The organism is Cytobacillus sp. ABV4_503, assembly GCF_056158445.1.
Genome location: NZ_JBSWTH010000001.1, coordinates 2,357,521 through 2,415,191 on the forward strand (window position 1 = coordinate 2,357,521; position 57,671 = coordinate 2,415,191).

Annotated in this window: 51 protein-coding genes, 1 other RNA gene and 2 pseudogenes (2 of these 54 only partly in view); 15 read left to right on the plus strand and 39 right to left on the minus strand. The window is 42.6% G+C overall.

Features of this window, described 5'->3' with window-relative positions:
* Window positions 1–1,732: the start of a S8 family serine peptidase gene (locus ACXAD1_RS11850; RefSeq protein ID WP_474910098.1), read on the minus strand. The gene continues 1,781 nt to the left of window position 1, outside the view; 1,732 of the gene's 3,513 nt are visible here — the first part of the coding sequence; it begins with the start codon at window positions 1,730–1,732; its stop codon lies off the left edge, out of view.
* A 386-nt stretch (window positions 1,733–2,118) separates the two neighbouring features.
* Here ACXAD1_RS11850 and ACXAD1_RS11855 point away from each other — a divergent pair, with 386 nt between their 5' ends.
* Window positions 2,119–3,363, plus strand: coding sequence for a helix-turn-helix domain-containing protein (locus ACXAD1_RS11855; RefSeq protein ID WP_474910099.1), 1,245 nt, complete (start codon window positions 2,119–2,121; stop codon window positions 3,361–3,363).
* A gap of 233 nt (window positions 3,364–3,596) precedes the next feature.
* Window positions 3,597–4,856 (plus strand): helix-turn-helix domain-containing protein, encoded by a 1,260-nt coding sequence (locus ACXAD1_RS11860; protein ID WP_474910100.1) that lies wholly within the window; start codon window positions 3,597–3,599, stop codon window positions 4,854–4,856.
* Window positions 4,857–4,899: 43 nt separating this feature from the next.
* Here the strand turns inward: ACXAD1_RS11860 and ACXAD1_RS11865 are convergent, their stop codons facing one another.
* From ACXAD1_RS11865 to ACXAD1_RS11880, 4 genes are all read right to left on the minus strand, one after another.
* Window positions 4,900–5,499, minus strand: coding sequence for a TasA family protein (locus ACXAD1_RS11865; protein WP_474910101.1), 600 nt, complete (start codon window positions 5,497–5,499; stop codon window positions 4,900–4,902).
* A gap of 79 nt (window positions 5,500–5,578) precedes the next feature.
* Window positions 5,579–6,121, minus strand: coding sequence for a signal peptidase I SipW (gene sipW / locus ACXAD1_RS11870; protein WP_370224868.1), 543 nt, complete (start codon window positions 6,119–6,121; stop codon window positions 5,579–5,581).
* Entirely contained in the window at window positions 6,093–6,317 is a 225-nt protein-coding gene (locus tag ACXAD1_RS11875) for a hypothetical protein (RefSeq protein ID WP_474910102.1), read from the minus strand. Before ACXAD1_RS11875 ends, sipW begins: the two co-directional genes overlap by 29 nt.
* 27 nt (window positions 6,318–6,344) lie before the next feature.
* A complete protein-coding gene (locus ACXAD1_RS11880) occupies window positions 6,345–6,848 on the minus strand; it encodes a DUF4047 domain-containing protein (RefSeq protein WP_474910103.1) in 504 nt (167 codons plus the stop codon).
* Between the two features lie 242 nt (window positions 6,849–7,090).
* Here ACXAD1_RS11880 and ACXAD1_RS11885 point away from each other — a divergent pair, with 242 nt between their 5' ends.
* Complete coding sequence (locus tag ACXAD1_RS11885; protein ID WP_474911300.1) at window positions 7,091–8,857, plus strand: M4 family metallopeptidase; 1,767 nt, start codon at window positions 7,091–7,093, stop codon at window positions 8,855–8,857.
* Window positions 8,858–8,911: 54 nt separating this feature from the next.
* Here the strand turns inward: ACXAD1_RS11885 and ACXAD1_RS11890 are convergent, their stop codons facing one another.
* On the minus strand, window positions 8,912–9,379 hold the full coding sequence (locus tag ACXAD1_RS11890) for a hypothetical protein (RefSeq protein ID WP_474910104.1): 468 nt from the start codon (window positions 9,377–9,379) through the stop codon (window positions 8,912–8,914).
* A gap of 78 nt (window positions 9,380–9,457) precedes the next feature.
* Entirely contained in the window at window positions 9,458–10,174 is a 717-nt protein-coding gene (locus ACXAD1_RS11895) for a sulfite exporter TauE/SafE family protein (RefSeq protein ID WP_474910105.1), read from the minus strand.
* A 111-nt stretch (window positions 10,175–10,285) separates the two neighbouring features.
* Here ACXAD1_RS11895 and ACXAD1_RS11900 point away from each other — a divergent pair, with 111 nt between their 5' ends.
* The 4 genes and pseudogenes from ACXAD1_RS11900 to ACXAD1_RS11915 all read left to right on the plus strand — a co-directional run bounded on the left by ACXAD1_RS11900 (window position 10,286) and on the right by ACXAD1_RS11915 (window position 14,768).
* Complete coding sequence (locus ACXAD1_RS11900) at window positions 10,286–10,981, plus strand: response regulator transcription factor (protein ID WP_474910106.1); 696 nt, start codon at window positions 10,286–10,288, stop codon at window positions 10,979–10,981.
* Window positions 10,974–11,978 (plus strand): sensor histidine kinase, encoded by a 1,005-nt coding sequence (locus ACXAD1_RS11905; RefSeq protein WP_474910107.1) that lies wholly within the window; start codon window positions 10,974–10,976, stop codon window positions 11,976–11,978. Before ACXAD1_RS11900 ends, ACXAD1_RS11905 begins: the two co-directional genes overlap by 8 nt.
* 99 nt (window positions 11,979–12,077) lie before the next feature.
* On the plus strand, window positions 12,078–12,839 hold the full coding sequence (locus ACXAD1_RS11910; RefSeq protein ID WP_474910108.1) for an ABC transporter ATP-binding protein: 762 nt from the start codon (window positions 12,078–12,080) through the stop codon (window positions 12,837–12,839).
* A pseudogene (locus ACXAD1_RS11915) lies at window positions 12,829–14,768 on the plus strand (ABC transporter permease). Before ACXAD1_RS11910 ends, ACXAD1_RS11915 begins: the two are co-directional and overlap by 11 nt.
* 176 nt (window positions 14,769–14,944) lie before the next feature.
* Here ACXAD1_RS11915 and ACXAD1_RS11920 read toward each other — a convergent pair.
* From ACXAD1_RS11920 to nagB, 3 genes are read right to left on the minus strand one after another with little or no spacing between them, the layout of a single operon-like run.
* A complete protein-coding gene (locus tag ACXAD1_RS11920; RefSeq protein WP_312886177.1) occupies window positions 14,945–15,094 on the minus strand; it encodes an aspartyl-phosphate phosphatase Spo0E family protein in 150 nt (49 codons plus the stop codon).
* Window positions 15,095–15,098: 4 nt separating this feature from the next.
* Window positions 15,099–15,836 (minus strand): SIS domain-containing protein, encoded by a 738-nt coding sequence (locus tag ACXAD1_RS11925; RefSeq protein ID WP_474910109.1) that lies wholly within the window; start codon window positions 15,834–15,836, stop codon window positions 15,099–15,101.
* 14 nt (window positions 15,837–15,850) lie between these two features.
* Window positions 15,851–16,588 (minus strand): glucosamine-6-phosphate deaminase, encoded by a 738-nt coding sequence (gene nagB / locus ACXAD1_RS11930; RefSeq protein ID WP_370224857.1) that lies wholly within the window; start codon window positions 16,586–16,588, stop codon window positions 15,851–15,853.
* A gap of 289 nt (window positions 16,589–16,877) precedes the next feature.
* On the opposite strand from nagB, the gene nagE reads away from it, so the two are divergent.
* Window positions 16,878–18,254, plus strand: coding sequence for an N-acetylglucosamine-specific PTS transporter subunit IIBC (nagE, locus tag ACXAD1_RS11935; protein ID WP_206839459.1), 1,377 nt, complete (start codon window positions 16,878–16,880; stop codon window positions 18,252–18,254).
* 40 nt (window positions 18,255–18,294) lie between these two features.
* On the opposite strand, the gene chbG is transcribed toward nagE, so the two are convergent.
* The 5 genes from chbG to ACXAD1_RS11960 form a co-directional block, all read right to left on the minus strand.
* On the minus strand, window positions 18,295–18,993 hold the full coding sequence (chbG, locus tag ACXAD1_RS11940; protein WP_370224856.1) for a chitin disaccharide deacetylase: 699 nt from the start codon (window positions 18,991–18,993) through the stop codon (window positions 18,295–18,297).
* A gap of 243 nt (window positions 18,994–19,236) precedes the next feature.
* Window positions 19,237–20,559, minus strand: a complete 1,323-nt coding sequence (locus ACXAD1_RS11945) for a 6-phospho-beta-glucosidase (protein ID WP_474910110.1) — start codon at window positions 20,557–20,559, stop codon at window positions 19,237–19,239.
* A 13-nt stretch (window positions 20,560–20,572) separates the two neighbouring features.
* Window positions 20,573–20,887: a PTS sugar transporter subunit IIA gene (locus ACXAD1_RS11950; protein WP_206839456.1), complete on the minus strand. Its 315-nt coding sequence runs from the start codon at window positions 20,885–20,887 to the stop codon at window positions 20,573–20,575.
* Between the two features lie 12 nt (window positions 20,888–20,899).
* Entirely contained in the window at window positions 20,900–22,234 is a 1,335-nt protein-coding gene (locus tag ACXAD1_RS11955) for a PTS sugar transporter subunit IIC (RefSeq protein ID WP_474910111.1), read from the minus strand.
* Between the two features lie 2 nt (window positions 22,235–22,236).
* Window positions 22,237–22,542 (minus strand): PTS sugar transporter subunit IIB, encoded by a 306-nt coding sequence (locus tag ACXAD1_RS11960; protein WP_474910112.1) that lies wholly within the window; start codon window positions 22,540–22,542, stop codon window positions 22,237–22,239.
* A 284-nt stretch (window positions 22,543–22,826) separates the two neighbouring features.
* On the opposite strand from ACXAD1_RS11960, the gene ACXAD1_RS11965 reads away from it, so the two are divergent.
* A complete protein-coding gene (locus ACXAD1_RS11965) occupies window positions 22,827–23,558 on the plus strand; it encodes a GntR family transcriptional regulator (RefSeq protein WP_474910113.1) in 732 nt (243 codons plus the stop codon).
* Between the two features lie 1,149 nt (window positions 23,559–24,707).
* On the opposite strand, the gene ACXAD1_RS11970 is transcribed toward ACXAD1_RS11965, so the two are convergent.
* Window positions 24,708–25,223 (minus strand): GrpB family protein, encoded by a 516-nt coding sequence (locus tag ACXAD1_RS11970; RefSeq protein ID WP_474910114.1) that lies wholly within the window; start codon window positions 25,221–25,223, stop codon window positions 24,708–24,710.
* A gap of 24 nt (window positions 25,224–25,247) precedes the next feature.
* On the minus strand, window positions 25,248–25,946 hold the full coding sequence (locus ACXAD1_RS11975; RefSeq protein WP_474910115.1) for a class I SAM-dependent methyltransferase: 699 nt from the start codon (window positions 25,944–25,946) through the stop codon (window positions 25,248–25,250).
* Between the two features lie 343 nt (window positions 25,947–26,289).
* Here ACXAD1_RS11975 and ACXAD1_RS11980 point away from each other — a divergent pair, with 343 nt between their 5' ends.
* Complete coding sequence (locus ACXAD1_RS11980; protein WP_009334318.1) at window positions 26,290–26,565, plus strand: YqhV family protein; 276 nt, start codon at window positions 26,290–26,292, stop codon at window positions 26,563–26,565.
* Window positions 26,566–26,596: 31 nt separating this feature from the next.
* Here the strand turns inward: ACXAD1_RS11980 and ACXAD1_RS11985 are convergent, their stop codons facing one another.
* Together ACXAD1_RS11985 and ssrS are read right to left on the minus strand one after the other, a co-directional pair.
* Window positions 26,597–27,307: a polysaccharide deacetylase family protein gene (locus ACXAD1_RS11985; RefSeq protein WP_206839448.1), complete on the minus strand. Its 711-nt coding sequence runs from the start codon at window positions 27,305–27,307 to the stop codon at window positions 26,597–26,599.
* A gap of 93 nt (window positions 27,308–27,400) precedes the next feature.
* A non-coding RNA gene (ssrS, locus tag ACXAD1_RS11990) (6S RNA) lies at window positions 27,401–27,596 on the minus strand.
* A gap of 220 nt (window positions 27,597–27,816) precedes the next feature.
* Here ssrS and ACXAD1_RS11995 point away from each other — a divergent pair.
* Window positions 27,817–28,314: a CBO0543 family protein gene (locus tag ACXAD1_RS11995; RefSeq protein WP_474910116.1), complete on the plus strand. Its 498-nt coding sequence runs from the start codon at window positions 27,817–27,819 to the stop codon at window positions 28,312–28,314.
* Window positions 28,315–28,334: 20 nt separating this feature from the next.
* On the opposite strand, the gene ACXAD1_RS12000 is transcribed toward ACXAD1_RS11995, so the two are convergent.
* From ACXAD1_RS12000 to ACXAD1_RS12020, 5 genes and pseudogenes are all read right to left on the minus strand, one after another.
* The gene (locus ACXAD1_RS12000) at window positions 28,335–28,844 is read right to left on the minus strand and encodes a hypothetical protein (RefSeq protein WP_474910117.1); all 510 of its coding nucleotides are present in this window, start codon (window positions 28,842–28,844) and stop codon (window positions 28,335–28,337) included.
* A gap of 107 nt (window positions 28,845–28,951) precedes the next feature.
* Window positions 28,952–29,833: a LysM peptidoglycan-binding domain-containing protein gene (locus tag ACXAD1_RS12005; protein WP_474910118.1), complete on the minus strand. Its 882-nt coding sequence runs from the start codon at window positions 29,831–29,833 to the stop codon at window positions 28,952–28,954.
* A 587-nt stretch (window positions 29,834–30,420) separates the two neighbouring features.
* Window positions 30,421–32,781, minus strand: a complete 2,361-nt coding sequence (locus ACXAD1_RS12010) for an FdhF/YdeP family oxidoreductase (protein ID WP_370222169.1) — start codon at window positions 32,779–32,781, stop codon at window positions 30,421–30,423.
* A gap of 473 nt (window positions 32,782–33,254) precedes the next feature.
* Window positions 33,255–34,516: pseudogene (locus tag ACXAD1_RS12015) on the minus strand (L-lactate MFS transporter).
* Window positions 34,517–34,883: 367 nt separating this feature from the next.
* Window positions 34,884–35,735: a glycerophosphodiester phosphodiesterase gene (locus tag ACXAD1_RS12020; protein WP_474910119.1), complete on the minus strand. Its 852-nt coding sequence runs from the start codon at window positions 35,733–35,735 to the stop codon at window positions 34,884–34,886.
* Between the two features lie 264 nt (window positions 35,736–35,999).
* Here ACXAD1_RS12020 and ACXAD1_RS12025 point away from each other — a divergent pair, with 264 nt between their 5' ends.
* From ACXAD1_RS12025 to ACXAD1_RS12035, 3 genes are all read left to right on the plus strand, one after another.
* Window positions 36,000–36,173 carry an aspartyl-phosphate phosphatase Spo0E family protein gene (locus tag ACXAD1_RS12025; RefSeq protein WP_370222166.1) on the plus strand — a complete coding sequence of 58 codons (174 nt, stop codon included), beginning with the start codon at window positions 36,000–36,002 and terminating at the stop codon, window positions 36,171–36,173.
* A 205-nt stretch (window positions 36,174–36,378) separates the two neighbouring features.
* A complete protein-coding gene (locus tag ACXAD1_RS12030; RefSeq protein WP_206839438.1) occupies window positions 36,379–36,546 on the plus strand; it encodes a hypothetical protein in 168 nt (55 codons plus the stop codon).
* An 18-nt stretch (window positions 36,547–36,564) separates the two neighbouring features.
* On the plus strand, window positions 36,565–36,891 hold the full coding sequence (locus ACXAD1_RS12035; RefSeq protein ID WP_370222170.1) for a hypothetical protein: 327 nt from the start codon (window positions 36,565–36,567) through the stop codon (window positions 36,889–36,891).
* A 29-nt stretch (window positions 36,892–36,920) separates the two neighbouring features.
* On the opposite strand, the gene ACXAD1_RS12040 is transcribed toward ACXAD1_RS12035, so the two are convergent.
* From ACXAD1_RS12040 to ACXAD1_RS12110, 15 genes are all read right to left on the minus strand, one after another.
* Entirely contained in the window at window positions 36,921–37,013 is a 93-nt protein-coding gene (locus ACXAD1_RS12040; RefSeq protein ID WP_019381338.1) for a putative holin-like toxin, read from the minus strand.
* A gap of 349 nt (window positions 37,014–37,362) precedes the next feature.
* Entirely contained in the window at window positions 37,363–38,433 is a 1,071-nt protein-coding gene (locus ACXAD1_RS12045; RefSeq protein WP_474910120.1) for a TDT family transporter, read from the minus strand.
* A gap of 115 nt (window positions 38,434–38,548) precedes the next feature.
* Window positions 38,549–39,808, minus strand: coding sequence for an ATP-binding protein (locus tag ACXAD1_RS12050; RefSeq protein ID WP_474910121.1), 1,260 nt, complete (start codon window positions 39,806–39,808; stop codon window positions 38,549–38,551).
* A 165-nt stretch (window positions 39,809–39,973) separates the two neighbouring features.
* On the minus strand, window positions 39,974–40,981 hold the full coding sequence (gene pdxA / locus ACXAD1_RS12055) for a 4-hydroxythreonine-4-phosphate dehydrogenase PdxA (RefSeq protein ID WP_474910122.1): 1,008 nt from the start codon (window positions 40,979–40,981) through the stop codon (window positions 39,974–39,976).
* A 50-nt stretch (window positions 40,982–41,031) separates the two neighbouring features.
* Window positions 41,032–42,294: a four-carbon acid sugar kinase family protein gene (locus tag ACXAD1_RS12060; protein WP_474910123.1), complete on the minus strand. Its 1,263-nt coding sequence runs from the start codon at window positions 42,292–42,294 to the stop codon at window positions 41,032–41,034.
* Complete coding sequence (locus ACXAD1_RS12065) at window positions 42,287–43,279, minus strand: 2-keto-3-deoxygluconate permease (RefSeq protein ID WP_206839431.1); 993 nt, start codon at window positions 43,277–43,279, stop codon at window positions 42,287–42,289. The genes ACXAD1_RS12060 and ACXAD1_RS12065 overlap by 8 nt, the downstream gene beginning before the upstream one ends.
* 185 nt (window positions 43,280–43,464) lie before the next feature.
* Window positions 43,465–45,165 carry a PrpR N-terminal domain-containing protein gene (locus tag ACXAD1_RS12070; RefSeq protein ID WP_370222160.1) on the minus strand — a complete coding sequence of 567 codons (1,701 nt, stop codon included), beginning with the start codon at window positions 45,163–45,165 and terminating at the stop codon, window positions 43,465–43,467.
* An 83-nt stretch (window positions 45,166–45,248) separates the two neighbouring features.
* Window positions 45,249–46,481 (minus strand): glutamate-5-semialdehyde dehydrogenase, encoded by a 1,233-nt coding sequence (locus tag ACXAD1_RS12075; protein ID WP_474910124.1) that lies wholly within the window; start codon window positions 46,479–46,481, stop codon window positions 45,249–45,251.
* Window positions 46,472–47,602: a glutamate 5-kinase gene (gene proB / locus ACXAD1_RS12080; protein WP_474910125.1), complete on the minus strand. Its 1,131-nt coding sequence runs from the start codon at window positions 47,600–47,602 to the stop codon at window positions 46,472–46,474. Before proB ends, ACXAD1_RS12075 begins: the two co-directional genes overlap by 10 nt.
* Window positions 47,603–48,009: 407 nt before the next feature.
* A complete protein-coding gene (locus ACXAD1_RS12085) occupies window positions 48,010–49,809 on the minus strand; it encodes an IucA/IucC family protein (RefSeq protein ID WP_474910126.1) in 1,800 nt (599 codons plus the stop codon).
* Between the two features lie 12 nt (window positions 49,810–49,821).
* Window positions 49,822–51,150, minus strand: coding sequence for a lysine N(6)-hydroxylase/L-ornithine N(5)-oxygenase family protein (locus ACXAD1_RS12090; RefSeq protein ID WP_474910127.1), 1,329 nt, complete (start codon window positions 51,148–51,150; stop codon window positions 49,822–49,824).
* Window positions 51,122–51,709 (minus strand): GNAT family N-acetyltransferase, encoded by a 588-nt coding sequence (locus ACXAD1_RS12095; protein ID WP_474910128.1) that lies wholly within the window; start codon window positions 51,707–51,709, stop codon window positions 51,122–51,124. Before ACXAD1_RS12095 ends, ACXAD1_RS12090 begins: the two co-directional genes overlap by 29 nt.
* On the minus strand, window positions 51,693–53,474 hold the full coding sequence (locus ACXAD1_RS12100) for an IucA/IucC family protein (RefSeq protein ID WP_474910129.1): 1,782 nt from the start codon (window positions 53,472–53,474) through the stop codon (window positions 51,693–51,695). Before ACXAD1_RS12100 ends, ACXAD1_RS12095 begins: the two co-directional genes overlap by 17 nt.
* A complete protein-coding gene (locus ACXAD1_RS12105; RefSeq protein WP_370224527.1) occupies window positions 53,471–54,943 on the minus strand; it encodes a pyridoxal phosphate-dependent decarboxylase family protein in 1,473 nt (490 codons plus the stop codon). Before ACXAD1_RS12105 ends, ACXAD1_RS12100 begins: the two co-directional genes overlap by 4 nt.
* Complete coding sequence (locus ACXAD1_RS12110) at window positions 54,940–56,289, minus strand: diaminobutyrate--2-oxoglutarate transaminase (protein ID WP_474910130.1); 1,350 nt, start codon at window positions 56,287–56,289, stop codon at window positions 54,940–54,942. The genes ACXAD1_RS12105 and ACXAD1_RS12110 overlap by 4 nt, the downstream gene beginning before the upstream one ends.
* 339 nt (window positions 56,290–56,628) lie before the next feature.
* Between ACXAD1_RS12110 and ACXAD1_RS12115 the strand changes: the two genes are divergently transcribed.
* On the plus strand, window positions 56,629–57,671 hold the 5' portion of the coding sequence (locus tag ACXAD1_RS12115) for a ribonuclease J (protein ID WP_370224530.1). The gene runs 631 nt beyond the window's last position; the window shows 1,043 of its 1,674 coding nt (coding positions 1–1,043); the start codon lies at window positions 56,629–56,631; the stop codon falls past the right edge of the window.

Here is a 57,671-nt window from a genome sequence, read left to right on the forward strand (position 1 = left end):
GCTCTGGCTTGAAGTCAAGCGTGTGCGGCGTTCCAAAAGATGAAAAGTCTGACATGTTATCTTTATCAGCATTATCAACCCAAACACCTTTGCTCATCTGCATTTTCACTGTTTGTCCCTTGGACAGCTGTGAAATTAAAGCATTCCCATCCTCCTTGCTGGTAGTTGCTGCAGGGGTTAAGTACTGACTAAAGTACAAGAAAGGAAAATCAGCTTCATCATGAGGCGGTACAAGGATAACCGCCTTGGCACCATTTTTCCTGGCTTCAGATTGAACATATGAATATAAACCATATTTTTGATTTGGTTTTGCCACGACTATTTTGCCGGCGACATCTTTTCCGGCAAAATCAGCTGTCTTTCCTTCCCCTACATATACCATTTCATAGCTTTCTCCTGATGTTAACACCTTTGAAAGTTTGAAGTTTACATGGGTCTGATCCTGGTATGGAAGCTGCAAGCCGTTTTCATCAGTAAGTGAATTCATATGCAATTTGGTATTTTCATAGGATGCTACTGATAACGCAAACGGGCTAACAGATGGTTCTCCAACAGTGCCGATATCCGGATTTTCCGCATATGGCTTGGCAGAAGCCTCCAAAATATTATTTTTAGTACTGTAAGATGAATTGCCTCCAGCAACTACTACCAGGGTACCCTGCTCAGTTGCTTCCCGGATTGACTTTTGGATAGGATCATTTTCCTCTCCTACAAAGCCGGCATCTGACCCAAGACTCATGTTAATGACGTCGGCCCCCATTGCCACAGCGTGTTCAATTCCAGCAATAATATCATCTTCATAAGCTCCACCGCCATTATCAGAAAATACTTTTTCAGCTAATAACTGTACACCCGGAGCAATACCCTTGACCCCATCATTTTTCTCATTGCCATTAGCACCAACTGTACCAGCTACGTGCATGCCATGCGGATTTCCATATTGTCCGCGGGGAATGACATCCGTATCTTCATCTGCCCAGTCATAGCCTGTCGGCACTTTGTCGCTATACCAGACATCATGAATAGCCGTATCAGCGAGTTTTGCCTGGATTCCTTCCTCGGACCATTTCTGTTTGTCTTTCCCTTCATCCGTCAATGTCATATCCTGGTGTGTATAGTCCAATCCGGAGTCAACTACAGCAACAAGCAGCCCTTCCCCTTCATAGCCATGCTGCTCCCAGACCTTTTGTGCCTGGACCAGCTCCTTGCTGGCACCCATGGATGGCTGGTATGTTCTCGCAATATGTACGTTAGTGACACCAGGAATTGCCTGTATTTCTTTTACATTATGAAACTCGGTTTCCAGGCTGAAACCATTAAATCCCTCATAAAAGCGATGCTTCACTTTCTTGAAAGATTTCTTCTTGGAAAGCGCTGAAATAACCTCGTCTTGTTTTGCCTTCATTTTACTTTTTTTGCTTTGTTTCGCTTTTTCAGCAGCTGCCGGCTGTTCGACCTCAACAATTACTCGTAAAATTTCATTTGGCTCATATGGTTTCGTTAACCCTTTTTCTTTCAGATCTTTATATCCCAGCTTGTCCACTGCATTTGCTTCAGTCTGATATTGCTGATCCAAAAATATTTTATGCCCCTGCTTGACAATGTCTTCAACACTTGGAGCCTTGACCTCATCATCCTGAGCTCCTTGTGCCGATACTGTTCCCCCAAAAAGCATTGCTGCTGCCAATGCAGAAGCCAGCACCTTATAGGGTACCCCTTTTTTCACTTTCATTTCACTCCCGCCCTTTCCCATTGAAAAATCTATATTTTTTAACTTTTCATAAAATTAATTGTAGGGCCGGGTCTGAGAGAAGTAAATTGGGGGAATCTGAAAGGAGGGATCCGTTAAATTTCAGAACTTTATATCCAGATCGAAGGATTTCTTCCTATTTTATTAGTGTAAAAGACACATTTCCTTATCTATTTTCTATTAACTTTTTCACTTTCTGGTAAAAAAGGCTTTTTCGAATTACCCCAAATTGAAACCTTTAAAATCCTCATAGGAATAATATCCCAATAGCCTTTGGGAAAAACAGACATCTGACATTTCCTGGCTATCTGTTTCCAGCTGACAAGGTATGCTACGATAATATTCAGAACCACAGGGGGGATGCTGTTTTGAAGGAAGGCTTAATTATAAAATATTACCGGGAACGGGCTGGATTGACCCAAACACAGCTGGGCGAAGGGATTTGTTCTGTGACTCATATCAGTAAAATAGAGCGGGGACATACACAATATTCGTCTGAAATCACAAATCTGATCTGTAAACGGCTGAAAATAGATCTTATAAAAGAGCTTGAAAAGTATGATATGCTGGAGACTAAACTTCATGAATGGCTGGATGCCATGGTTAAACAGCAAAAAGAAGATATAGAATTAATTAAAGAGGAATTAGCCCAAAATCCTTACCTGCATTTTTCGGAAACAAAATATTTTCATTCAATCCTTTTGGCTCGCTACCACCTCATGCAAGGAGAGTACGATAAGAGCAAAGCGCTTTTAGACAGCTGCCAGAAAGCTTGGAACACACTTGATCGTTTTGAACGGAGTCTTCTCGAACATCTATGGGGCATTTATTTTCTTAACTTACAGAATTGCAAAGAAGCCATCGCCCATTTAAGGAATATAAATCCTAAAGATTATAATAACCATGAATTTTATTTTCACCTCGCAACCTCTTCCCATTTGATGAATGATAAAGTAAAAGCCTATCACTATGGCACCCTTGCACTGTCCCATTTCCGGGAAACTAATAATTTTAAAAGAATTCTTGATACAGAAACCGTCTTGCTGATACAAATGGGTACAAACGACCTTTGCCAATTTGAAAAAACCGTCAAGCAGTATCATACATTAATCAAATCCTGCCGTGCTCATAAAGAAGAAGCGAGGGAAATGAACCTTTGGCATAATCTTGCCGTTGAATACTTTGCAAAAGGCTTTTATTCAGAAGCGGGTGAAGTTTACAAAAAGCTATTGGATCAGTGCGAGGTTAATCCAAACCCGCCTTTAAAATTAAGCGCTATACGAGGCTATGTCCATAGCTGCCTTAATCTGGATTTTTATAATAAACAAAATCTCAGATCCTTGCTGGACGATGGCCGCTGGCTGGCTGAACAAATTCAAAATAAAACCTACCAATATGTTTTTTATATGCTCGATATCCTTTTAGAAGATAAAGACATAGAGGATTATTATCTCTTTTTAGAAATCACATTCCTTCCCCACCTGCATGAATTAGGGAATAACACATTAATCAGCCTTTATGAAAAAGAATTATTTCAATATTACAGGAACTCTTCACAGCACGAAAAAGCATGCAGGCTTGCTGCCAAATACTTCGAGCCTCTAATCCATTAAACAGTAGAAAAATCTCTTATATTTCATAGGAGATTTTTCTTTTTGCCTTCTTTTCTGCTTCTTAAATTTGAGTCTTTTGTCATCATTTCAGATTTACCCCTCCCAAAGGATCTATGTCCTCTGTCTCTAAAAATTCCCCCAAAAAGGAAAATATTAGATAAAAGTTAATTAAGTATTTAAGAGACATCTGCATGAAATATTCACCTTCAATAAATAGATAAGGAGATGATCGCATGCTGGAAGGGGAAATTATCAAATTCTACCGGGAAAAATCAGGACTTACACAAGCCATGTTAGGCGAAGGGATTTGCACTCCTACCCATGTAAGCAAAATCGAAAGAGGAAAAACTGCATATTCACCTGAAATTATTTCACTTTTCTCTGCCGTTTTAAATATAGACATTCAAAAGGAAATTGAATACTTTCGGGATCTGGACAAGCGCCTGCAGGAATGGCATAAAGCCATCATCATGTATAGATTAGCCAGGGCTGAGGAAATCAAAAATGAACTGGAAAGCTCACCCTTTATTTATTCTTCTAAATATGCAGCCCACTATCTTCTTTTAAAGGCAAGATATCATTTCCTGCATCAGGAATTAGAGGAAACATCCCGGATCATTAAGAAAATAAGCAATGAGTTTCCTAACCTTTCCCCTTTTGAGAGAAATTTATTTTACCATGTTCAAGGGATGTATTATATTAACCAAGCAATAAAACCTGATAGCCCGGATCAGCAAAAGGCACTTCAGGTATTAAAAAACATCGATATTAATGAATATGGCAATGAAGAATACTTTTATCACCTGGCAATTGCCTATCATTATATCGATTCAAAGATTATGGCTTACATGTTTGCTGAAAAATCATTGCAGCATTTCAAAAACACGAACAACTACACGATGGCGATAAAAGCGGAATCTATTATCCTCCTGCAGATCAGCAGTGATATCTTGACCGACATGGATAAACTGGCAGAACGATATAATCAACTAATTTGGGACTGTGAACGAATTGGATTTCAAGACTACAAAGGCCTGCTAAACAATAATTTAGGATTTGAGTATTTTAATAGGGAACAATATGCTGAGGCAAAGGATTGCTACAAACAGGCCCTGCGTTTAGCTGACAGGAATACAATCATTTATCTTCAGCGGTTATACTCTTATCTTAATTCCTGTATAGAAGGCAAATTATCAGGCAAAACAGCCCTTCTTAAAAAAGCATGCGAAGGGATTCAGGTGTCAAAGGAGCTTAAAAGCACTTTATACTTATCGTTATTTAAACTTTCTAAATACCAGCTTAATCATCAGCGCGAGAAATATTTTACGTATCTGGAAGAAAAGGCTTTCCCTGAATTTGTTAAGATTAAGCATATGATTCTTATGCGCAGGTATGGCAAAAAGCTTTATGAATATTACATCGAGACAGGAAATCATGAAAAAGCCATTCATCTGAACAGGCAGCTTGAAGGCAAAAAATTAATTAATGTGTAGAAAAATCCCTTGAATCTTCTTTCAAGGGATTTTCCGTCCTTTTCTATTTTACTGTTCCTTCAGCCTGTTCTGCATTGAATTTCCATTCCACCTGCAGTGCATCTCCCTGGAATTCGTTTTGGTCCTCTTCGTTATCCACAAATTCGAATAGCACTAAAATTTTATCGGTTTCCCCAGGGGCCAGGCCATCTGGCACTGTTCCCCCGCCTACAAAGTTATCAATGGCTGTTAAATCCGGAGTTTGTGTCTGCAGTTCATGTAAAGTAGTTTCTGCAACCTGTACGGTTGCGTTAGCCTGATTGTATAAGATTGTGACTTTAATATGCTTGCCGAAATCATCTGCATTTGCAGCCCCATTTAATTTTGCATCCTCCACCTGATAGTTTGTATGCAGCAAGATCTTGGAAATATCAAGAGTACCGCTATTTGTGATGGTAAATTCACGTGAAACCTCATCACCTGGTTTTAAATCGCCAATATTGACGATTGTTTCAGGGTTTACCGCCAAATCGAGGGTACCTGCTGCAAACGTGTTATTCGTAACCTCTGTATCGCTGAAATAAGCGTATGTACCCCCACCCATTAATGAAAAACCTAAAGCAGCTGTCAACAGACCTTTACTTACCTTTTTTGCAAATCCCATGTTTTACTTCCTCCTTTGGATATTATAAATTTATTTAACTCTCATTTGCCTGTGGCAGATAAGAGGCATTACCGATGTATTAAGCATTTTTAGTTTCATATTCTTTAAGAGCCAGAAAAATAGTCCTCGCAGCAGATAGGAGCAGGAGCAGTCCCGGTATAAACAGCAGGAGTGCGGAACCTTCCTTGGATGCTGCAAACTCAGCCGCATAGCCTGCATATGGAAGGGTGAAACCGGTATATTTACCGGTTATATTTTCAGGCTGCACATATTCCATATCCGGTGCGTCATTATTGTCGCCTTTCGTTTGATATAAAACCCCGGATTTCGTTTTCTTTACTTCGACAATTCTATGGGTAATTAATTTATCTCCTGATTTAAAGGTAATAATATCTTCTGTTTTTAGATGTTCTTTACTATCCGGCTGTTTCACTATAATGATGGATCCTGTCATGAAAGTCGGTTCCATGGATCCCGATAAAACAGCTTTTGCCTGATACCCTGCAAGGGAGGGTTCTCCTCCGGATGCTTTTGAGGATATTATCCAAACAGCAAGGATGCAGAGGAGCATCAAACCTGCTGCACGGATACATTTACTCAGTATTTTTAGGGTTTTCTTCATTGACTGTTTCCTCCTCTTCAACCTTCTGCGTTTTGTCCTTGCTGACAGTCTGTTCTTCCGCTGGATTCACTTGTTCTTCCGCTGGATTCGCTTGTTCTTTCTCTGGATTGGCTTTTTCCTCCACTGGCTGTTTGTGTTCAATTTTCTGTTTTTCCAACTCGCTGATAGGAATTTCTATTTTTTCATCCTCATCCATTTTGTTTGTTTTATTGCCCTCTTTTTGCTACTCTTTTTTCAGCTCCTGCCATTTTTGGTTAAAAAGCTGTTCCAGCTCCTGAAGATAAAGAGAATCATTCATTCTCAGAAGGAGCTTGTCTACTTTTAGAAAACCTTCACTTACAAACTCAAATCCTTCCTTTTTTTCTGCTTGCCGTTCCAGTTTTTCCAGTTCAGCTCTTATTCTATGAAGTTCCTCCAAGCTGGCTGTTATCTGTTCTTTTTTTCTCAAAAATTCAGCGGGCGGATCTATTGTCCCATTTAACATCCCGTTCTTCACAAATGCTTCTAAATCGGCATGCTCTTTGAGTATTTGTTCACTGTTTATCCTGGCTTTCTCTTCAAGCCCGTGAATATATGATGGGAACACAAAGGCAGTTGAGATTAAAATAGGCTTTGTCTCTGCCTGGCTTGTAAAGGCAGCTTCTGTTTTCCCGACAAGCTGAGTGCCAGTATAAAAACTCAGGCAGCATAGACACGGCAAAATGAATTTATTCAATCCCTTCTTCATCCCCTGCTCTCCTCTCGAAAAGGTGTCTGTGGAACAAGCATACGAGAGGCCATGTGCAAAGTAAATTGGGTTATTTTGCGGTATTCCAAGGCAAAATACAGGCTATTTTGTTTTCCGAATTCAAGAAAGACAGGCATATCGCTGATCCCTATAACCCAATTGACCATTTGTGGAATTTTCAGAATAATGGACCTTGAAATACCAATCCAAACTAAGAGGTGATCAGTTTGAAAAGAAATCAGTTGAAAATGAAAGTCCTCCCTGCAGTTCTGGCAGCTTCGTTTGCCATCTCGGGACTGTCACTGCCCGCCAAAAATGTGCTGGCAAATGAAGAAATCGTTAAGTATCATCAGGAATTAAAGACGCCTTCCTACATAATTGGGACCTGGCAAGCTCCTGAAGGACTGAGCAAGGAAGAAGCTGTATATGCATTCCTTCAATCAAAGGCGAACTTATTTAAAAATGCGGGCTACGAGGCCAAGGACCAATTCAAAATCATTGATCAATTTAATGATAAGCAAACAAACACACACCATTTCAGAACAGTAGAGCAATACAACGGAATTCCTGTATACGGATCACAGCAGACCATTGCTTTGGACGACAGTAACAATGTGACAGCCTTCTTCGGTAAAGTTACACCAAATCTGGCACGTTCCATTATTCCTACAGAGGCGAAACTGGGCAAAGATGAAGCACTGGAAAAGGTAAAGGAAAGCATTGAAGATAAAATCGGAGAAGTGAAGAGCTATGATGGGATTGAAGGAGAACTTGTTATTTATCCGCATAACGGGCAAAAGCATTTGGCTTATTATGTAACAGCTTCCACCTCAGCCCCGGTCCCGGGGTATTGGCATTATTTTGTAGATGCTGCAACTGGAAACATCATTCATAGCTATAATGCCATCTCGGAACTGACACCATCTTCACCTGAACAGCCTGAGGCACAGCAGACTGCTTCTTCCCAGCCTGCGCCGAAAGCACTTCCGGCTGTGTCAGAACCTGTTCAGGCAAGAGGAATGGATATTTTCGGGACACTTCAATCATTCCAGGCGGTTAAAGACCCGGAAACAGGAACGCACTATTTATTCGATGGGACAAGATCTGAAGGTGTCCATACCTTCAAAGCAAACCGCATGCCTGAAAACGCGTTTATAATCCTTTCAGCTCTTCTTGGAATGACCGGATTCGAGGTGGAAAGCAGAAACAACTTCTTTTATGATCCTTCTGCGGTATCTGCCCATGTGAACGCAGGAAAAGTTTATGACTATTATAAAAAGATACATGGACGGGATTCCCTTGATGGCGATGGGATGAAATTAGTTTCAACTGTCCATATCGGTTCAAAGTGGAATAATGCTGCATGGAATGGGAAGCAGATGCTGTACGGTGATGGTGACGGGACTCGCATGATTTCACTCTCTGGCGGTCTTGATGTGATCGGACATGAAATGACACATGGCGTGATCACCAATACAGCCGATTTAATTTATGAAAATGAATCCGGTGCGATCAATGAATCCATTGCGGATATTTTAGGGGCTTTCGCTGAAAATAAAACAGGCGAAGATCTTTGGTTATTAGGTGAAGATATTTGGACGCCAAATACACCAGGTGACGGTCTTCGTTCGATGAGTGACCCGGGTTCTGTCTATATTGGCGGCTATACAGAATCAGGCTACTATCCTGACCACTACAGCAAACGTTATATAGGAGACCTTGATAAAGGCGGTGTGCATATCAACAGCAGCATCAACAACAAAGCTGCCCACCTGATTACAGATGGAGGCACTCATTACGGTGTTACGGTTACAGGCATAGGAAAAACAAAAGCCGAAAAGATTTTCTACAGAGCACTTACCCATTACCTGGCAGCAAGCTCCGACTTCAGCCAAATGCGCCAGGCAGCCATCCAGGCAGCAAGGGACCTGCATCCGGATCGAAACGGACAGCCTTCAGCTGAGGTAAAGGCCGTTATGGCAGCATATGATGCTGTTGGTGTTCAATAAAATGACCTTCTAAAATAAAGAGAAACTCGCCGCATGTTTGCTGTGGCGAGTTTTTTAATGTGTCTGTATCCTCCTCATAGCTGACAGGATGCCAAATATTACGGTAATGAAATGGGATAAGAAAAATGTATATACATTAAAGTAAAGACTATTTGTGTATTGATTGAACCAGCCAAAACGGTAAATTCTTGATTCCGGGTTATCAGGTGTTCCTCCAAGAGCAGTGATCAGCTCACTTGTGTAATCAATAATTACAATCATCAGCAACACACATCCGGCAAGTGCAAAAAGCAGAATTCCTATTGTGGTTTTACCCTCTTTCACCATCTTTGCTTTTGCCAGCTTAAAAGTATAGATCCAACTGGAAATAAAGACAGGTGTAAAAAGAAAAATCACGAGTATGCCTAAATTTCCATTGCCGGAAACCACATGCGGGCTTACCGTAAAAAGATGCTCTATAAGGTAAAAACCAAAGAATGAAAACAGGAAGCACAGGATCCAAAAGATCATATTTTTACTCAAGAGCAGACACCCTTTTCGTGATTTGCTTCATACTAATCAGCACTATTTATTAGCCCCGCCTTTTTTCATGCTCTCTTCCTACCTCACACTCTCAACCAGCAGGTAAACCCCAGTCAAAATCAATATAATGTATGTAAAAACCTTGAAAAAACGCTGATTGATTTTAACAAATAAAATTTGACCCAGGTATAGACCCAGCAGGACCAGCGGCAAAGCATACAAGCTTGAAAGCCAAATCGTCTTATTGGTCCCTGCAAAGATTATCTGAAATACCAGACTGGCCGAGTAGATAAACAAGTAAAAAGCCAAGGTAGTTCCTCTAAGCCGCTCTTTTTCGGTATCAGTTCCTGAAAAGTATAACAGTAGAGGCGGGCCGGGCATGCCAATGCTTGTTGTCATTATTCCTGACAATCCCCCCACTGAATAATCCCTGCGGCTTGTTTCTTTCACACGGACATTCGCCATCAAAAGGAGCGTTAAAATCAAAATAATGAAACTGACCGCTAACTTCAGCCGGGAAATGTCCAAAAATAAAAAAATGGCAATGCCAACAGGCAGTCCGGCTGCGCTTCCAATTGCGAACCTTTTCAAAACTCCAAAGTCTGTATCCTTCTTGATTTTTGAAAATAAAGCAGCAGAAATGATTAAAGATAAAATCAGATTGATTTGAATGGCTTCTCTAGGTTCAAAAAGAAGCAGCAAGAACGGTGTGGCCAGGATCGAGAAACCAAATCCCGTGCTTGTCTGAAGAATGGATGCAATTAAAATAATAAGGATAAAGAAATAGATTTCCATGTACAAGACCTGCTTTTTACCCTATTTTACCACAGCCCGGAAACAATCTGGCACAACTTTAGCTTTTCCTATACAATAATGGAAGGAATATGCAAAAGTGTGGTGAGTTGATTGTTTAAAGTGCTTTTAATTGAGGATGATGCCTCCCTTTTTACTGAAATCAAAGACCGTCTCTCCCAGTGGTCTTACGAAGTCCATGGTATTCAGGACTTCAGTGGAGTCATGAAGGAGTTTGCCGGCATTCAGCCTGATTTGGTCATTATCGATATCCAGCTTCCGAAGTTCGACGGGTTTCATTGGTGCCGGATGATTCGTTCACATTCGAATGTGCCGATTATTTTCCTGTCATCCCGGGAGCACCCAACAGACATCGTCATGTCCATGCAGCTTGGCGCTGATGATTTTGTCCAAAAGCCCTTCCACTTCGAAGTCCTGATTGCCAAAATACAGGCAATACTTAGACGTGTCTATAACTATAGTGCCGTTCAGAATAACCTCAGGACCTGGTGCGGTGCAGCGGTTGATTTTGAAAAGAATACCGTTACAAATGAGAGCGGCTGCATAGAATTAACGAAAAATGAAATTTATATATTAAAGCTGCTGATAGAAAGAAAAAATCAAATTGTCAGCAGGGATGATATCATTAACAGCCTATGGGATGACAAACGATTCATTAGTGACAATACTCTTACGGTCAATATTAATAGACTCAGGAAGAAGCTTGATGAAATCGGGCTTGGCGCCGGGATCGAAACAAAGGTCGGCCAGGGATACATGGCAATTGAAGAGGATGCCCCGCATGTTTAGGAAATATATCAGGGAAAGGGTAAGCTGGATACTGCTTTTCGGTTTCCTTCAGCTGCTTGCTGCCTTTGTAGTATATATGGACTCGGCCATATCCCTAAAGCCCTTCCTATATTACACCTTTTTATCTGCCATCATTTTCACTGGGTTCATCTTTCTCCGTTATCAAAAGGAAACACGATTTTACAGAGAAGTAGCCGAACGGGAAGATAATTTAGATCTGTCTAGCATACCGGAGTCTGAAAGCCCGTTTGAAAAAATAGTGGAGTCGGGCCTGGTCAGCCAAACCGAACGGTTTAAACAGGAGTTTACCCGGAACTGGACACTTCTCGAGCAGGAAAAAGATGAACTGCTGTCCTGGATTCATGAAGTAAAAACACCCTTGACTGCCATGCATCTCATGATTGACCGGATTGGGGATCAGGATCTTAAATCGTCCCTGACGTATGAATGGCTTCGCATCCACCTTCTTCTTGATCAGCAGCTGCATCAAAAGCGGATTCCTTCTATGGAAAATGACTTGTATATTGAGATGATTCATCTCGAAGACATTCTATTCAGTGAAATCAAATCTCTGCAGTCCTGGTGCATGCAAAAAGGCATTGGCTTTGAAATGGAATTGGAAGAAACAGAAGCTCTGAGCGACGCGAAATGGCTCAGCTTTATCATTCGCCAGCTTTTAACCAACGCTGTAAAGTATAGTGAGAAATCAGACATTTCGATTTCGAGTTCCCAGCATGACTGTAAAATATCATTGAGGATTCAGGATTTTGGCAGAGGCATCGATCAGAGGGATTTGCCGCGAATCTTTGAGAAAGGGTTCACATCTACTGCAAATCACCATGAAAACGCAGCAACAGGCATGGGGTTATATTTAGCCAAAAAAGCCGCAGACCAGCTAAAAATTAAAATCCATGCGGAGTCTTGTATAGGCAAAGGCACCATCATGACACTTGTCTTCCCAACCCGCAATGATTTCGTCAGCATAACAGGCATGTGACAAAAATGTCACATGCTTTTGCTGTTTGTTCGTTCAATCGAAGGAATTACATAGACGTAACCTTCTATACTTAAGCTATCAAAGAAAGGATGGTTACACATGTTTGTACTTGAAGCCAAAAAAATTCATAAAAGCTATGGCAATAAATTTAATAGGCAGGAAGTATTAAAAGGAATTGATTTGAAAATTGAAACGGGTGAATTTGTAAGCATTATGGGCTCTTCCGGTTCAGGGAAGACTACGCTCCTCAATGTACTCTCGTCTATTGACAGTGTTAGCGGCGGAGAAATCAAGATTGAAGAAAAGGAAATGACGAGACTGAAGGAAAAGCAGCTCGCCCAGTTCCGCAAGAAGCATCTCGGATTTATTTTTCAGGAATATAATCTCCTGGATACATTGACAGTGAAGGAAAATATCCTTCTCCCCCTTTCCATCAGCAATACACCCAAAAAAGAAGCTGATGAAAAGTTTGCAGAGGTTGCGGGTGAGCTCGGAATATTCGAGTTAAAGGATAAATACCCTAATGAAATTTCCGGCGGGCAAAAGCAGCGAACTTCCGCAGCACGTGCTTTCATTCATGAACCAAGCATCATTTTCGCGGATGAGCCAACAGGTGCGCTGGATTCGAAATCAGCATCAGACTTATTAAATAAGTTAAGTGACTTAAATCAGAAAAGGAAAGCAACGATCATCATGGTCACTCATGATCCTGTGGCGGCAAGCTTCTGCAGCCGGGTTATTTTCATCAAGGATGGCCAAATTTATACTCAGCTGAATAAGGGTGATCAATCAAGACAGCCTTTTTTCAAGGATATTATGAAAACACAAGGCGTATTGGGCGGTGTGCAGCATGAGCATTAATACGATCATCCTCCGTAATCTGAAAAAGAATCTGAAAAATTATTATCTCTATGTGTTTGCACTCATTTTCAGTGTCGCACTCTATTTCGCCTTTGTTACCCTTCAATATGACCCATCGATGACTGAAGCAAAGGGCTCGATTAAGGGGCAGCAGCAATCAAAACAGCCTCTATCCTGCTCGTGGCTATTGTTTCTATCTTTCTACTGTACGCCAACACTATTTTTATCAAAAGGCGCAGCAAAGAAATCGGGCTTTTTCAGCTGATCGGAATGACAAAAAATGAAATTTTCAGGCTGCTTAGCCTGGAAAATCTCCTGCTGTATTTTGGTTCCTTGATCATTGGGATCTTTATCGGTTTTTCGGTATCGAAATTAATACTGATGGTCCTTTTTAAATTGACAGGTGTTGAAGGAATTGCATCATTGCACTTTTCAAGTGAGGCGCTTTTGCAGACTGTTATCGTCTTTACGGTTATTTATATTTTCATCATGCTGATGAATTTTGTTTTTATCAAAAGGCAAACCATTCTATCTTTATTCAGGGTGGTTTCGATTGCAGAAGGTAAAGTCAAAAAGCTGTCCATTTTGGAAATGATATTGGGCGTACTTGGTTTAGCCCTGATCATAACCGGCTATTATATCTCTTCCCTTTTATTTGGCGGGGATTTCACATCCATGAACGAACTGTTCCTCGCGATGGTTGTTATTCTTGCTTCCGTTATCATTGGAACCTACCTTTTCTATAAAGGATCGGTAAGCTTTATCGCCAGCCTGATCCGCAAAAGGAAAGATGGATACCTGAATGTTAACGAAGTGCTTTCATTGTCCTCCATCATGTTCCGCATGAAATCGAGTGCACTGCTTTTAACGATTATTACAACTGTGTCCGCCCTAGCGATCGGGCTGCTGTCATTAAGCTATATTTCTTACTATTCAGCGGAAAAATCTGCCCGGGATAGCCTCCCCTCCCACTTTTCATTCACTGACAAGGAAGATGCAGGGAAGTTTACCGGGAGCCTTCAAAAAGAGGGATTAGAATATAAGGAAAAAAGTATTGAGTTATTTCATGTGGATGCTAATATGGAGGACATTCTTGATGTCAATCTGGAAGAAATGAATTTTGATTCACCAAATATGATCTTGCCGGTTGTAAGCGAAACATCCATAACTGGCATTAAGCTTTCTCCAAAGGAAACCGTACTTACAGGATATAATGATGCACTGCAGAAGTTCATGACGCTCAAAGACTCAGGAGAACTTGAGTTCCTGGGAAAAACAAACACGATTAAACAAAACTATTTAGGGTTAAAAAAAGATTTTGTTCTTCCGTTTTATTTTACATCAGGCGGGCTGCCGGTTGCTATTGTGGATGAGAAAGTATATGAAGAGCTGAAAGCTGACCTTAATCCTGAAATCCAGGATGAAGATTCGATTTTCATCGGAGTGGATATGAAAAATGAAAGCGATAAGGAAAAAGCCAATACACTCTTCAAAGAGATGGAATTCAGCGGCAGAGCCGATTCCCAGGAAGAGATGAGCACAAGGCAAAAAATGAACATGGGACTGATCATGTTTATTGTAGGTTTTCTCGGCTTAACCTTTCTGGTCACTTCAGGCTGCATTCTATATTTCAAACAAATGGATCAGAGTGAGGATGAAAAACCAAACTATACAATTCTGCGGAAGCTTGGCTTTACACAGGGAGACCTGCTGCGCGGGATTCGTTCCAAAATGGCATTCAACTTTGGAATTCCGCTTATCGTCGGCCTTCTGCACAGCTACTTTGCCGTACAATCCGGGTGGTTCTTCTTCGGAAGCGAGCTTTGGATGCCGATGATCCTGGTTATGGCGCTTTACACGGTGCTTTATTCGATTTTCGGAATTTTGTCTGTGATTTATTCGAAAAAAGTGATAAAAGATGCACTTTAGAACGGAAAAACCGTTCAGGTATGCTTGCCTGAACGGTTTTTGATTTTAGTTATGTTTTATTTGCAGATTTCCAGAGCTTCTTTGCAAGTTTCCAATGTTTGTTTGCAAATTTTCTAAGTTTATTTGCTAATTACCGGATTTGTTTGCAATTTCTTTGGATTTATTTGCAAATTGCCTCATTTTATAACTTTCATTAGCTGTGATTCAACAATTAACTTATCCAGTTCCCGGCTTAATTTTAAGGTCTCTTCATCCGTTAGCCCCCTTGAATGTATGCATTCAATCATAGCCTGCCTGGTTTGTTCAATTGCCTTCAGTAAGTCCACTTTCTTATCCTTCCAGCAGCGGAATTCGGGATTTATACCTATTTACCAGCTCGCGGTTATGCTGTTCTGCTCCGTCTACATTGCCGCTTTTAAAGATAGGCGGTTCAAACCCGTTTTCAATCATCACTTCCACTGCTTCAGCCATCAGGCTGTTTACAATCGCAAAGCCAATAATAGATGAGGCGGAGCCAAACCGGATCCCCAAAGCTGAATGCTCCATCAATGCGTCCCCTGGTTCTATATGATTGTCGATCGCCAAATCCACAGATGAATATAGGTATTTTCCGTTTTTGTGCCGGGAGGATTGTGAATTTGCATAACGAGGGGATGTAATCCCAATGACGAATGCTCCACTCTCTTTTGAAATTTCAGCTACATCGATCGGGACTGGATTCCGTCCTGATGTGGATGCTACAATGACAACATCACCAGGCCGGATATCAGCACTCTCCATGAAGCTTCCCGCAAGATCATTTTGTTTTTCCATTAAAGAGGAACGGACCGCTCCTTTATGAAGCATTAAATCCTCTGCAAAAATAGGCTTAATCGGGGCCAGGCCTCCTGCCCGGTAAAAAAGTTCTTCCCCAAGCATATGAGAGTGTCCGCATCCAAATACATGAATAATTCCATTGCTTTGAATACATTCAGCCAAAGCCTGGGCGGCATTTTTCATTTTTTGACTTTCTTCTTTTTCCAAAATGGTCAATAATTCTTTTATTTCATTCAGATATTTTGCAATCATTGCTACTACCCCATTTATACCGAGACTTTTGATGCACTTAAAGCCGCTTCGTCAGCAATCACTTTCACGTTCGGATGATTTCTTAAGATGGATGCCGGGAATTGTTCATGAACACCATTTCCAAGAAGCTTTTGAATGGCATCTGCTTTTGCTTCGCCTGAAGCAAGAAGAAGGATCTCCCTGCTTTGCATGATTGTTGAGATGCCCATTGTAATGGCTTGAGTAGGCACCTCTTCGATTGTACTAAAAAACCTGGCATTGGCTTTAATAGTAGAATCTGCTAAATCAACAATATGAGTTTTAGATGAAAAAGGCGTTCCAGGCTCATTGAAGCCAATATGCCCATTATTGCCGATCCCTAAAATTTGCAGATCAATGCCGCCATGGTTCTTCAGCTTACTTTCATAATTACGGCATTCTTCTTCCAAATCCTCATGTGTACCGTTGGGGACAAAGGTATTTTCCTTCTGGATGTCCAGATGATTAAACAGTACCGAATCCATAAAATAACGGTAGCTTTGCGGATTTTCCCCAGAAAGACCAATATATTCATCCAGATTAAAAGTTGTCACATCTTTATATGATGTTTTGCTGCTCTGGTGATCTTCAATCAGCCTTTTATAGGTTCCGACAGGAGTGCTTCCGGTTGCCAATCCCAGTATGGCTTCAGGATGCTTTCGGACCTTCCTGATGATATAATCTGCTGCAGCTTTACTCATTTCTTCATAACTGGTTACTTTAATAATCTCCATTATGAGTTCCTCCTTGCTTAAAAAGCTGAATAAGAATATATTTGCACGTTTAAATGCAAAATATAGTAATTAAATAAACCCATTTATATTAAATATCGTATCACCGTAAAGTATAGTTGTCTATACCAATTATATTGTTAGAAAAGTCTTAACATAATAATGAAAATCCTTCTCTTTAGAATTTTTTCTTTCAAAATGGTATAGACAACTATATTTATATTTTGGTATGATTACGACAGTTTAGTAAAACGCTTTCTTATTCATTATTTTTTATTAAGGAGAGATCAATATGTTAGGATTCTTACAAAGAATTGGTAAAGCATTAATGCTTCCGATTGCCGTCCTGCCTGCCGCCGGTCTTCTGCTCCGCTTTGGACAAGATGATTTATTGGGCATTCCGTTTATCGCAAATGCCGGCAATGCCATTTTCGCCAACCTGGCACTTATTTTTGCCATCGGGGTTGCGATGGGATTCGCGAAGGACAATAATGGAGCAGCTGCCCTTTCAGGCGCCATCGGTTTTCTTGTATTAACCGAAGGGGCAATTGCCATCGATGAAAATATAAATATGGGAGTACTGGGCGGGATTATTGCCGGTATTATTGCTGGTTTATTATATAACCGCTTCCATGATATTAAACTGCCGGATTGGCTCGGTTTCTTCAGCGGCCGCCGCTTCGTTCCGATTATTACTTCCGTAACGATGATTCTTCTGGCTGCCATCGCAGGTTTTGCCTGGCCTCCAATCCAGGGTGCAATCGATTCACTGGGCAACTGGATTATTGGTCTCGGCGCATTGGGATCAGGTCTATTTGGATTCTTAAACCGCCTGCTTATTCCATTGGGTCTTCATCACGTATTGAACAGTTTATTCTGGTTCCAGTTTGGCGAATTTGAAGGAGTAAATGGAGATATTGCCCGCTTCTTCGCCGGAGACCCATCAGCAGGCGCTTACATGACTGGATTCTTCCCTGTTATGATGTTCGGTCTTCCAGCTGCAGCATTTGCAATCATTGCAACAGCCAAGCCTGAAAAAAGAAAAGCTGTATCAGGAATGTTCATCGGTCTTGCGCTGACTTCATTCCTGACTGGTATTACAGAGCCAATCGAGTTCTCATTTATGTTTATTGCACCGCTTCTATATGGAGTGCACGCCATCTTAACCGGGGTTTCCATGTGGGTTACCTCTCTATTGGGCATCCGCGATGGTTTCACATTCTCAGCTGGCGCACTCGATTTTGCCCTGAACTTTAATATCGCTGAAAAGCCGCTGCTGCTTTTGGGAATTGGCGTCATCTACGCTGTTCTTTACTTCGTTATCTTCTACGCGTTAATAAAAGCGCTAGACCTGAAAACGCCTGGCCGTGAAGAGGACGAAGAAATCGTGGAAGATGAAGATGAACCTGTATCATCCGGCAGCAACAAGTACGAAGTCATGGCCAGCCACTTTATCAAAGATATTGGCGGTGCTGACAACATCACTTCCATTGATAACTGTGCGACACGTCTTCGCTTAAATATTGCTGATATGGAAAAAGTTAAAGAAAGTGCACTGAAGGCACATGGTGCTAAAGGAATCATGAAATTAAGCAAGACTAACCTTCAGATCATTGTTGGAACAGATGTAGAGTTTGTAGCAGATGAAATGAAGAAAATAAAGAAGTAATGATAAAAAAAACAGTGTCCCCTTCCGGACACTGTTTTTCTTATAGCAGCTTAATATCAGGAGGAAGCTTTGCAGAGCAGAGTATTTCCAGCTCCTTTATGCGCATTAAATTGTAAGAAGACCCCTCCATAAGCAATTGATCCGCAAATGCCGGATGGCACATGACTTCCACTGTTTCCCCGTCTTCTGCCTTATCTGCCAGCCTGCTGAAAAAGTCTTCCTGAATGCCATCTCCGTAAAAATCGAATAAGCATCTGTGAGAATAGCTTTTGACCCCTTCAATCACTTGCACGCCATTTACTCTGAAAGGGAGATCGTATTTTTTGGACAGGTATTGAACCACTGGGAGAAACTCTTCGCGTGTATGAACGTGGTGATGGCTATCCAAATGGGAAGGCGGAAGGCCAGCCCCGATAAAACGGTCAATTTGTGCAGACCACTCAAGCTCGAGCTCTTCTGCTGATATTCCGTCCAAATCTGCCTGAGATCTGAAGTATCCATCTTTATTCGTTAAAGTTTTTAAATCGGATAATAGCGGCTTCCCGCATGTGAGGACTAAATGGACGCCAGTTCGTAAACCCGGGTATTGCCTGGCCATTGCCAGGGCCTGCTCTGTTCCGGGCATGTTCATCATCATGGTGGCGGAATTAACAATTCCAAATAGATGGCTGTGCAAAATTCCATAGTTAACTCCGGGACTATAGCCGAAATCATCAGCATTGACGATGAGTTTGATCATGGTTATTTTCCTCCGGTAGCATAGCTGCAAGGCAGCACGAAACGATCTGCTGCCCTGCCAATTTTTACTTTAATTGCTCTGTTCGCATTTTTTATTGCGCTTTATTTACTTCATTTGCGTCTTCCGCTTGCTTAGGACCTGATTGCATTTTGCGCTGTTCTGTTTCTTTATTGCACCGATATTTACGTCATTTGCGTCTTCCATTTGCTTTTTTGCAATCTCGGGACCTGGCTGCGTCGTGAATTATAGAAATTGCGGCAAATAGGCACGATGGGCTTCGAGCATTTCATCAAGGATCTTTTTAGCTGTTTTATCGGAACCCACCAGCGGATTGATTGTCAGTGCCAGTAAAGCAGTATTGTAATCACCACTCAGGGCCGCTTCTATGGTCACCCTCTCAAAGGATTTAATAGATTGAACCAGCCCTCTGACTGCAACCGGGAGTTCACCGACCGCTATCGGCTTCGGTCCATCCTTCGTTATTACGCAGCTGACTTCAACAGCTGAATCAGACGGAAGGCCTGCAATGGCACCATTATTCCGGGTGTTAACCGGCTGTATATCCCTTTTATCAGTATATATCGAATGAATCAGCCTGCATGCTGCATCACTATAGTATGCCCCTCCCCTTTTTTCCAGCTGAGGAGGCTTTTCAGCAAGATCTGGATTCTGATATAACTGGAACAGCTCTTCCTCGAGCTTTTTAACCACTTCAGCCCGGGTTCCGCCTTCTGATGCTGCCTTGACTTCTTCTTCCACCATTTCACGTGTTTTATAATAATAATTATGGTAAGGACAAGGAAGTACATTTAATGCCTGCAGAAATTCCGGTTCCCATCCCATTGCGTGGATATTTTTCATCGTGATCGAATGTTCTTTGTCCGTAAGCATTTTCAGCAGCTTTTCCTTGACGCTTACTCCATCGGCATAGACATCAAGTCCGTAGACAAGGTGATTAAGTCCGGCAAAATCAATCCTTACTCTGCTGTGTTCCACGTTCAATAAGTGGGCTGCCCCCATCTCCATCCCAATCGGCACGTTGCATAAACCAACCACTTTTTTGATATTGCTGTACCGCAGGACTGCTTCTGTTATCATTCCTGCGGGATTGGTAAAATTGATGAGCCATGCATTGGGGCACAATTCCTCCATTTCACGGCAGATCTCCATAATGACTGGAATCGTTCTGAGTGCCTTGAAAAATCCTCCCGGGCCATTCGTTTCCTGGCCCAGGACTCCATATTTCAGCGGAATTCGCTCGTCTTTTGCTCTAGCATCCAAAAGCCCGACACGGAATTGGGTTGTAACAAAATCGGCATTCGTAAGCGCTTTTTTCCTATCTAATGTAAGCTGAATCTGTATGGGAACCCCGGCTTTTTCAACCATCCGTTTCGCTAATTGGCCAACTATCTCGAGCTTATTCCTTCCTTCCTCCACATCAACAAGCCAAATTTCCCTGACAGGCAATTCCTGATGTCTTTTAATAAAGCCTTCAATTAATTCAGGTGTATAGCTTGAACCTCCGCCTATTACAGCTATTTTTATACTATCTGGTTGCTTTGCCATTCGTTACCCTCTCTTAGTTAAGTTTCTTGTATAAGTCGATAAATTCCTGCGCCATGTCTTTGACAGTCAGGGCATTCATCAAATGATCCTGGGCATGGACAAGAATGATGGGCAGATCGATTTGATTCCCGGATGCCTCGCCCTGAATTAACTCAGTTTGATGTCTGTGTGCCAGCACAAACTCCTCCTCTGCCTCCCGGATTTTTGCTTCCGCTGCTTCGAACTTTCCGGCCTTTGCTTTCTGGATGGATTCCATTGCCAGACTTCTGGCATTCCCGCTGTGCAAAATAAGCTGAAATGATATTTGATAAAGCTTTTCTTTATCCATTCATTAACCCGCCTAACCTTGAATTGTTGGTGTTTGTTCCGGCTGCACCTGCTTCAGTTTCTTTTCGTCCATTTTCCCTGTTATATAGACGAATGGAAGATAGATGACAATGGAAATAGCTAAATTCACAAGTGCCAGCACTGCACCGGAAATATGTCCTCCTGTAGCAAGATAGCCGCCAATTCCTGCAGGCGTCACCCAAGGGATGCTTGCCACAACGACCGGATAAACAAGGCCCCATTTTATAGCAAGATATGCCACTACAGTCATAATGACTGGTGCTGAAATAAATGGTATTAGCCAGATTGGATTTAACACGATCGGAAGACCGAATAATAATGGTTCATTGATTTGGAAGATTCCTGGCGGCGTTCCCAATGCCAGCATTTGCTTGTGCCTCTTTCGTCCTGCAATAAACATGGCAATGATAAGGCCCAGCGTTGCCCCGGAGCCGCCTAGATATACGAAGGCATCCAGGAAAGGACCTGCCAAAATGGCATACTTATCAAGATCCGCCACACCCTGAGCATACAAATCTGTATTTTTGGTTCCGAGAGATGTGAATAAAGGCGTTGTAACACCTCCAAGAATATTAGGCCCATGGAGACCAACCGCCCAGAAGCCATGCACCAGAAAGACAATAAGGATCGCAAATGGCAATGAATCAGCTGCATTTGTCAAAGGTGCGACCAGGGTAGCATTGAGCCAGTCATTCAAAAATTCCCCATTTGTCATTTTTCTGAACAGTAGGCCTGCCACCCCAAATACGAAAATCGTCAGCATGCCCGGCACCAATTTGGCAAAAGCCCCTGCGACAGCTGGAGGGACTCCATCCGGCAATTTGATAATAAACGCTTTTACTCTAGTCAGTCGTATAAATAATTCGGTTGCAAGAAGGGCTACCACAATCCCTGTAAACAAAGCCGTAGCATTAAAGTATCCATAGCCTATGAACCCCCAGACACCTTCTGTATCAGGCACCTGGCCAACCTGAGGGATTAAGAGGAAGAAGCATGCTGCAGCAACCAGCATCGCCTCGAATCCATCATCCCCATAGGATTTGGCAAGCCTGTGGGATATGCCAAACACGGCGAATATGGTTAAAAAGGCAAACGTGCCCCACCAGATATCTCCGCCCAGTGTTTTCCAGGATTCGCCGAAAATGCCTTCCATGAGTCTGCCGTACGGCTTAATGATTTCCCCCAAATTATTAAATAGAACAGCAAATGATCCTACCATCGTGATGGCGATCATCCCGATCAAGGCATCCCGGATAGCAAGCAAATGCCTGTTATTGCCGAATTTCATAGCATAAGGCATGATATATTTCTCAATAAACGTCATCATCACTATTCACCCTTTATTAATGAAATAGCTTGCTTTAATACTTCCTCGCCATTGCATAAGCCATAAAGCATAGGGTTTATGGGAGCTACTGGAATCCTGCCGCCTGCCTCCTTCTTCAATTGTTCGGTCATAAACCGAATCTGCGGTCCAAGCAGCAGGACATCTGCCGAATCAATATGATTTCTAACCTCCCCGTTGCCAACAGCCCAAATTTTACAGTCGATTCCCTGGCTTTCAGCACTTGCCTGCATTTTTGTCACTAGAAGACTAGTAGACATTCCAGCCGAACAGCATAACAAAATATTCATGATTGACCCCCTTTTTCTGTAAGCGATTTCAAAATAATAGAATGATTGCTTATCCTAATAGTACCATCAATAAAACAGATTATTCAGTCAATTTAAACGAAAAACATTCCTTTTTTGAAGTCATTCACCCCCCTTCAATATTCTATGCCTGAAATCAATTGTAATGACAAATATATATTTTTTCAATACATTTTTAAAATTTGTTATTACAAATTATTTTATAATTGATATGACAATAAGTTTTATGGAATAATAGAAAGAAGAACAGAGTAGGAGGAACGGGTATGAAAGACGGTTTCACCGAGGATAGTGCCCTGCACTTGAAGGTTAAAGAAAGCATTCTTGAACTTATTCGAAATGGAGAATACAAACCGGATACAAAATTGCCGACAGAAGCGGAGTTTTGTGAAAAATATGGAGTCAGCCGGACGACCATTAGAACAGCACTCCAGCAGCTGAGCACAGAGGGCCATATATATCGCCAGCAAGGCAGAGGCACTTTTGTATCAAGCAATAAAGTTAAGCAGCGGCTGACTTCTACAGTCGAAAACTTTTCAAAGCAAATGGCAATGCAGGGGAAAAACCCGCTTATAAAAGTAATAAATCTGGAAGTCATCCCTGCCGATCCCTTCTTAGCAGATGTTTTTGAGCTGTCAGAAGGCGATCCCGTAAATGTTCTCGAGCGGATCAGATATGCGGATGACGAGCCGCTTCAATATGAAAAAGCCTTTCTGCCATGGAAAAAGACCCCCAGCTTGAACCGGCAGGCCTGTGAAAAATCCTTATACAATTTGCTGCAGACTCAATACAACTTAAAAATCCAAAAGACCGTCGAGCATTTAGAAATTTCATTCCCGGAAGATGAAATTAGCGACCTGTTAAAAATCAAACCTGAAACACCGTGTTTCGCTCTTGAAACCTTTGCCCATATTGAAGACGGAAGCCTGATCGAGTATTCGAAAACGATGTTCCGCGGGGACTATGCTCATTTTATTATTGAACGGAATTATGAATAAAAGGTAGGCGGAGGCTACTGTATATGCGGGAACTCTATTGTTGGCTGCAGAGGTGCAGCTGAATTGGGCAGCGTGATCTTTTTGGCTTTATTGTTGAATGCGTGCCTGATTGGGACACATTTCTTCTCTCATTTGGCCTTTGCTGTCCGAATGCGTGCCTGGTTCGGACACCTTCTTCTCCCTTTTGACCTTTCCTGTCCGAATGCGTGTCAAATTCGGACACCTTCAACTTCCATTTGACCTTTCCTGTCCGAATGCACGCCTAATTCGGACACCTTCTTCTCCCTTTTGACCTTTCCTGTCCGAATGCATGCCTAATTCGGACACCTTCTTCTCCCATTTGACCTTTCCTGTCCGAATGCATGCCTAATTCGGACACCTTCTTCTCCCCTTTGACCTTTCCTGTCCGAATGCATGCCTAATTCGGACACCTTCTTCTCCCCTTTGACCTTTCCTGTCCGAATGCATGCCTAATTCGGACACCTTCTTCTCCCTTTTGGCCTTTTCTGTCCGAATGTGTTCCTAATTCGGACACCTTCTTCTCCCTTTTGGCCTTTGCTGTCCGAATGCATGCCTAATTCGGACACCTTCTTCTCCCCTTTGACCTTTTCTGTCCGAATGCATGCCTAATTCGGACACCTTCTTCTCCCTTTTGACCTTTCCTGTCCGAATGCATGCCTAATTCGGACACCTTCTTCTCCCCTTTGACCTTTCCTGTCCGAATGCATGCCTAATTCGGACACCTTCCTCTCCCATTTGGCCTTTTCTGTCCGAATGTGTTCCTAATTCGGACACCTTCTTCTCCCTTTTGGCCTTTTCTGTCCGAATGCGTGCCTAATTCGGACACCTTCTTCTCCCTTTTGACCTTTCCTGTCCGAATGCGTGCCTAATTCGGACAGAGTGAACTGTGATTTGACCTTTCCTGTCCGAATGAGTGCCTAATTCGGACAGAGTGAACTGTGATTTGACCTTTCCTGTCCGAATGAGTGCCTAATTCGGACACCTTCTTCTCCCTTTTGGCCTTTGCTGTCCGAATGCGTGCCTAATTCGGACACTTTCATCTCCCATTTGGCCTTCGCTGTCCGATTCAGGGTTTAAAAAGGTTTTTATGTATCCTCATTTTAAAAATTGATAGAAATAAATAATGGATTAACCCTCATACCACTTTATTGCCTTCATCTCAATTTCCCTCACCAGTGCTTCCTTCCCCTTTATGTATGCCTCAATGTCCAAGGGGTGCTGTTTCGCTAACTCCATTTTTAAAGCTCCATATTTTTTTGCTTCTTCTGCGTTTAATCTTAAATAATCACGAAATGCAAGATGCCGGGTGATATGAGGATTCCCTTTTTCGTAGATATGGACATGATGGGTCCGCTGATTGCCACCCTTCTGAAAATACCGCCGGCCAGACAGTCCGTTTTCTCCGCGCGGTTCGTAATCCAGTGAAATCATTTCCGCATTGAAGCGATCAACCCTCTCAATATCATTAACTATAGGCATTATATCGATGACCGGCTTAGCTGCCAGACCTGGAATGGACGTGCTGCCTATATGGTGAATGTCCAGAATCTCTCTTTTAAAAATAGTCTTGAGGAGTGCTGCCTCGCTTTTAAATAAGGATGGACAATCGGGATTATATGGAGCAACTGCCACTTGCCTTGTCATGATTTCCTCCTAATCTGAAAACTTCTATTTTGGCCTCATCAAACAAGCCCATAAAAAATCTTCTCCAAATAGATTACTAGGCTGCTGAATCTTTTTCATTCTTCTAAACTCCATGAAAGTAAAATCCTTGTTAAATATCTTTTTCAAGCGTTCTTCAGTATACCCGATGCCTCCCTTTAAGCTGCCGCTGTGATATACCTCCCAGTCTGGAGTAGGAAGCGCGCCATCCGTATTAAAGCAAACAAGTCCGAATTTTCCGCCGGGCTTCAGTGCAGCTTTGATTATCTCCAAATATGTCAGCCTTCTATGCGGGGGGAGATGATGAAACATGCCGCTGTCATATATAAAATCATAGGTGTGAGGTTCAAATTGGAAATCAAAAAGAGATACGCATTTAAAGCTAATATCCGCTTGTGCTTCTTTTGCTCTTTCAGCAGCCCATTCCATCGCCTTTTCGGAAAAATCAATGGCATCCACTTGCGCTCCATTCTTCGCCAGAAAAATGGCATTCCTCCCTGGACCGCAGCCAATCTCTAGGGTTCTTCCCGGCCGCAAGCCATTTTGAACATACTCATCCAGGTTTTCATCTGGCCCCTTCGCTATGAAAAATGGAATCTCTTTGTCCCGGTCTTCATAAAAATTTTCCCAGAATGCTTTTGGTTCTCTTAACAATCCATCCAGCATTTCCAGTAAATCATCATATTGTAAAATAGCTTTCTCCACGGCAATACCCCCTTTCCTTTATTTTACTAAAACCCTCATAATCAAGGATTACATCTCCATTAAAAATAGATTATTTATGCAAAATCGACCTGCTAATCCTTCATTATTTTTCCAATTAGAGACCCTATAAGGGGGTCTTTTCAACTCAAATAGTCTAATAAATATTAAGTCTTTTAACATAAAAAAACGCTCGGATACGCCCACTATGAACCTTTGGCGATCTTCACACTTTTACCATTTCGTAATATTCGAAACATTTATGAAATATTTTCTTCTCAAAACTTGTCCTTCATTTAGTGTAGCCCACATATAATGACTGACAAGAAGGTATAGGAGGTACATGATGTTTATTTTTCTTGATAAGGCGATTCTTGGGATGGCGATTCTGCGGCTAATATCTGGCAGCATTGAAATTTTTGTTGCCCTACTAATTATAAAAATGAATGATATCGAAAAGGCACTGGTTGTGAATAGTTCACTTGCCCTGATTGGACCGCCTGTGCTTCTCTTGACGACAGTGATTGGATTGACTGGAATGGCAGATAAAGTTTCACTAAGCAAGATCTTATGGGTACTTTGCGGAGTTGGCTGCATTCTTTATGGGGTAAAAGGCAACTAATCCAATAAGAAAAAGAGCTGTACAGACAGCTCTACTTCTGATGCTTCAGCAATTCGGAAACCGTAGTCATATGGTAACCCTGCTCTTTCAATGAAGAAATAATTGTCTTAACAGACTTCAAAGACTCTTCCCGGCTTTCATACATGACATGAAGAAGAATAATGGAGCCTGGTTCTATATTCTCAGCAACATGCTCCGTGATTTTATTGGCATCCCCTTCTATTTCCGGATGACTTTCAGGCTCAATATTCCATAAGATCGTCTGACGCTCCTGTTTAGATAAGTAGTAAGGCAGAAAAAATAGTTTTTTTCCATATGGAGGACGAAAATGAATTTCTCCCTCATAGCCTGTCTGCCTGATCAAATCATCTGTTTTCTCAATTTCATCTTTAATAAAAGAGGGAGATTTTAGAACCATTCGTGTATGAGAATAGGAATGATTGCCAATTTCATGCCCTTCTCCGGCAATCCTTTTAGCGTCGTCCATATTTTGCTCAATCTCTTGCCCTGTCAGGTAGAAAGTGGCCTTAATTTCTTCTTCCCTCAGAATGTCCAATATTTCCTCCGTGTTGACTCCTGGTCCATCATCAAATGTTAATGCTGCCACTTTTTCCTCTGTTTCTGCTTTGTTTACAAGGCCGCCGAAAAACTGAAAGCTCCTTGACTTGGAAATTTCAAACAGCAAAAAGCAAAGTCCTAAAATCAAAATGATCAATAAGCTGATTTTTAGCAGTTTTTTCATAATTCCTCCTGACAGCTACAGTATCAGGGTAATTATAATTTCTATATAATAAAAAAACCAGCCCCCGATTGGAAACTGGTTTGTTAATATAAGTATGGAGCCGCTTTTGCCGTAACTGTTATAAGAAAGTTTTAAACCACCACTCCTCAAAGTGGGTGTCCGCAGAAACATTCCTGCCTGTCCTCCTTGTCATATAGACAGAGGCTTGTCATTCCTGTTCCGATGTTAAACTCCCTATATCAGCTTAAAGGTTAAAACTTTAGTATGATTACGTACAATGCAGCTTGTTTTATTATAATAAAATAATTATGTGATGATTTCAATAGAAATGTTTTCCTGCTCTTTATAACCCCTAAATGGCGTCCCATGCTACATTTTTTCCCACTGCCTTATACAAAAATGATGGAATTTTTTACAATCCAAACCTTTGGAAAATATCGTATAATGCGGGTTAAACAACTTAACAATATAGGAAGACTGTTTAGGTTGTGTATAAGGGGGATTAACAATTGGGAAGAAAATTCGAAAGAAATCTATTGCGTTTGTTATTTATATTTGGAATTATGTCTTTCTTTAATTTGATTAGAAAGCCCCCAATGAAGGAATGGCTTATCATATTCTTTTTAAAAAGCTATATTGCCACCTTTTTAGATAATCTGCTAGTGCGTAAAGGCTATCTCAAATACCCGGTAAATCTGTTTAAAACCTTTGATGTCAGCGTGCTTTTCAGCTATATAATATTCCCGGTAACGTGTGTTTATTTTAATCAGCTGACAAGGAATAATGGTATTAAGGGTATTTTGTTAAAGTCCCTGATTTTCAGTGCTCCATCAGCAGGCGCTGAACACTTTCTTGAAAAATATACACAGCTGATCCGATATAAAAAATCATGGAATTCATATTATAGTTTTGTAACTATAATGGGAACATTTTTAGTGACACGCGGTATTATGGGATTAATTCGTAAATCTTCGGAGAACCAGCAAACATCAGCTCCAAAATCATAATCGGAAACTGGTGTTTTTTTCTACAATGACTTCTTATCTTCCCCAGTGCCGGGTGGTGCAGCCTTCCTGGCTAGAACACCTCCATCATAAAACTTGCCGTACTGTTTTAAGATATCTTTCACCTCCGCAACGGAAGGGATTGTCTCTTTTGCAGAGTATGTAAGATAGTAGTTTTTAGTGTTTTTCCGATGAATGATCCATGTGAAAAATTTCATTGCAAAGCCATGTGTATTATGATTTCTGAATTTCGGCATCTGCTTTCCATCCCATATGGTCATGGTCTGCCCGTTTCCCTTCCATTCCTTCAGCTCTCCATTAAGCTCAGCATAGATTAGACCGGGTGCTTTTTTCATCTGATTCATTACCAATAAGGTCAGCACCTGATTAATAAACAACTGAATGAGATTTAATCCTTCCCCTCTTGTCAGAGAAATATATGCCTGTTCAGGCAGCATTTCCGGCTTATCGCCAAAAATCAGCGTATTTGATCCGTCCAATTCCTTTTTTGGTGTCCATTTTTTTTGCTTCATAGCCTTCCCTCCTGGTTTGGTAAAAAATGCCCAGATATATAAGTATTCTCCAAAAGGAAGAATATTCCTTCAAAAAAAACGGAGGCTCAGGAGGCCTCCAAATGGAATTATCGATAAGTCAGATCGGTTATTTCAAGAAACTGAACAGTGGCTTGATCCCTGTCAATCCGGGCTTTAAGTTCCAATTGATCCAGCTGGTAGGTTAATTCTTCACACTGGGCTGATTCGTAACATGTCACCGTTTTTGACTTGTTAGCATCACCGTACATTTTTACTACTTCGGCCTTAGTAAAGGGAAGAGCAGGAAACATACGCGGGCTTAAATATTCTGGATATACAGCAAGACTGCCTATTGTACCATCCTTCATATTTAAGGTTACCCTTAGCCCGGCTCCATCACCCTGATAGTAAAGGCTTTTAATATTGAGCTGGGTTTCAGTCTTTTTTGGCTTGCCCATCCTGGATACTATCTCTTCATAGGCATCTCCTGGCTTTAAGCCAAAAATATGAAGATCTTCTTTGGAAAGTATGAAGGCATCTTTAATTCCTGCCTTTTTAACAGCCTCCAGCTGCTTCACAGCATTCTTTTTGTCTTTAAAAGCACCTGCCTGCACACGGTAATAGGTTTTGCCATCAATAACTGTCGTGCCAATTGCCGCTGGGATTTCTTTTTTCTTTAATAGTGCTGCCCGCTTTTCCGCATTCCCTTTTTTGCTGAAAGATCCGGCAATAATCTTATGGTATCCAGCTTCCTCCCCGGATAGAATGAGACGCTGCCCCGGATAGATTATCGTGCCAGCTAAATGATTCAGCTCCTTAAGCTGCTCCACACTCATATGATGCTTCTTAGCCAAGGAATAAAGTGTATCCCCTTTTTTCACCACAGCTATTTCTTTATCTCCGCCGTGGTCCGCCAAAACGGCTCCCCCTGAAAAAATAACTGCCAGAGATATGACTCCTGCAGCAATTGCCTGTTTGATATTCTTCATTAATTTCACCTCACTATATATGACGAAAGGAAATAATGGATGTCGCAGAGGGACGGGCCTATTTTGAAAATTGGGCATAAGAGGTGTTATAGATTTACTGCATTTTTTCGGCGCTATTTATTCGGATTAAGTGCCATTTTTCATGTTGTCACTTTTGGTCGGAATTCTTTCGGAGACTACTGCTATTTTTCTTAAGGCACCTCTCTTTTCGGCTTTGTTCATCCGGATTAACTACCATTTTTCTTAAGGCACCTCTCTTTTCGGCTTTATTCACTCAGATTAACTACCATTTTCCCCAAGGCACCTCTCTTTTCGGCTTTATTCACTCAGATTAACTACCATTTTCCCCGAGGCACCTCTCTTTTCGTCTTTATTCCTCCGGATTAACTACCATTTTTCTTGAGGCAGCTCTCTTTTCGGCTTTATTCCTCCGGATTAACTACCATTTTTCTTGAGGCAGCTCTCTTTTCGTCTTTATTCATCCGGATTAACTACCATATTCATTGAATCATATTCAATTTGGTCGTTAATCGCAATTTCCTCTCAATACACAGAAAAGAGATGGCCTTAAGCCATCTCTCTCCCTTTTATGCTGGTGCATCTATTTCATCTTCAGCAATGTGTTTTTCGTTATATTCCACGTCTTTGCGTGCATTGTAGCGGTCTGCTTTTTCGAGGGTAACCGTGATGTTGTAGTCAGGGATACCAGCGAATTTTTCGTAGCGGCCCCTTGGCAACAGGAAGTTTCCTTCCGGGAAGTGGACTTCGACGTTGCCGCGGGCGATGTCGACGAATTTGGCTCTTCCCTGGAATACTCCGAATCCATTGTATAGGACGATCCCTTCACCCTCTGCAATGCTTAAATCCTTTCCATCTTCTGCGTTCATTAGTACATCATATCGTCCGGCACCATTCAGCGGATCCACCTCTTTATAGACCATGGAATTAAACTGCTTCCCGCGGCGTGACGTTACAATGAATTGGCCTTCTTTCTTACCAAGGTCGGGAATATCCACGGTAATAAGTGTGCCTTTTCCATCCGGAGTCGGGCAGATGCCGTCCTCACATAACCATGCCCCGCCCCACTGGAAGACATCCCCAGCTTTTTTCAGATGCTGGATGCCATCATAACTAGGGTTAGCCACTGCAATTTCATCACGGATTTCCTGTGCATTTTTGAATTCAACAAGATGTGCAGTTTCAGGCTTTACGCGTTTGGCAAGATCAATGTAGATTTTCCATTCCTCTCGTGCCTCTTCAATTTTATTCTTATTCCCTTCAATTTCCGGGCTGAAGTATACCATCCGTTCTGTTGAAGTGGAAGTACCGCCGCCCTCCTGCTCATATCTTGTTTTAGCCGGAAGCACGATGACCGCTTCTTTCGCATCAACCAGTGTAGATGTATTCAAAATAATATCCTGGTGAACACGAATATCCAGTTCGGACAGTGCTTTTTCGATAAAATCAGGGTCTGGCATTGTCTCAAGGAAGTTACCGCCTGAAAGATAGTAAAGCTTGATTTTCCGTTCATGGTCTTCAGGGAGCAGAATATTCTCCAGTGTCACCCCGACAATATCACCCTGCCATTTCTCAAGCTCGAAGCCCCATAGGTTTTGAATGCGGGAGAAATTGTCACCGTAAAAGTCACCGCCAGGCAATACGAATGGATCTGCACCCATTTCACCGCTTCCCTGTACAGATGAATGGCCGCGGAATGGCATAAGCCCATTATGTTTTCGGCCCAGATGACCGCGAAGCAGCGCAAGATTCGCAACCTGTGAAATGTTATCAGTGGCAAAAGAATGCATGGTCAGGCCAAGAGCCCAGGCATAGACGGCATTTTTGCTGTTCGCAAGCAGTTCCGCAAGCTCAATGATACGCTCTTTGCTTACACCAGAGGATTTAATAATCTCTTCCCATGACTGCTCTTTCACTTTCTTTTTCAAGTCTTCGTAGCCATTTACATGCTCGTTCACAAACTTATGATTGATGGCAGAACCGCGCTCCGCTTTCTCCATTTCAAACCAGTGTTTCATGATGCCATGCATAAAGGCAATATCTCCGCCGATATTTACCTGATAAAAATCATCTGCGATTTTTGTGCCGAACAAAGCAGATTCAGGATTTGACGGAATCCAGTATTTGTCCATCGCCGGCTCTTTATATGGATTGACGACGATAATTTTCGTGCCGTTCTTCTTCGCTTCAAGCATGTATTTGGATGATACTGGCGAGCTGTTTGATGCCACACTGCCCCAGAATAACAGGACATCTGTCCCGATCCAATCAAGGTAGTTGGCCGTGGAAGCCCCTACTCCGATGGAACGCTTTAACGCAGTTTTTGAAGGCGAATGGCAGATTCGGCTCGCATTGTCAATGTGGTTTGTGCCCAGGAAGCGGGCAACTTTTCCGGCCACATAATAGGATTCATTCGTAATTCCGCGGCTGGTCAGGTAAAACGCATACTGTTTAGGATCTAGAACCTTCATTTTTTCAGCAATCATGTTCATGGCATCATCCCAAGTGATCCGGGAGAATTTGCGCTCTCCCTTTCTGCGGATCATCGGATAAGGAATGCGGCCCAATTTACGAAGCTCGGTGCTGTCGTACTTGCGCAGCTCATCGATATCAGCATGCAGAATTTCCGGTTTAATTGCGCCGGCCGTATTCAAACGAAGGACATTTAATCTTGTAGTACATACATGCGGCCCCTTAAGTGTCTGGTCATAAAGGCCGGAAACGCCAAGGGCACATCCGTCACATACACCTTTCGTTAAAATATTCGTGGCATACCCGATATTATCTTTGTTTTCCCACAGGATTTTTGCTGTATCCCTCATATGCTTCGGCTTTATTTTGCCGAGCCCAAATGGAATGGGGCTCACCCAATGCTTCGGATCCGGCATTGCCTTTTTATTCTGAGGTCCTGGATGCTTTGTTTTTCCCACCTGAAACACTCCCTTGATTTTTTCTATTTAATAGAGATCCTGAATCTCTTAATTTCCAATGTTTAAATAGCGTTTATTATTGTATATGGCCAAATGGAATAAATTTGACCTTTTTGCATAAAAAACCACCGCAAAAAGCCTCTACTACTAGATGCTGATTTCTGCGGCGGTTAGTCTTTAGCAGGATCGCTGCCAAGTGCCATACCATAAGAAAAGCGGAAGCGCCTTGCTGAGATGAACTTCAACTAAAAACCGCCACGTCCTGTGGCGAACGTTGAAGCCCGCACATCCTGTGCAAGTCCGACAGGCATAAGACGAATCACGCAGGAAACCTCCCAAACAAGCTTTGGTCGGGCGATGTATCGCCGACGAAGCGTTCCTTGTCCTGATTTCTGGAGTGATTTGGCTTATGACCCGAGGGGCTAGGCGCTGGAGCTAGACACTATCTATCTTGAATGCTGTTTTTATTTAATTTAACTTGCCATACGCTTATTTGCTTCATTTTGCTTGCGCAATTTTTTAATATCGAACCGGATCAGGATGGACACTATAAGCGCCACCACAAAAAGTCCAGCAAAGCTTGTTAGACTTGAAGCATAGCTTCCTGTTGAATCCTTCATCCAGGCTGCAAACATTGGACCTGCAAGTCCTGCGGCAGCCCAAGCTGTAAGAATGTATCCGTGAATGGCGCCAAGCTGCTTTGTTCCAAATACATCACCGATAAATGCCGGGATGGAAGAGAAGCCTCCGCCATACATAGTGTACACAATGGCGAGCATGATCTGGAATAAAATGGCTTCTTTTGTTATCGGCAGGAATAGGAACAGAGCAATCTGTGATACGAAGAAAATCGTATACGTATTCGGGCGGCCAATGTAATCAGAAATGGATGCCCATGCCAGACGGCCAAGTCCATTAAAGATACCAAGCACACCGACGAGCGTAGCCGCTTCAGCTGTTGTCAGGCCAATGCTTTCCTGTGCCAGTGGCTTTGCAGCGGACAAAATCGCAATTCCGCAGGTTACATTAATGAACAGCATGATCCATAAATAATAGAATCTGGAAGTCTTTACTGCTTCATTCGCCGTTAACTGTGCCAAATCCTGTTTGATTTTGATTTTTCCGGCTCGGCTTTTTCTTTCATGCCTTCAGGTGCCCAATCTGCAGGCGGTTTTTCTAAATATAATGATGATAATGTCATGATGATTAAGTAAGCTGCACCTAAAATGAAGAACGTGTTTGCTGTCCCAACAGATTTAATCAGTCCATCCATGACCGGGCTCGCTACTGCTGCAGCGAAGCCAAATCCCATGATGGCGAGGCCGGTTGCGAATCCACGGCGGTCCGGGAACCATTTTACCAGTGTGGAGACCGGAGCAATATAGCCGACTCCCAGACCAATTCCCCCAAGAACACCGTAGGTTATGTACAAAAATGGCAATGACCCCATATTTACTGCCACACCGGCTCCAAGCATGCCGGCTCCAAAGAATCCTGCTGCCAGAAGACCAGCCTTTTTCGGTCCATGCTTTTCAACAAAATGGCCAAGGAATGCGGCTGACAGCCCTAAGAATAGGATCGCCAAACTGAAGGTCAGCTGTACCTCCTTTGATGTCCAGCCAAACTGCTCAATCAATGGATTGGTAAAGTTGCTCCAGGCGTAAACCGAACCGATTGAGATATGAATCCCAACGGCCGAGGCGGCAATCAGCCACCGATTTTTTGTCTTTTTCACTCTTTTTCCCCCTCATAATGCTCGTATCCTGCTTTTTAAAGCGGTTACAGGATTGTTTCTTGAAATAAAAAAACCGCCAATCTCTCCCGCATTCCCGAATTTGGGCATGCCGAAGCAGGATTGACGGTTAGTATCAAGCAGGAATCGCTGCTTAAAGGACCAACTGTTAATCTTCATAGAATCTGATGACATTTTAACCGACGACAGGTTCGCTATCTCAAATCAAAATGTGACAGATTTTTGAACTATAAAAAATCATATCACTTTGAAATAACATGTTCAAGCCCTTTTTAGCAATTTTTCACTATGGCGGTGTTGGTTTATATACAAAAAGAACTCCGGAAATGATCCCCGAAGTTCTTTCTATTTATTTCCCTTTTTTCACTTCATGCAGCAAATCCGGATGGTTTGTGAACATACCGGTTACTCCCCAGTTTATCAGCTGCTTCATTCTTTCCTTGTCATTGACCGTATACGGGTGCAGTTCAAGGCCGCTGTTCACAACCTTTTGCACATATTCCTCATTCAAATACGTATGATTAGGACCGATGCCCATCGCGTATTGCTTGATTTCCTTAATCTCTGCATCAGTAATTTCTGCGTTCGCTTTATATGAAATTAATTGTACGAGTTTAATTGAGGAGTCCAATTCATTCATCACTTTAAGGCTTTGAGGACTGAAGGACTGTACCAGCAATTTATTTTTATTAATCTTGTACTTATCAACCAGTCGAAGCAGTTCTTTTTCCATGCCAGGGTAAACATCCGGTGATTTTGTTTCAATGTAGTAGCTGTTGTTTTTTCCAAACTTCTTGAAAACCTCTTCAAGTGTCGGCACCTTTAAGTCTTTGTATTCCGCTTTTGCTGCATATGGGTACTTCTCGTTAAACCAGCTGCCTGCATCAAGCTGCTTAATTTCATTTAAAGTGTAATCCTTTACGGACCCTGTTCCATCTGTCGTCCGGTCAAGCGTCACGTCATGCATCGCAATGAGATGTCCATCCTTTGTCATCTGCAAATCAATTTCGATATAATCCCCATGCATTTTCTCGCCCATATCATATGAAGCGATTGTATGTTCAGGTGCATAAGCTGACGCACCGCGATGCGATACATTCACAATGTCCTTATGCATATCCTTTGCCAATGCTGCACCTCCTCCAAAAACATTCAGCCCAATGACAGCCGCACCAATTACCGAAATCATTTTCTTTTTCAATGTCTTCGTCCCCTATCTATAATGGTTTACACATTAAGAATAGTGACGAAATATTAACCCTGTTATAAGTCTATGTAAAGTCTGGAAGAATAATAGTTTACAGGAATATTAATACAAGCATTTCGAAATAGGCCTCATTCACTAGAAAGTCTTTAATGTAGAAACTTGTAATCTTTTTATAAGTTTTGTCGAATCTGTTTATTTGCAGTTTAATTTGTCGATAATAGAATATAGTATTTCATCCCCTGATTAGGAGCCGAATCAATGACCACAACTTCGACTACTATAAAAAAACTTCATCATGACATCGATGTCCTGCGCAAAAAGATGATTTCTGTTGGAAAAAGAAAGGGATTGTCACACCCAGAAACGCTCATGTACTCAGAGGAGCTCGATAAGCTCATTTATAGGGTGCAGCGCAGCAAATTCATCCTTTAGAATTTCCCCGATTATTACCTCAAAAGTAATAAATATTCCATAAAACGCACACTCTTTTAAATAGGGGTGTGTTTGTTTTATGATTGAGCGCTTCCTCAGGAATAACTGGGAGAAACTACATTCGCACACTTAAGCATTTTTATTGAGAAAAACTAAAAATATAGCCATAATGAGAGGATAACAACTACAAGGAATTGGAGATCTTATGAAGAAAAAATTCATGATTTTATTAGGAATCCTGCTTCTTGTTCTGACAGCCTGCGGTAAAGATCAGGCACAGGAAGCGATCACCTTAAAGGACCAAACCAGCAATGAAGTTACCTTCCCGCAGGACAAGCCAAGTGTTTTCTTCTTTATCACGACATACACCTGAGGACTCTGTCAGCAGCAACTGGTCGAGTTGCATCAGAATATGGATAAATTAGAAGGCATGGACGCCAACATGTACATCGTCAGCAACGATCAGCCTGAGCAGCAGCTTGAGCTGTATAATGCGCTTGAAGAAAAAATGGGGCACAGCCTCCCATTTGTGTCAGATCCTGAAATGAAGCTCATTGAAAAGGCTGATATGAAAAATGGTGACGCAGCCTATAGAGGCTACGCTTTAATGGATACAAAAGGCAATATTGTGTTCAACAAGGTCAATGACCATTGGGGAGAAGAAATAGATAAAACCGCAGAAGATATTAAGAAAGAATATGAGGAGCTTTCCAACTAAAGACGAAAAAAACACGCTTGAGAGCGTGTTCATGAATCCCTGTCTCTATTTGTGAACTGGAGCATGGCGATAACAAACATACCGAAACTAATCATCAAAGACAACACTTCAAAGGTACCCATTTATACATCGCCTCCTTATCTTCAGCCTTCCCGGAACCAAACTTGTCCTATACTCAGGATAAGTGCCCATTTGAAAATCCGTCCAAAAGGCCTAAAAAGAGCCAGCCACATTGCAAAATTGCATGTGACTGGCTCTTTTTTGTGAAAATCCGCTATTTTCTTAAGCTTTCCTCAAAAATTGCCCCACTCTTATGCGCGTTTTATTCAGACTTATTTGTGCAAAGCTTGAATTTATATATGCTTTCCAAATTTACTTGCGGATAAGCGATTTTTACTTGCGGAAAGCCAAATTTATTTGCGGATAAGCGATTTTTACTTGCGGATAGAAAAATTTATGTGCGCTTAGCACTTATCCCGAACTTTCTTTTCCAAATGCCAGCGGAACCTGGGCATGTTTCCTTCTTAATGAATCAGCACTTAAATATAATTCAACAATCAATAACATTAGAATGATCCAAATGCCTGTATTTAAGATAACTGCCTGCACCGGGCTTTCTATGAAAAAGGTAAACGTAAAGAACATCGCAAAAGTGAAAATTCGGCTCCACTGTGTCACATCGTATGTGAAGATGCCTTCCTTCAAGCCGTATATTCGAATGCGCCATACCAGCCTTACTATTTCAATAGTCTCCACCACAATGAAAACCAGGAAAACGGCAAGCCAAAACCAGGCAGCCGCCTGATGGGCTACAACGCCGGATTTATACATGGCGAGCCCGCTGATGGACAGGGCACCGTGAAAAATGCAATTGGTATTATTCCAATCCTTCGCAATGTTCCAGCCGCGAACGGCATAACGTTTAAGAATAAACCACGCACTGATGGAGTAAAAAAGCAGACCGGAAATAATAAGAGCGGCATTCAGAACGCCAGGTACATCTGCGAAGACAGTATTGAATAGCAGCACAAGAGATTGTGTGCTGACCGTCGTCAGCAGCAAAACTCCATGTGCCTGCTGTCCAAAGGATGTATCCTTGAGCTCCTTGAAGCCTATTAAACTAATCCCAATATAAATAATCCATAATCCCGCATTGAGAATGGCCAGCGCCTGGGCTTCTGCACCTGCACCAAAATGCTTGAAGAACATGATTCCGCAAATCGACGTTCCTGCCACCCAGGTTCCAATGCCAAATCGGTTAATGGGATTAGTGTAATGCAGCTTCTTAAACTCTCCTCTATAAATGGTCATTCCGATCGATACCAGAATGGCCATCCATAAGGCTAAATCTGCTATACTTAAAATCTTGCCGAGGCTCCCCAAAAAGAAGGACAAACCGAAGAAATTCAGCAAAACTCCCTGTGTTACAATGCCAAGCGCCATCACAGCCGCCATCGCAGCCGTATGGATATTAACTTTTTTGCGAATGATAACCAAAACAGCCCCGATAAACAGAAGGCCAAGCAAAATGAAATAAAACACTATAATCACCGTTAAAATGAATTTATTATAATTATAACATCCTATGCAAGTGACCCTGTCGGTGGGGATAAAAAAACAGCGCATTTCCATGCACTGTCAGCCCCCGCTCAACTATTTAAATCAAAACGCTGTTCCAGTTTTGATTACCTTCTGCCTGTATCGAATCCCCCTCATATGGGAGTTCTATCTCAATCTTCGTGCCTTCCCCAACTTTACTTTCGACTATTAAGCGGCCATTATGGTTTTCAATAATTTTATAGCAAATCATCAGTCCCAGCCCGGTTCCTTTTTCCTTTGTCGTATAGAAAGGTTCCCCCAGACTTGATATCCTTTCTTCTGAAATGCCAACACCCTGATCGATGAATTGAATGGAAATAGTGTTGCCGTTTTTTTTAAAAACTTTAATATTTAACTGGCCTCCGCCTGGCATAGCTTCAATGGCATTTTTAATAATGTTAAGGAATACTTGTTTCAATTGGTTCTTTTCACAATGAATCATGGGGTCATGAAGTTTATTTTCTACTGTAATTTCCACATTATTTAAAATGGATTGGGTGCTGCTCAGAAGAATCACTTCGTTGATTAATTTAGTAAGGTCCTGCTTTTCGAAAATGTCTGCAGTCGGCTTTGCAAGCACTAAAAATTCACCGACGATTCCATTTATGCGGTCCAGTTCCGATAGTACAATGTCAAAGTATTCGTCTTTTTGGCTATTTGACTTGAAGAGCTGAACAAACCCTTTGATCGAGGTAAGAGGATTGCGGATTTCATGTGCGATTCCGGCTGCCATTTGGCCCAGAAGTGCCAGCTTTTCCGATTTTTGCAGAAGCTTTTCCTGTTCCTCTTTTTTATCGGAAATATCAGTTCCGATAGAGAGTATGGCCTCTTTTCCTTCATATTCAACATATAGTGATGAAACTTCAAAATACCTCCTGGCTCCATCCAAACGTTTTACCTGATATTCTATATTGTTTAAAAGCTGCTTCTCTGACTTAATGTACTGATATCGCTCCTGCAATCGGCCCTTATAGTCCATTTCGATAAAGTCAAGAAGCGACCTGCCAATTAATGCATCTTTATCTGATGCCGACAATACGCTGACAGCAGAGGAGTTTGCATACAAAATTTCAAAATCCTTATGTATGAGCACGGAAACCGGAAGTGATTCCAGAAGCAATTTGTAGCTCCTCTCGCTGGCCCGCGCTTTTTCTGCATAGTACCTGCTTTTGTCAAACTGCCAGCCAACAAACCAGGCAATACATGTAAATAGAAAAAAATCAAAAGTAAAAAACGTTTCATGCGAGAAAATGGATTGATAAGAGGTAAATAGAACCGAAATAAGCACAAGTGAAATTTGACCTGTCCGTTTACTCATATAGTCCTCTTTTTGTGTTTTTTTCTATATTTTAGCATCAAATGTGAGGTTACCGATAACATTTTCAAAAAAAATTTAAATAAGTGAACAAGTCTATTATCTATTAAATTCCATAAAAAAACCCGCCTGGGGCTGCTGATAATCCCCGAGCAGGTTAAAATAAGCCTATTTCTTCTTAGGAGCAAGCTCTACTGCCTGACGCATGGCTTCCATTAAGCTTTTCTCGTCAGCTATGCCTTTTCCGGCAATATCGAAAGCTGTACCGTGATCAACACTTGTACGAATGATGGGAAGGCCGACTGTGATATTAACCCCGGCATCCAGACCCAAAACCTTAACAGGCCCATGCCCCTGATCATGGTACATAGCAACTACAATATCAAAGTCGCCCCGCACAGCTCTGAAAAATAATGTGTCAGCCGGCAGCGGCCCTATAGCATCAATACCCTCTGCCTGTGCTTTCTCTACTCCCGGAACAACTTTTTCTTCCTCTTCGCCATACCCGAATAATCCATTTTCGCCTGCATGAGGATTGATTCCGCAAACAGCAATTTTAGGTGATTCAATGCCGGCTTTTTTCAATGTGTCATGGGCCAGCTTCAGCACGTGGTACACTCTTTCAGGATTGATCATTTTAACTGCATCAATAATCCCGACATGTGTTGTCACATGGATAACCCTTAAGTTTGGTGCGGATAACATCATGGAATAATCTTTCGTATTGGTCAAATCCGCTAAAATCTCTGTATGGCCTGGATACATATGGCCGCCCTTTTGTAATGCTTCCTTGTTTAAAGGTGCAGTACAAATCGCATCAATCCGATTTTCTTTTGCCAATTCGATCGCTTTGGCTAAATATTGAAATGCTGCGTTTCCAGCCTCCGGAGATACCTGTCCAATCGGAAGGTCTTCCGGCAAAAGGTCCAAATCAAGGCAATGTACTACCCCATGCTTATATGGGATCTCGTGTAATTCCTCTGCGCTTACCGCTTCAATAACAAGCCCGCTGTTAACAAAAGGTTTGGCCCGCTCTAAAATTTTTCTATCACCAATGACAAGCGGGTTGCTTATTTCATACATTTCAGCCTCTGCAAGGCTTTTTAAAATAATTTCCGGCCCTACGCCCGCTGCATCCCCCATTGTAATGCCTACTACTGGTTTAGTTTGACTCATTGCACTCAACCTTTCCTGTCATATAATGTATTGCGTTTACCAGGGATTGCTCATTGCCGAATCCCCCTGCTTTTGTTACAGCCCAATAGCTTTTTTCCCTGCTGCAGCCGGCCAAAAGGGAGACCTGGTTCTATTTCTGTATGGAGCTCCATTTCCTGGATCCCGAATTCTGAACAAGCAGCTTTTGCTATGTCCCCGCCTGTTAAAATCAAGCCGTCGAGTTCCGGGAACTCATTTACAAGTCTGTTTGCAATTTGCCCCAGTCCCTTGGCAATCCGTTCCCCAATCTGCTTTCCTGATAATCCTATTGCTTCTCCCGCTATACGGGCTGCATCCCGGTTCTGATTGCAAGAATCCACATAGACAACAAAATGGTTTTTATCCTGATTTTGTTCAATTTCTTTAATGACTTCTTCAAAATCTATTGAATGATTAACCAATTGGATTGGATTGATTTCAGCAAAATAAGATTGATCAAGTTCTCTAATCCGGGAAAGCTGATTTTTTGTAACCTGTGACAGACTCCCTGAAACGGTGAGAGTTTTCCTGATGTTATTCTCCTCATGACCTTTTTCTCGATGAGATATAAGCTTTAGTGCATCGGGTAAATATTCAACCAGGGCACCAGAGCCGGTCCAAATAATTTTTTTCTGAAGGCTTGTGAAAATCTCGGCAATTACCTGCAGATCCTCTTCCCTTTCACTGTCGCAAATAATCCAGGTTTTCCCCGCCGCAACAGCACCTTCAATGAATTGTAGAATATCTGCTTTATCTCCTCGGATCAATTCCAGATCCATCAATGCAATATCCTTTCCCGCATCCTTATTTAACAAGTGAGGCAGAAAGCTTTCCGTTACAGGGGTCTTTGGATCCCTTCCAAACTCTGTTTCTGTAATCAGTTCACCATTTACATAATGATGTCCAGATACCGTTGTACGATTCATTTTCGGAAATGCCGGGGCAATAACAACGATTTCCGGCTGATATACCTTTTCAAGCGCTGCCAGTTCAGCTGATATATTTCCTCTTAAAGTTGAATCCACTTTTTTATAGACATGAGCATAGCCTTTATCAAAAAGAAGAGAAGCAGCTTTTTCGACTGCTTCATATGCTTCCTCTTGTGTTTTTGCACGGCTGTCAGTATCAACAATTAAGACATCAGGGTCAGATTGAATGCTTTTCCCGGTAAGATCCATCATAACAGTGGCAGTCAGCCCTTTTTTCGCCAGCTGCACTCCTGAATCATTAGCACCAGTCAAATCATCCGCGATAATGCCAAATTTTTCAAACACAAGAACCACTTCCTTAGCCATTAACTTTCTTCAGGTTTCCTTCATTAAACTCATAACCTTTTCTCTCTAGACGCTTCACCAAAAACGCTATATAGAGCGGAAGCAGGATTGCGGTTGTCACAGTAGATGCCGCAACCTGAACTGTCGCCAATTCAGCATACTGCGCAAACCCTGCACTTGCCGCTGCAATGGCAGCTGGTGTTGCTACAGCATTTCCTGCAGTGGAGCCTTCAGCAGCACCTACAATTGGATTCCACTTAAACGCTTTAAACACTAGATATCCTGCTGTACCCGTTACGAATACTGTTAACAGGCCAAGTATAATACCTGATAGACCGCCTTCTACAATGGCACCGAAGTCAATTCCCATTCCAAGGGCGAAAGCGAAAAATGGAATGAGCATGGAGCTTCCATTATCAAGGAATACACGCATTTCTTCATCCAGGTTACCCAATACCATACCTACCAGAATTGGAAGCAGCACGGCAATGAAGGATTGCAATGAGAACATGCCATCAACAAAGCCCATAGCACCAAAAATGGATAGGGCCACCATTGTTAAAAACGGACCGTCATTTAGAGCCAGCAATGAATATGCTGCACGGTCTTCCTTGCTTCCATACTGGCCGACAAGTGCGACGAATAGGCCGCCATTACTGTTCGTCATAGCTGCAATAATCGCAATTGGAGCCAAACCCAGCCAAAGGCCATTTTCACCTGCAAACATGTAAGCGATTAACCCGAATGCCGCACCGACTACCCACTTCGTAGCTAAAAGGGTTGCCCCTTTTCCTATTGAAACACCAAATGATTTTACGTTAATTTGAGCACCTGTACATAGCAGAAATAAAGCGATTAAAGCTGATGCACCGTCAACAAACAATGCTTGAGTAAAATTTCCGATACGGAGCAAATCAGGTGCAAAAGTATTAAGTATTGCTGCAATTAGCAACGGAACTACCATCATCCCGCCTGGAATTCGTTCAAGAGTTGCTTTGATCTTCATAATTTTAACATCCCCTTTATATATGTTTCAATTTTAAACATCACTGAAAACGATTACAGTTTTATATTAAACGCTTTCAATGCAAAATTCAACACTTTTCACAGAAAAATAGTTTGGTATTTTCTAGTTTTATATTATTTGTTGCAATTTTAAACACTTATAAAACAAAAAAAAGAAGCTGAATACTACTGCTTCAGCTTCCTCCACAATGTCGACCGATTAATGCCTAACCGTTTTGACACCTTTGTTTGATTTTGGTTTTCTTCTTCCATAACTGCTTCGATAATTCGTTTTTCAATCTGATCCAACGTTCCATTTAACAGACTGTCTTCAATTTGAACTGGCCGGTGCTTCCGATTCAGCTGTCTTGAAACAGTCTCTTTACTGATGGTATAGCCTTTCTCAGCTGCTAAGACATCAAAAAGGAATGCTTTCAGCTCAGCCGTATTGCCTGGCCATTTATATTGCTCCAGCAGCTCCATCGCATCCTCCCTGATTTTTACAGCCGAGGTTCCATACTGCTGATGAAAATGTGCAATAAAGTAAGCTGTTAAAGCTCTTATATCATCCTTGCGTTCTAATAAAGAGGGGATATAGATCCGAACGGTTTCTTCGTTATAAAGAAGGGAATAGAATTCCTGCATTTCACTGGGCAGGGATAGAATTACTTCTTTCCCTGATTCTGCCCAATTCTGACACTGCTTTAACAAATGGGGCTTCTCTTCTCCTGATATGTCCTCAGCGCCGTATATATATATAGATCGGATGTCGTCATCAAAGGGATCCAAACCTCTTCTTGCTCTTGCTTCCTTTGCATGTAAAGAAAGCAGCAAACCGGCCCCCTGATGTTTTAAGTAATGGATATAGCGTGCTAATAATCCTTTTCCAGTGCCGGCAGCACCAATTAAAAGCCATAAATTTCGGTTTATTCCTGCAGAAATAGCAGCCAGACAATCTTTCATCGCGTCACTCTCATTGATGATCATCGGCAGCTGTGACACTGATTCCACGTTAAAATCTTCTGAAGAACTCTTCATATGATTAAGCTCTTTAATAATGAATTGAGTATAGGTTTCACCCGTAATTTCAAGGTTCGAAACCTGAACTTTAAGCATATCTCCCTTAATACCTTCAATCATTTCAACGGACTCTGCATTTCCCTTCCGGTGTACAAGACTCTGTAAATCACTTACGAGTATGGGAGGAGAAGAAAAAGTATTCCATTGTTCAAATACACATTCAGCATTACTGTCAAAAATGATAAGATTGTCAGTGTTCTCCTTGATAATTGCCCGAAGCAGGTCGTTTTCCTGCTGTTTTCTGCGAAAAGAATGATACACGGATTTCACTTTTTGGAACGAATCAAAGATGGCTTCACGGCCGGATTGTATCAGGATTCCCTCGAGCCCTGCTTTAGCGGCAGCTTCCATAGTTACAACATCACCCATGATCAATTCAAAGCCCTTGGATTTTAGTTCCAGAACAAGGGCTTCTACTTCCTCTTCCTTTTGAATCGTAAAAACCTCTATACCAATATCCAATATGTCAGTAATCGTTTTGGCGCCAAGCGTTATGTTGGAAAAGCCAACAATTGCTTTCTTACCTGGAAAATCATTGGCAAGGGTTAAAACCCGAAGCATATCGTACCCGGATACCTGAATATCAATAACAGGGATATTTGTTTCCTGCTGGATCAGCTTTGCGGTTCCACCTCTGCTGATGATCATATCAATACCTTCAGATTCGGCATTATTCACATACGGGAGTGCCTGCCCCAGATTTCCGGTTGCTATTTTAATGTCCAGTTCTTTTTCCTCTTTCCTGCATTCCTCAATTAATGGAAGCATAGCAGGATAAGGGGCAATAAATAATGTCTTTATTTTCATCGCATTCACCTAAATGTATCTTACCATTCATTTCTAAGCGGCACCAATAAATAGGAAAACAGGTCATTGGTTCTTTTAAAAGCTTATTTCTTTATCTGCCCATTCCCTTTAACAATATATTTCGTCGAAGTCAGAGCCGGCAGCCCCATCGGACCGCGGGCATGGAGCTTTTGGGTGCTGATCCCGATTTCTGCGCCGAACCCAAACTCGAAACCATCCGTGAAGCGTGTGGAGGCATTATGGTAAACTGCCGCTGCATCGACTTCACTCAGGAATTTTTCCACATTATCAGGGTTTGCAGAAACAATTGCCTCAGAATGTTTAGTGCCGTAGCGGTTAATATGAATAATTGCCTCATCCACGCTTTTCGCCACTTTCAATGCGACTTCCAAGCCTAAATATTCAGTGGCCCAATCTTCTTCCACGGCTGGGATGATCTTTTCCCCGCACACACCTTCATCACCGTGAATAATAACCCCTTTTTCCTTTAGTGCAAGCACAAGATCATTCAGGCCATCCCACTCTCTGTGCACGATGATCGTTTCACATGCATTGCAAACGGATGGACGCTGTGTTTTCGCATTGATGGCAATGTTGATCGCCATTTCCTTATCAGCATCTTCATCAATATAGACATGACAATTGCCTGCACCTGTCTCAAGTACCGGGACTGTGGAATTCTCAACAACTGTCTTAATTAGCTTTGCCCCTCCCCGCGGAATCAGGACATCCAGGTATTCGTTCAGTTTGAACATCCCTGAAGCAGTTTCCCGGCTCGTATCCTCTATAAGCTGCACAGCATCAGACGGCAAGTCGCTCTTTTCCAATGCATGATGAATCACTTTCACAATTGCTTTATTGGAATGGATGGCAGTAGAACTTCCGCGCAGCATAACAGCATTCCCCGTCTTCAAACATAAGCTGGATGCATCCACCGTGACATTTGGACGCGCTTCGTAGATCATCCCGACTACGCCAAGCGGGACCCTTACTTGTGTAATGGCGAGTCCGTTCGGACGTTCCCAGGAGGATAAAACCTCCCCAACCGGATCGTCCAGATGAGTAAGCTGGAGTAGTGCGTCCGCCATATCCTGAAGACGGGCTTCATTTAAACGCAGACGGTCTAACAAAGCATCACTCATTCCATTTTTCTTTCCTGCGTCCAGATCTTTCCCATTTTCTGCCAATATAAAATTCTTCTCCTGCATCAGCTGCCCTGAGATCAGTTCAAGCGCATGATTTCTTTGCATTGTCGTTTTTTTCGCCAGCTCTGCAGCTGCCTTTTTCGCTTTCTTCCCTTTTAAAATTAATTCCATGAGCTTTTCTCCTTTCTTTTTTGGCTTACCCAATGATCCCGGTGAATAACTACACGGCGGTCGCTTCCTGCAATCTGCATTGCTTCCGAACTGGATAACCCTTTAATAGCCAACAGCTCTTCGGAAGAGAAGTTAACCTGCCCTTTGCCGATCAAATCTCCTTTGGGACCAATCACTTCCACGACATCATGAACATGAAAATGGCCGGTAATGGTGGTCACTCCTGCAGGCAGAAGGCTTTTTCCCTGGGTTAATATGGCTTGAGCAGCACCGTGATCCACTTCGATTTTCCCATTAGGGACAGAATGCAGTGCAAGCCATTGCTTGGAGGTTTTGACACTAGGCTGGGAGCTGGTTCCAATATAAGTCCCATCCCCCTTGCCATCGATGATTTCAATCAGCTTTTCCGTACCATTCCCAACCCCTATAAAAACTTGCACACCCAGTGCCAAGGCTGTTCTGGCAGCCGCGAGCTTCGTCACCATTCCGCCGGTTCCCACCTTTGAACCTGATCCTGCAGCAGCATTCATCAGGTCATCGGTTATTTCCGTTATATAATTAAACTTTTTCGCATCAGGATTCGTGCGGGGATTTGAATCATAGATCCCGTTTACATCCGTCAGTATAATCAGCCGCTGTGCCTGAATCAGACCGCTTACAAGTGCAGACAGCATATCATTATCGCCAAAGGCCAGCTCATCAATCGATACTGAGTCATTTTCATTAATGATTGGAAGGACATTCCGTTTCAATAATTCGGACAAGGTTGCATGTGCATTTTGGTATTGCTCCTTATGCAGGAAGTTTTGTCTTGTCAGCAGCAATTGCGCAGCTACGATGCCATGCTTTTTAAATTCTTCGGTATATCCCTGCATTAACAGCCCTTGACCGACAGCAGCGGCTGCCTGTTTTCCGGCGATCGTCACCGGGCGTGAAGGATAGCCAAGATCCGCAAACCCTGCGGCGACGGCACCGGATGATATCAATATCACTTCATGCCCCTTCTCTTTCAGCCGGGAAAGGGCAGCTGCGTGTTCCTCCAGCTTTTCAATACACAGTCCGCCATTCATATTCGTCAGCGAGCTGCTTCCGATTTTGACGACAATCCGTTCCCTTTTCACATTTACCACCACCTTTATAAATAAAAAAAGCCCTCCCATCCCTTTAAAAAGGACGGAAGAGCTTTGTCTTTCGCGGTACCACCTTCATTGGCACTTCACACAGCAAGTGCCCGCTTTGGAAATCCTTTAACGCAGGAAATTCGGCCAGGTTTGCCTGGCAGCTCAAGGGCTAGGTTCAATAGCTTTGCAGGCTGCAGGATCTTTCAGCCGGTGAATCCCGCTCTCTTCTAGCCTGAGTTCTACTTACTGGTTCCCTGTCATGGCTGTTGAATTCTTCTTATAATTAGAATTATTATGCATCCTACGGTATATTATGTCAATAATTAATTCGCTGATTTAAAGGATTAAATGAAAGCGCAATGCGCCTGGAGCTGGATAGTTTACTAACTTTAGAAGTTTATACTCTTTTACGCCATAATCCTTTCTTCCTTAATATCATGTAAAGCATTGCGCACTTTTCCAAATTCAGAGGCATGCGGCCGGTCTTCCCCATCACCGTAGCCATAGTCAACCATGCGGTTCCGGTTCAGGCAGAGTTTGGTCAGCTCCGGCTTGAAGAAATCAAACAACTTGAACCGTTCTTTAAGCTGCGGGAACTTTGCCTGATAATCCTGAATAGCTTCTGCCAGATAGGACCAGAATGTTTTTTCCTCCATCAAGTTATGATTGATCAGCACGTTTGATAAATAGCGGAGGTGGCAGATAAACAGGCCGGTAAAAATAAATTGTGTAAGACCCTCAGGCGGTTCACTGCGCAGCACAGCTTTCAGGTTCTCATCCAGCCCGGAAAGCTCCTGAAATGGCTGGTCTGATATATTAACGTCATCTACATAATCTTTAACTCCCAATCTCACGGGCTGTGAATCTTTTAAAATAAGAATGGTATTTTGCCCATGTGGGGAGAAGACGGTTCCATACTGATAAAGGAAATGCAGCAGGGGCGGCATGATGACATTGAAAAACTGCTTCATCCACTCATTCGCGCTTAATCCTGACTTCTCTATCAGACTTTGAACAAACGGTTTTCCATAGGCATCTTCATGATGAAGAGCTGCAAGGGTAATCGGTTTTTCCCCTACCTTCAAATACCCATAGATGCTTTCCCGCCAAATGGCGCCGAGCATTTCATTGTACTGATAAGGTGCTCCATTTAAAGAATTGTAATAAGGGTGATCGACATTGATGCTTGCGATTTCCCCCGGCAGCACAACCTCACACTCTTCCTTTAAGAAGCTGTCATTCTCAAAAATTCCTTTAATAAAGGCTGTAACCTGCGGGGCAATTACCGTCCGTTCGGAAGGAAGCCCGCGGTAGACCAGTGTATTTAAAATGCTCATCGGAAGCTTCACATGGTGTTTCCTCTTATCACTCATATTCACAAATGTCCGTATGGACTGCTGGGGCAGGTAATGGTCTGTCCCTTCTTCAAGAGGGATCATTTTTTTATTTGCCAAATCTTCCGGGAAGTTTTGGATCAGAATGTTTTTCCATTGCCATTCATGCACCGGCATAAAAAAGTATTCTGAGGGATCCAATCCATATTTTCTGACGATGTCTGAAAAATTTCTGGTCATTTCATCACCAAGTTCATTCTGAATCAGTTTCTCATAGTTTAGCCCAGTGACAGACTGGAATTGGGCACGCTCCCGGTGGATGGCTAACCAGAACAGCTTCGTTTCATTGTGATTTTCCGGAGCGAAGTTTAAGTAATCATCCATGCCAAAACCGATGCGTCCTTTGTTATAGGTAATCCAAGGGTGTCCGGTCATTTCGCCTTCCAATTCCGCATAATCAAGTTCCGTTAATTCATCAGCTTCTTTTCTGTGATGTACCATTAAATTTGCATCGGCAATCAGGGTATGATTCAATTCCCTGATCAAGTGCCCCGCTGTTTCGGATGACATGCCAATACTCTCCTTGATATCAGTGAGTAATTGAATCGCATTGACAGCCGGCTGCCATGCGTCCTTTTTAAAGGCTTCAACAGAATCCGCTTTTACGTCAAAACTGTCAAATAACCGTTTTTCTGCCTTAAAGCGGTACCTGCGGCCTGTGGCTGTCTGTAAATAGTAAACATTGTCTTCTAATTCTGGCTGAATCATATCTTCATACATAAATTCTGAAAGCATTTTGGCCAGCAGATTTTGATTTACCTTTTCCCAGACTTCCTTCTGCAGTATTTCTTCAGTTTCATTGATATATAACATACTGTTCCTCCTTTATCTGACTGCGGCTGTCTTCCAGGATTCATCCGCTTCAAATGATTGAAATACATTCTTTTTGTTCACCTGATAGATTTCCCTGCCGTAGACCTGGTTGATGATGACAGCGTTCCGGTATGCCCCTAGCCCAAGGTCAGGTGCACCGATGCCATGTGTATGAAGTTCCCCATTTTGGATGAAAATCTTATTTTCTTTCTTGGTTCTAGTCTCCAAAGTATAATCGCGCATCACCTTGAAGCGATTATGATCATCCCAAACGATTTCGTCCTGCATCTGGAGAAGAAAATGCGGCATGGACGGTGCATAACCAGTCCCTAAAATGACGAAATCTGACTCCAGCTGAAATAATTCTTCAGAAACACAATGTTTTAATGTCAGCAAATGAGTGGCATTCCTTAGTTCGATTCCTTCAAGTTCTGTCATGGCGAGCAAATGAATCGGCGGCTTATCCCCGCAAGCTGTTTTATCATACAAAAGGTCATAAATATCAGCGATCGTATTCATGCTGATTCCCTTGTAAAGAAGATCCTGCTTAGAAAGCAGAGCCTCCTTCTTTTCCTCAGGAAGCTGGAAAAAGAAATCGATATAATCCGGCGAAAAATACTCCAGGCCCAATTTACTGTATTCCATCGGAAAGAAACCATATGACCTTGTGAACCAATTTAATTCATAGGCACCTTCATCCTGCTCCTGCAGCAAATCATAGAAAATCTCGGCTGCGCTCTGGCCTGAGCCGATCACAGTGATCGAACCTGCCTGCTCAAGCTCACTTTTACGCTCCATATACTGAGAAGAATGCATGACGTTTGGACCCAGATGCTCTTCCAGATGTGAAGGAACTGAGGGGCTAGTTCCAATTCCGACGGCGACATGTTTTGTCAGGTAAAATTCAGCTTCACCTGTTTGCACATTTCTGACAACAATTTCATATAGTTCATTTATTGGGCTGATTTTTTCCACCCGGAAGCCAAATCTGCAGGATGGCAGCTGGCCGGCTACCCAGCGGCAATAGTCATTGTATTCTTTTCGCGGAATGTGAAATTTCTCCAGAAAATAAAAATGGTAAAGCCTGTTATGGGTTTGAAGATAATTTAAATATGTAAATCTGCTTTGCACATCGGCCATACTGATTAAGTCAGCGAAAAATGGCACTTGAAGGGTTGTTCCCTCGATCAGCATCCCTTTATGCCAATTGAATTCCGACCTTTGTTCAAAAAACTGGACATCCTTTCCTCCTGTTTCTTCCATCATGGCGGCAAGGCCGAGATTGAATGGGCCGATGCCGACACCTATAAGGTCATACACTTTCTGCTGCTGTAAAGACATCCTTCCATCTCCTTTCAAACTGTTCTCTTTCACAGAACATCAGCATGCCCGTCTTATCCGGCAGCTCAATGGGCTTTATTTTTTCAAATCCGCATCTCTCAAAAATATGAATCATTTTCTTATTGCGGATGTCCGGCTCTGCGATTACTTTTTCTGTCCCCTGATGTAAAAATTGAAAATGGACCATTGAACGAAGGAGCGGAAGAGCATACCCTTTTCCCAAATAGTCTGATTCACCAATCAGCAGATGGATTCCCCGGTCTTCAGGATGAGGATCATAGCAGCTTTCAACCACATCCCCATTAACCCAATACGCTTCCCAATAGCTCATTGGAACTCCATCCATCAGGCCTAAAAAAAGTGTCTGGTGTGTATCAGCCAAAAAGCCTTCCAAATGAGTCCAATATTTTTCATAAGGGATGTTCAGATTCCAGAATGGACTGACATGTTGCTCCTGGTGCCATTTATGGAGGGTCCCCGCATCCCTTTCCATCTCGACTTTTACAAAGGATATGGCCTGATTCACTTCCCGATCATAAAAACTAAACTCCGGCTTCATCAGTAATCAGCACCTTTTGCAGCGGATTTGGGATTTTCGTATAAACAGATTGGGTTTCCAGTGAACCGACCAGTTCATCCATATCATAAAAACGTGTGAGCAGGTTGGCTTTGCAAGGAAGCTCCTTCAAATGGAGCAAGCTTCTAAGCAAGGCGGATCTCCCCCCGGTCTTTTGATCATGGTTTAAGAGTTTTTTCTTCAAAATGGCCAGGAGAGCTTCCTCATCAGCGAGTCCCGCTGTCCCAAAACCATTTATGAGCCCAAACAGATGGTTCATAAAAAAGTAATAGCGGAAGCGCTCGATTGCGACATCATCACTGCAGAGTGTAGAACTTTTCCGGCTCACATCCGGAATGATTTCGGCAAGCAGCTCAGCTTTTGATTCACTAAAATAATATCCCTGATTATCCCGGTAATAGAATGTGGACGGGTAGCCGTTGTCCAGCTGGACAATTGAATTTTGCTGATGAGCCTCCAGCGCTACCCCATAAGTTTCATACAGCCAAATCAAAGGATCGAGTGTAATGGATAGGTATTTTTCAAACCAATCCCGGCTGACTTCCGTCGTCATCCGATTTTCTTTTTCTGCTATTTCATGGATAATCGATTCCAGGCGGGTGCGCCCGCCATAACCATGATTCTGAACAAGGCCTGCTATTAAACTTATATTGCTGTCATTCTCATAAAAGGGATTTTCACGGATGACCACTTCAAATCCGGAGATTTCTTTATCCAACGGAATATTCAGGAAAGCAGGATCCTGAATGATATGGAAAGCTGGATACAGTTCCTGGAGCTTATTGCCCAACTGGGATTGCATCAGCCTCGTCACTTCTACTCCCCTGTAAAGTTCCTTTTCGAGATTCACCCGCAGTGAATTTGTAATTTTCACCGGAACTGAAAACTTAAACATATAGTGAAAATCCGGATTATAAACGGTCCTCATGGAAGACGTCGCCTCGAATGGCATTCCGTAAGGGCCGATATAGACCAGTTGACCTGAATGAATCAAATCCTGCACTTGCCTGTCTTTTAGCAGAACAGGTACCTGGAGCGGATGAACAGGGATGAAGACAGATTTAGGGTCCAGGCCAAACTTTTCTTTAAATCCTTCATCACTCTGCAGCAGCTCCATTATAATCTCTGCGGCACTGGCCAGATCAGCTGAGTCCTGAGAGACAATCGCCCGGTCCGCCTTAAAAAAGTGAAGCTGGAAGCTGCCCTTTAGTTCCGGAGAATAGGAAGACTCCGCTTCAAAGGACATTCCCTGTTTGCTTTTTGGCGTAGGATGGAGCAGATGGCCAAATAACAGCGACTGCTCTGCTTCAATAAAGGTAAAGTCAGTTTTCTGAAGACTTTCTGAATCCCCTTCACGCTCCTGCAAATAGCGCTGAATATTGCGGCAGCTGAGAATCGCCCGCATCATCAGCTCATCTTCCGCTCCTTCTCTTTCTGCAGATGCCAGTAATTCCTTGCTGATCAGGGAGACCAGTGTGACATAATCAAGAGGAACACTCTTCCCATTGACTTCCATAAAGAGCGGAAATTGAAAGGTATGGCTTCCAGTCAGAGACCAGTGCCTGACCGCAGCATAAATAACAATATCCAATTGGGCCAGTTTGATTTCCAGCCAAATAGAAGGTGTTTCTCCTTCCCATTCAGGCTTCCAATTTTCAGACACCCGAAACTGCTGTGTTTCTCTTAAATAGCAATTTAAGAAACTCTGCATGCTTGCCTGCTGTGCTATTACAGTATGATCTGTCAAAGGGCTTCCTCCTTCTGTTTGAACTCTTTTGCAAATTGCATGAGAGATTCAAAAGCTAATTTTACTTCAGCCATAGTTGTCTGCGGATTTAATAGTGTGAATTTCAGAAACTGCAAGCCATCTACTCTTGTTTTAGCGATCAGTCCCTCTCCGCTATGCAGAAGTTTTTTATAAATGTACATGTTAAGTCCATCAGCATCCTTTTCATCGGATAACCGGAAGACAATGGCATTTAATTCAGGTTCAGGATTTACCACGTCAATCCCTGGTGTTTCCCTCAGCCATAGGGCGGTTTGTTTTGCCAGTCCAATCGTATGGTCAATCATGCTGGAAAAGGTTCTTTCTCCAACCATCCTTAGTGACATATAGAGCTTTAGAGCATCAAACCGCCGTGTAGTCTGGACCGATTTATTCACCAGATGAACTAGTTCATCTTCTTCGGGATTTAAATAATCTGCGTGGCAGGACAAATACCTGAAGATTGATTTATTTTTAACAAAGAAGGCTCCGCAGCTGATAGGCTGATAAAACATTTTGTGAAAGTCGATGGCCACCGAGTCTGCCAGATTGATTCCAGCCAATTTGCCGTGATGTTTTTCACTCATAACCAGAGCTCCGCCGTATGCAGCATCTGCATGCAGCCACATTCCATTTCGACTTGCGATATCCCCCAATTCCACGAGAGGGTCAATGCTTCCAAAATCAGTCGTTCCACACGTGGCAGCGATGCACATAGGGTGATAACCGCCAGATTTCAGGCGCTTGATTTCTTCTTCTAAAGAAGAAATGCACATTCTCATTCCTGCATCGGTTTTGATCTTCACCACAGCCTGTTCACCGAGCCCGAGCTGGGAAGCTGATTTACTTACAGTAAAATGGGCTTTTTCTGAACAAAGAATCCGCAGCTTATGAGCTTCAGCAGGCAACCCCAGTTTTTTTACATCCCAATTCCACTGTGTCTGGCAATAATGATCCCGTGCCAGCAGCAATCCCATGTAATTTGATTGTGTACCTCCGCTTGTGAAGGTGCCGTCTGCACTATCGGCTAACGAAAGCTTTTCTGACATCCATTTCATCATTTTTTCTTCCAGATAAGTAGCGGCTGTGCTCTGATCCCACGAGTCCATCGACTGATTGAGAACAGCGATAATCAATTCAGCGGCGATGGCTGGGATCAGCGGGGGACAATGCAGATGCGCCATGCTGCCAGGGTGAGTTACATGGATACTGTTGCTTACGACTTTGTCCATTATCTCCTCAATTACCTTAGACGGAGACTCGCCATTTTGTGAACTGTTTGCTAATAGGACAATTTCCTTTTCAATTTCCTCTGCCTTTTTGCCGTTGAACACGTTCGGCTGCAGCCGGTAAAATTCACCAAGTAAATTCTGGACCTCAGAAAGGGTCCGCTGAAAGCTATTCTGGCTTTCAGCGTGGTGAGATAAGAAATACTGCTTAAAATGATTCATTTGACTGCTGCCTTTACAGCATCTGTAAAGATGCTTATGACCTCATCCAGCTGTGCATCTGTAATGATAAGCGGAGGAAGGAAACGGACAACGCTGCCATGTCTGCCGCCGACTTCAAGGATTAAGCCTCGATTAAAGCATTCTCTCTGGATACGGCTTGCAAGGGCCTGATCTGCTTTGAATTCCCCTTTTCGGCCGGTTGGTGCAGATGGATCAACAATTTCTGCTCCAACCATTAGCCCCCTGCCGCGAACATCGCCAATTTCAGGATATTCCTCCTGCAGAACCTTTAGCGCCACCATAAGCTTTTCACCTAAAACGCCAGCTTTTTCAGCCAATTTATTGTCTTTTATATAGCGAAGAGTGGCTGTTCCAGCGGCCATCGCCATCTGGTTTCCTCTGAATGTTCCAATGTGTGCACCCGGAGACCACTGATCAAGCATCTGGTTATAAATGACGACGGATAATGGCAGGCTTCCGCCAATTGCCTTTGAAAGAACAACAACATCAGGGATAATGCCTGCATGTTCAAAAGCGAAAAGCTTACCGGTTCTTCCAATGCCTGTCTGTACTTCATCGATTATGAGCGGGATATCCCTTTCTTTTGTAATTCGGCGAATTTCCTTTAGCCACTCGACCGGTGCCGGGATTGAACCTCCTTCACCCTGAACCACTTCCAGAATGATGGCAGCAGGCGGCAGTATACCGCTTTCGGGATCATCGAGAAGGTTTTCAATATAGCGGCTGCTGATTTTATGTGTCTCTTCCCCGCCAACCCCGAAAGGACAGCGGTACTCATATGGATATGGCATAAAGTGGACATCAGGCATCAATCCCTGGACTTTTTCCTTTGGTGAAAGATTTCCCGACAGCGCCATCGTTCCATGTGTAGCCCCGTGATATCCTCCCTGGAAAGACAGGATGCTCCTTCGGCCTGTTGCCGTTTTAACGAGTTTGATAGCTGCTTCGATCGCATCTCCTCCGGTTGGGCCGCAGAATTGGATCTTCGCCTCTTCGGCAAGTTCTTGTGGCAGGCTTTTAAACACTTCACTTACAAATTCTTCTTTTACAGGTGTTGTTAAATCCAGTGTATGTAAGGGCCGCTTATCATGAAGGACCTTCTCGATAGCCTCCGTAACGACCGGGTGATTATGGCCAAGGGCCAGGGTTCCGGCACCTGCAAGGCAGTCGATATACCTTTTTCCGTCTACATCCTTCACATAAACACCTTCGGCTTCCTCAATCGCAATCGGAATCCGCCGTGGATAGCTTCGTGCGTTCGATTCGCGTCTTTCCTGCTGTTTTAAATAAAATTCATTGGTTTTCTCTATTTGCAAAATGCTCATAAATTTATTTTTCCTCCTTCATTCTTGTTGAAAATGATTATCATTACTGATTACATGAACACTTTAAATGATAATGATTATCATCGTCAATAGGAGTTCTTCCCTAATTTACTTTCTTGTTTGAATTATTTCTATTTTTTTTAAGTCTTCCGTTGGATAGTGATGCAGTAAAATTCGAGAACAATTTCAGTATTGGAACTCATTTGAAGCGGTAAAGGTTGTCACTAGGCTTATTAAGTCTTTTGTCACCGATTCGGCACTATTTTTTTCTCCCTGTTCTACATTTCAGACATCCAAATGGGAATGCTAAGAAAAATCTTAAAGTGGGAGGATTTGCATATGGAGTCAAACGGTAAGCAGTTATCCATATTTTCTCTGGGCGGCATCAATGAAATTGGGAAAAACATGTATGTCATCCAATATCATAATGATATTGTCGTGATTGATGCTGGAGGGAAATTCCCCGACGAGACATTGTTGGGGATTGATTTGATCATTCCGGACATCACATACCTTGAGGAAAACCGGGAGAAAATCCGCGGGCTGATTGTCACTCATGGACATGAGGATCATATTGGCGGGGTTGCCTATCTTCTCAAAAAAATCAATATGCCGGTATATGCCACGAGATTTACGCTGGGGCTGATTGAATTAAAATTAACGGAGCATCGCCTGCTTGGTGATTCTGAGCTTATAAGCATTGATTCTGACTCTCGCCTTGATTTCGGGGAAGTTGGCGTTAGCTTTTTCAAGGTGAATCACAGCATACCCGACTGTCTGGGCATTGTTTTCAATACGCCAGAGGGCAATGTGGTCCATACGGGCGATTTTAAATTTGACTTAACTCCTGTAAATCAGGAGCATGCTGATATCCACAGGATGGCTGAAATCGGCCGCAGTGGAGTGCTTGCCCTTCTTTCAGAAAGCACAAACGCTGAGCGGACTGGCTTTTCGCCAACTGAGCATATTGTCGGGGAAAATATTGAGGAAGCATTTATGAAGGCTCCGCGCAAGATTATCATCTCAACTTTCGCTTCCAATGTGAGCCGTGTTCAGCAGGTTGTGGCCGCTGCGATTAAAACAAACCGAAAGCTGGTGCTGCTTGGCCGAAGTATGGTAAATGTTGTGGATGTAGCTATTGAACGCGGATACCTGACTGTTCCCGAGGGGATGATTGCCAATCCAAGAGAAGCGATGAATCTGGCCCCTGAAAAGGTGTGCATACTATGTACCGGCAGCCAGGGAGAGCCGATGGCTGCCCTCTCGCGCCTCTCTACAGGAAATTACCGTGATGCTGAGATTCATCCAGAGGATACCGTGATTTTAGCAGCTTCCCCAATCCCGGGCAACGAACGCGATGTCTCTAAAATCATTGATAATCT

Bases quoted from the DNA above. Each gene is read 5' to 3' on its own strand.
- ACXAD1_RS12070 (WP_370222160.1), bottom strand. From the start codon at position 45,165: ATGAAAATAAAGACATTATTTATTGCCCCTTATCCTGCTATGCTTCCA.
- nagE (WP_206839459.1), top strand. From the start codon at position 16,878: ATGTTAGGATTCTTACAAAGAATTGGTAAAGCATTAATGCTTCCGATT.
- ACXAD1_RS11960 (WP_474910112.1), bottom strand. From the start codon at position 22,542: ATGAATATTTTGTTATGCTGTTCGGCTGGAATGTCTACTAGTCTTCTA.
- ACXAD1_RS12050 (WP_474910121.1), bottom strand. From the start codon at position 39,808: ATGAGTAAACGGACAGGTCAAATTTCACTTGTGCTTATTTCGGTTCTA.
- ACXAD1_RS12105 (WP_370224527.1), bottom strand. From the start codon at position 54,943: ATGAATCATTTTAAGCAGTATTTCTTATCTCACCACGCTGAAAGCCAG.
- pdxA (WP_474910122.1), bottom strand. From the start codon at position 40,981: ATGAGTCAAACTAAACCAGTAGTAGGCATTACAATGGGGGATGCAGCG.
- ACXAD1_RS12075 (WP_474910124.1), bottom strand. From the start codon at position 46,481: ATGGAATTAATTTTAAAAGGGAAGAAAGCGAAAAAGGCAGCTGCAGAG.
- ACXAD1_RS11895 (WP_474910105.1), bottom strand. From the start codon at position 10,174: ATGGAAATCTATTTCTTTATCCTTATTATTTTAATTGCATCCATTCTT.
- chbG (WP_370224856.1), bottom strand. From the start codon at position 18,993: ATGATCAAACTCATCGTCAATGCTGATGATTTCGGCTATAGTCCCGGA.
- ACXAD1_RS12095 (WP_474910128.1), bottom strand. From the start codon at position 51,709: ATGAAGCCGGAGTTTAGTTTTTATGATCGGGAAGTGAATCAGGCCATA.
- ACXAD1_RS11950 (WP_206839456.1), bottom strand. From the start codon at position 20,887: ATGGATAAAGAAAAGCTTTATCAAATATCATTTCAGCTTATTTTGCAC.
- ACXAD1_RS12030 (WP_206839438.1), top strand. From the start codon at position 36,379: ATGAAGAAAAAATTCATGATTTTATTAGGAATCCTGCTTCTTGTTCTG.
- ACXAD1_RS11865 (WP_474910101.1), bottom strand. From the start codon at position 5,499: ATGGGATTTGCAAAAAAGGTAAGTAAAGGTCTGTTGACAGCTGCTTTA.
- ACXAD1_RS11875 (WP_474910102.1), bottom strand. From the start codon at position 6,317: ATGGATGAGGATGAAAAAATAGAAATTCCTATCAGCGAGTTGGAAAAA.
- ACXAD1_RS11860 (WP_474910100.1), top strand. From the start codon at position 3,597: ATGCTGGAAGGGGAAATTATCAAATTCTACCGGGAAAAATCAGGACTT.
- ACXAD1_RS11925 (WP_474910109.1), bottom strand. From the start codon at position 15,836: ATGATTGCAAAATATCTGAATGAAATAAAAGAATTATTGACCATTTTG.
- ACXAD1_RS12065 (WP_206839431.1), bottom strand. From the start codon at position 43,279: ATGAAGATCAAAGCAACTCTTGAACGAATTCCAGGCGGGATGATGGTA.
- ACXAD1_RS11945 (WP_474910110.1), bottom strand. From the start codon at position 20,559: ATGGCAAAGCAACCAGATAGTATAAAAATAGCTGTAATAGGCGGAGGT.
- ACXAD1_RS12000 (WP_474910117.1), bottom strand. From the start codon at position 28,844: ATGAAGCAAAAAAAATGGACACCAAAAAAGGAATTGGACGGATCAAAT.
- ACXAD1_RS12110 (WP_474910130.1), bottom strand. From the start codon at position 56,289: ATGAGCATTTTGCAAATAGAGAAAACCAATGAATTTTATTTAAAACAG.
- ACXAD1_RS12060 (WP_474910123.1), bottom strand. From the start codon at position 42,294: ATGGCTAAGGAAGTGGTTCTTGTGTTTGAAAAATTTGGCATTATCGCG.
- ACXAD1_RS11970 (WP_474910114.1), bottom strand. From the start codon at position 25,223: ATGACAAGGCAAGTGGCAGTTGCTCCATATAATCCCGATTGTCCATCC.
- ACXAD1_RS12040 (WP_019381338.1), bottom strand. From the start codon at position 37,013: ATGGGTACCTTTGAAGTGTTGTCTTTGATGATTAGTTTCGGTATGTTT.
- sipW (WP_370224868.1), bottom strand. From the start codon at position 6,121: ATGAAGAAAACCCTAAAAATACTGAGTAAATGTATCCGTGCAGCAGGT.
- ACXAD1_RS11985 (WP_206839448.1), bottom strand. From the start codon at position 27,307: ATGAAAAAACTGCTAAAAATCAGCTTATTGATCATTTTGATTTTAGGA.
- ACXAD1_RS12090 (WP_474910127.1), bottom strand. From the start codon at position 51,150: ATGTCTTTACAGCAGCAGAAAGTGTATGACCTTATAGGTGTCGGCATC.
- ACXAD1_RS11955 (WP_474910111.1), bottom strand. From the start codon at position 22,234: ATGATGACGTTTATTGAGAAATATATCATGCCTTATGCTATGAAATTC.
- ACXAD1_RS11905 (WP_474910107.1), top strand. From the start codon at position 10,974: ATGTTTAGGAAATATATCAGGGAAAGGGTAAGCTGGATACTGCTTTTC.
- ACXAD1_RS11965 (WP_474910113.1), top strand. From the start codon at position 22,827: ATGAAAGACGGTTTCACCGAGGATAGTGCCCTGCACTTGAAGGTTAAA.
- ACXAD1_RS11980 (WP_009334318.1), top strand. From the start codon at position 26,290: ATGTTTATTTTTCTTGATAAGGCGATTCTTGGGATGGCGATTCTGCGG.
- ACXAD1_RS12005 (WP_474910118.1), bottom strand. From the start codon at position 29,833: ATGAAGAATATCAAACAGGCAATTGCTGCAGGAGTCATATCTCTGGCA.
- ACXAD1_RS11880 (WP_474910103.1), bottom strand. From the start codon at position 6,848: ATGAAGAAGGGATTGAATAAATTCATTTTGCCGTGTCTATGCTGCCTG.
- ACXAD1_RS12025 (WP_370222166.1), top strand. From the start codon at position 36,000: ATGACCACAACTTCGACTACTATAAAAAAACTTCATCATGACATCGAT.
- ACXAD1_RS11910 (WP_474910108.1), top strand. From the start codon at position 12,078: ATGTTTGTACTTGAAGCCAAAAAAATTCATAAAAGCTATGGCAATAAA.
- ACXAD1_RS12085 (WP_474910126.1), bottom strand. From the start codon at position 49,809: ATGTTATATATCAATGAAACTGAAGAAATACTGCAGAAGGAAGTCTGG.
- nagB (WP_370224857.1), bottom strand. From the start codon at position 16,588: ATGGAGATTATTAAAGTAACCAGTTATGAAGAAATGAGTAAAGCTGCA.